Origin of the sequence: Flagellimonas lutaonensis (assembly GCF_000963865.1) — a bacterium.
Classification (GTDB): Bacteria; Bacteroidota; Bacteroidia; order Flavobacteriales; family Flavobacteriaceae; genus Flagellimonas_A; species Flagellimonas_A lutaonensis.
The window spans coordinates 2,818,357-2,876,027 of sequence record NZ_CP011071.1; the positions used below are offsets into that span (position 1 = coordinate 2,818,357).

Genomic DNA, 57,671 nt, shown 5'->3' on the forward strand with positions numbered 1-57,671 from the left:
AACGCTCTAACCGAAAAAGCGGATTTGCTACAAACCATACAACCGCAATACGTTATTTTAAAGCCAAGTTTGGTGGGCGGTTTTGCAAGTAGTCTCGAATGGATCCGATTGGCCGAAAAACTTGGTATTGGGTGGTGGGTAACCAGCGCCCTTGAAAGTAACATTGGGCTGAACGCTATTGCACAATGGACGTTTACACTGGGCAGCAAGTTGCCACAGGGTCTAGGCACCGGAGGGTTGTACACCAATAATTTTGAGTCTCCATTGCAAGTTGAAAACGGTAAATTATTCTATAGAAAAGATCTATCTTGGCAAACAGCACTAATAGAAGAATTATGTACATAGAACAAGGGTATAAGGGTACTATCGGTCTGTGGAAATATTTCGTGTTGCCCATTGGTTTTTTGGGCTTCATGGCAATCAATTATTGGTTGACCATCACCTCGCCTGTGAGTACCGAAGAGATTATGCGCGACATGATTTCGAAAATTGGCTCGAATGCTGTTTTGGTCATTCTGTTGCTTCCGTTGGTAGTTGGTTTTTTTGTGGTGCTCGGCTGGACCTATCTGGTACACCAGCAATCCATTAAATCACTGACCACTGCCCGAAAAAATGTAGATTGGAAACGCATCTTCTTCGCTTTTTTTCTTTGGGGCGGCATAACTGTACTGTTGACCTTAATTGACATCTATTTCTCTCCAGACGATTATGTGTTGAACTTCAACCTATCAAAGTTTTTGGTGTTGGCGGTAATCGCCATTCTTTTGATTCCCCTTCAGACCAGTTTTGAGGAATACCTCTTTAGGGGACACATGATGCAGGGTCTTGGCTTGGTGGCCAAGAACAGATGGTTGCCCTTGGTGGTGACCTCGGTGTTGTTCGGGTTGATGCATATCGCCAATCCTGAGGTCGAGAAGTTGGGATATGGCATTATGGTATACTACATCGGAACCGGCTTTTTTCTTGGTATTATGACCTTGATGGATGACGGACTTGAGTTGGCCCTTGGCTTTCATGCAGCCAACAATCTGTTCACCGCTTTATTGGTTACAGCCGATTGGACCGCCTTTCAAACACATTCCATCTATAAAGATGTCTCTGAGCCCGGATTGGGCTGGGATGTGCTGATACCTGTTTTTGTGGTGTTTCCTATATTGTTATGGGTATTTGCAAAGAAATATGGGTGGAAAAACTGGAAGGAAAAACTCTTTGGAAGGGTATTATCAAAAGAAGAATTTGTAGCGATTGAAAATGAAAAGGCAAACATGGCATGAGGTCCATCCAGCTTTTAAGTTGAATGGCATCCCTTACACAAAAGAAGATTTAAAAGAGGTGGGCTATAGTCTTGTCAAAGAGGGAGTTGAACACGAACAATCCATCGGTGATTTTTTGCTTGACTGGCTCTCTGAAAGCCCAATCATTGAGGTGAACACTTCAGGTTCTACAGGCGAGCCAAAAACCATACGACTCAAAAAAGAACACATGGTAAACTCTGCTTTGGCCACGGGCACTTATTTTGGTTTAGAGCCGGGCCAAACAGCTTTACATTGTTTGCCATCCAGATTTATTGCAGGAAAAATGATGCTCGTCAGGGCCATGGTGCTGGGCTTGGAAATGGACTATTTGGAGCCTTCTTCACGTCCTTTACTGCATACAGACAAAAAGTATGATTTCTGTGCGATGGTGCCCTTGCAGGCTACGCATTCGTATGAAAAATTGCACCTGATCAACACACTTATTGTCGGGGGGGCGCCCATAACCAATAAGTTGAAGGCGCTGCTACAAGACCACCCTACAAAGGTCTATGAAACGTACGGTATGACCGAGACGGTTACGCACATTGCCGTTAAAAAGGTCAATGGCCCCGACAAGTCCGATTATTTCAAGACTTTGCCAGATGTAAAAATATCCAAAGACGAACGCGGTTGCCTGGTTATTGATGCCCCTAAAGTGGCCGATGCACCTGTGGTGACCAACGATGTTGTGGCCCTGGTTTCCGATACCGAATTTGAATGGTTGGGGCGTTTTGACAATATCATCAATTCAGGAGGTGTTAAGTTGGTTCCCGAGCAGATTGAGGCCAAGCTCGCCAACATTTTTGAGAATCGCTTTTTTGTGGCCGGCATACCAGATGAAGAATTGGGCCAACGTCTTATTTTGGTGATGGAAGGAGATGGCGATGCTGACCAAATACGGGGGGCCATTGAAGCTTCTAAAGATTTGGAAAAGTTTGAAAAGCCAAAAGAGGTCTATTTTATCAAGGCTTTCTTGGAGACCGATACCCAAAAAATCCTTAGAAAAGAAAATTTGGAACGATTGTCTCTGTGAATTGAGTACATTTTGAATATTTAACAGTCATTGTAAAATTATGCGAACACTGCTTGCCCTTATCTTTTTCACTTGTTTTTTATGGGGTCGTTCCCAGCAGATTCTTCCAGAATCAGAGAGAGCCAAGGTTATCGATCAAATTCTTGATGAACGCTTTAATAAACTACTACCTGAATTGATGGACCAAACGAACATCGATATGTGGATATTGATTTCAAGGGAATACAACGAAGACCCGGTCTTGAGAACCATGTTGCCCGCCACATGGCTGAATGCCCGTAGAAGAACCATACTGCTTTTTTATCGCGATAGGGAAAAGAACACCATTGACAAACTTGCCGTGGCGCGCTACAATGTGGGCAAGAACATCGAGTCGGCTTGGGACAAAGAAAAGGAGCCCGATCAATGGAAAAGGCTGATGCAATTAATTGAAGAACGGAATCCGAAGATAATAGGCCTCAATTATTCAAAAGACCACAACATTGCCGATGGGCTCGATAAGACCGACTACGATGAATTTATGGCCAACCTTCCAAAGAAGTACCGTTCAAAGGTGGTATCAGCCGAGCAATTGGCGGTTCGGTGGATCGAGACCCGTACCGAGCGCGAGATGGTCATCTTCAACCAATTGGTAGACATTACCCACGATATCATTGCCCAAGCATTTTCAGAAAAGGTCATAACACCAGGGGTGACCACCACCACCGAAGTAGAATGGTGGATGCGCCAAAAGGTGACCGACCTGGGGCTCGAAACCTGGTTCCACCCCACAGTTGATGTGCAGCGTACCAGTGAAGAATTGGTCGGCCACCTGTATTCTTTTTCAGGACGACCAGAAGATATGGTTATCTTGCCCGGCGACCTATTGCACTGTGATTTCGGCATTACCTACCTGCGCCTGAACACCGATTGTCAAGAGTTGGCCTATGTACTGCGACCTGGAGAAACCGAAGCCCCTGCCTTTTTGGTGGAAGCATTGAAAAAGGGCAATCAGGTGCAGGACTTTTTGACCAAGAATATGATTAGGGGCAGAACAGGCAATGAAATTTTGGCAAAATCGTTGGCAGGGGCGAAAGCCGCAGGCCTGCGGCCGGCCATTTATACACATCCATTGGGATCTTATGGCCACTCTGCCGGTACAACCATCGGTATGTGGGATGCCCAGGGAGGTGTCATGAAAGACGATGGCGAAAACTATCCGCTGAACCCAAATACGGTCTATGCCATTGAACTCAACACCACGGTTAACATACCCGAATGGAAAAGGGATATCCGCATCATGCTTGAAGAAGCGGGCTTTTTCGGCGAAAACGGTTTTCGCTATGTAAACGGGCGCCAGACCGAGTTGATGTTGATCCCGAGGGTTAAAATGCATATTGACAAGTAGTTGGATCTATCAGTTTCTTACAAAGATTGACAACCGAATTAATTTATTTCGTAACTTTTGGGTAAAATCATGAGTTATGAAAAAATTGCTATATCTATTTTTATTTATTGGATTGTTTGGGCTCGCACAAGAGAACGAACGAAAAATTTCAGGAAAGGTTACCGATGGCCGCTCTCCGGTTTCCAATGTTTCGGTAAGCATTGAGGACAAGGGCACGAAAGCCTTTACCGATCAAGATGGCCGCTATGAGATAATGGCCAGCACGGGTGATGTAATACAATATTCCTATACCGGTCTAAAAACCATTCGTATAAAGGTAGAGGATGTTACCAGAATTCTAAACCCGGTCATGGTACCAGATGTTACCGAGCTTGAAGAGGTGGTTGTCAAGGGCAGTAACCGAAAATCGCAACGGGAGTTGGAACTGGAATACCCTGTTAACCTGAACATCATCAGAACAGCTTACGGTTATCTCAATGCCGAAACAGCACCGGGCAATATCCGGTTCATGGATGAAAAAGATATAACTCCGGTGAGTCTCTGTATTTTGGATTTATTACGAAACCGCTTTGCCGGGGTAAGGGTACAGGGCAGCTGTCTTGGGGCTTTTGGGCCAGGGGCGGGAACCGGTACCCAATTAACCAATATCGAGGCTCAAAACACCAACGACCCTGGCGTGGTCGGTAGGGCCAACGCTGCAGGGGGTGTACAGTCGTCACTTAATAATGGAAGGGTATTCATTAGAGGAACCAATTCATTGTTCAATCCGCGCTCGGCCATTTTTGATGTCGATGGCCAAATTTTCAATGAGCCGCCCATTTGGTTGGATGTCAAGAATATCAAACGACTGGCGATTTTGAACAACTTTGCTACGACCACTATGTATGGTAATGCCGGTGCAGGTGGTGTCATCGTCATCAACACGATTTCAGCGTCTCCAAAGAGCGATAAAATCCACGACATGGCACGCCTTCGAAACAACTATGTAAAGGGCCCTGCACTGTCGCAGACAGAAGTACTTGAAAATAGTGCAACATATCTTAAAAAGCTATATGCCAGTGGTGATTTGGAATCGGCCAAAAAAGTGTACGATGAATATTCAAAAATGTACGCCAGTTCTCCTTATTTCCATATTGACGCACAGCATTATTTTCAAGAGCGATGGGGAGCAACGGAGTACGCTGATGGCATCATAGAGTCAAAATTCTATCTTTTTGATAAAAACCCGGTGCTCTTCAAGGCACTGGCCTATAATTATGAGGCACAAGGGCAATTCAAAAAAGCACATGAATTCTATAAGAAGGTGATGACCCTGAGACCCGACTATGGCCAATCGTACATGGACTTGGCAAATAGTTTCAGAAACTTGCGAATGCCCAAGGAAGCGGCCACCATTTACAACCGATACAGCTATTTGGTCGAAGAAGATATGATGCGCGCCGATTCAACGGGATTTTTGACAATCATCAATCGTGAATATAACAACCTCTTGATGCTCAACAAGAATGCAATAGTCGATGCCGATAAAGCCAAAGATCTTTTTGTGGAGCAAGAAGATTTTGAGGGCACACGCCTTGTGTTTGAGTGGAATGATGGAGAAGCTGAATTTGATCTTCAATTTGTAAATCCTGAAAACCAGCATTTCACCTTAAAACATACTTTGGCCGACAATGCCGATATTATCGAGAGAGAGAAAAACCAAGGATACAGTTGCACCGAGTACCTGATAGACGGTTCGCTACCTGGTACCTGGAAAGTGAACATCAACTACCATGGAAATAAGAGCCTGACACCGACCTACCTGAAGGCAACCATTTACCATGATTATGGCACCTTTGCCCAACGCAAAGAGGTGAAGGTCTTCAAGTTGAGCCTGAAAGGGGTCAACCAAGAGCTTTTCCAGCTTGTCAAATCGAGCAAGATCACCTCAAGGTTATAACCTGTATCCAACAATAATCAAAAAGCCCCGTGTGTTTGGTATACGGGGCTTTTTTGTATTTTAAAGAACGAGAATCCAGTTCTTTATGAAAAAAATACTTTTTGTAATCTGCATTTTGACCAGGCAGGGCAGAAAAAATCGGCAAAAACGGTTTTTATCTATTGATAATGTAGTATTTCACCTATTAAAACGGTATATTTAAAGGGGTGGCCCTCAAGATATTGGCAAGATATTTGAGGTCTAAACCACAGAATCACAGTTGATAACTTAAAAAAACACTGCTATGAAAAGACAGCTTACCGCAACCCTTCTATGTATTTTTTTGACGGTCCTCTGCCATTCGCAAGAACAGCGTACGATAAAGGGCAAGGTCTCCGATGGCAAGAACCCCATCGAGAACGTGAACGTCTCGGTAGTCGGCAAAGAGGTGGGCACCACCACCGCGGCCGACGGCAGCTACGAGATTTCCGTTAAAACGGGCGACATGCTACAGTTCAGCCACGCGGGTATGAAGACCATACGCATACTCGTTGAGGATGTAACCCGAATATTGAACCCGATCATGGTACCCGACGTCACGGAGCTCGACGAAGTGGTCGTCAGGGGAAGCAACAGAAAATCTCAAGACGAGCTAGCCAAGGAATACAACATAAGAAAATCGTTGATTAGAACCACGTACGGTATCATCGATGCGGAAACGGCCCCCGGCCAAGTACGGATATTGGATGAGGATGAGATTAACGATGTCGCCTTATGCGTGCTGGACCTTTTGCGCAATCAGTTTCCCGGCGTAACGATTGTTGGGGATTGCTTTAATGGTGGTGCGGTAATAATTAGGGGCTTTGGTTCTTTGAATAATCCTCGGACCGCTGTTTTTGATGTAGACGGAATGATTCTGAATGATGCGCCTATATGGATTGTTCCATCCGCCATAAAACGAATTGCAGTTTTTAACAATTTGGCAATGACTACGCGATATGGTTTTTTGGGTGGCGGTGGTGTTATTGTAATCAACACAAAAGGCGGGTCACAATATAATTTTACGGAGAACGGCAAACCTTACGACCATGCGAAACTGCGCAACAATTTTGCCGATGGCAGGGAGCTGACCGAAGAGCAGTTGGCCGCCAACTACCCAATCTACCTGAGGCAGTTGGAGGCCGCCCCCAGTTTTGAGTCGGCAAAAGCGGTCTATGAAGAGTACGCCCCACGCTACAAGGGCTCCCCCTATTTCTTTCTGGACGCCTATCGCCATTTCTACGAGAAGTGGGATGAGGCCGCCTATGCCGACGGCATCATCGAGGAGAACTTCGGGCTCTTTGGGAACAACGCGGTGCTTTTGAAGGCACTGGCCTACCACTACGAGGCACAGGGCCGTTTTACCAGGGCCAACGAGATTTTCAAGGAGGTGTTCATCCTGAGGCCGAACTACGCCCAGAGCTATATGGACATGGCCAACGGCTACCGCAACGTGGGCAAGGCCAAGGAGGCCGCCGCCATTTACGCGCGATACGACTATCTGCTGGAAGAGGGCTTTATGCAGCCCGACACGGTGGGCTTCGGCCCTATCATTGAGCGGGAGTTCAACAACCTGTTGATGCTCAACAGGGACAAGATCGTCGATGTGAAAAAATCCAAGAAGCTGTACGTGGCCGAGGAGGACTTTGAGGGCACGCGGCTGGTCTTCGAGTGGAACGACAGCGAAGCGGAGTTCGAGCTGCAGTTCGTCAACCCGATGGGGCAATACTACAAATGGAAACACAGCCTGGCCGACAACGAGGAGGCCATCATGGCCGAGAAGCTGCACGGGTACGCCTGCACCGAGTACCTGATAGACGGTTCGCTGCCGGGCACCTGGAAGGTGAACGTGAACTACTTGGGCAACAAGAGCCTGACACCTACCTACCTAAAGGCGACGGTGTACCACGATTACGGCACCCCATCGCAGCGCAAAGAGGTGAAGGTCTTCAAGCTCAGCCTGAAGAACGTGAACAGGCAACTGTTCAGCCTACAAAAGAGCAGTTCGGTGGTTGCCCGTTAAAATGAATCCTATCAAATACCTACTAGCACTTTTTTTGGCCTGTTTTTGTGCAACAGGTTTGTCTGCACAAAAAGATTACAAGGGTCGGGTAATCGATGCCAAGACCAAAGAGCCCATTCCGTATGTAAATATTGGTATAGTCGATGCGGGTGTTGGTACTGTCAGTGATGAGGAAGGGTTGTTTCATTTGTCATTGGATAAAAATCTTTTTAAACCAGATACTCCGGTACTTTTTTCAGCCTTGGGCTATAAGTCCTTTAAAATTCCCTTGCGTTCGGTACCTCGGCTTTTTAATGAATACCCCGATATTGCCATGCAGCCCACAACATTGGAGTTGAATGAAGTGGTCGTTTCCGATAAGGCCACACATTTTATAGAAGATGTTGTTGGCTATCTAAACAATGGGGAAGAAGCCTATGGCTATTGGAAAGACAATATTGCACTAGGTGGTGAGCTTGCTACCAAATCGTGGTCAAGAAGGGTATTCGAAGGCTCGACCGCTTGAGTTTTGAAGTCTGGTACAACCCGTCAGACAGCCTGCTCTTACGGGTAAATGTTTACGATACCGATGGCCCGGCAGGAAAACCGGGTACCAATTTGAACAAGTCTGGCCATAATATGCTATGCACGGTTCGAAAAGATGATAGGTTCGTCAGTCTTGACCTAAAGCCATTCGATATTTATGTAAAAGATGATTTTATAGTTTCGCTCGAGCTATTGAAAATATATGGCGAAAGTGAGCTCGGCTTGGCCTTGGCAGGGGCGGGCCAAGAACATTATGGATCGTTCAGAAAATATGTCAGTCAAGATAAGTGGGAAAAATTAGATGACCGAAATATGGCCTATAAGCTTGAGACCTCTCTACTCGTCTCTGAAAAGGTTGCGCAGCGCTTTGAAAAAAGAAAGTCCAAAAAAGAACGCAAACAGCAAACCGTTTCCGGTTTTGTGATTTTTAGGGGAAAAATGATATCAGAGGTGCAAGTGGTAAACAATCGTACCAAAGAATTGGTGCTGACCGATGAAAAAGGGCGGTACCGCATCCCTATCAGAAACAACGACATACTCACTTTTTCAAAGGATGGACTCAAGACCAAACATCTTCAGATAAAAGACAAATTTACCGTAAACGTTATTATGGAACCTAACGAATAGGTTACACCTGAAGCACTCCCATATTGAACTTTTTCTCGATAGGGGCGTGGTTGGCGGCCTCAATGCCCATTGAAATCCATTTTCGGGTATCCAGTGGGTCAATAATGGCATCCGTCCACAAACGGGCCGCTGCATAATAGGGTGATATTTGGTTATCGTACCGCTCTTTTATTTTATTGTAAAGGGCCGTTTCTCCTTCTTTGGTGATTTTCTTGCCCTTTTTCTCCAAGGCCGCTTTTTCAATCTGCAACAATACCTTGGCTGCAGAGTTGCCGCTCATAACGGCCAGTTCGGCACTCGGCCAGGCCACAATCAGTCTGGGGTCGTATGCTTTGCCGCACATGGCATAGTTGCCGGCCCCATAACTGTTTCCGATGACAATGGTAAATTTGGGCACTACTGAATTGCTCACGGCATTGACCATTTTGGCTCCATCTTTAATGATACCGCCATGTTCGCTTTTGCTTCCGACCATAAATCCAGTCACATCCTGTAAAAACACCAGTGGAATTTTCTTTTGGTTGCAATTGGCAATAAACCGCGTGGCCTTATCGGCTGAATCTGAATAGATGACCCCTCCAAATTGCATTTCGCCCTTGGGCGTCTTTACCACTTTTCGTTGGTTGGCTACAATGCCGACTGCCCAGCCATCGATTCGCGCATAGCCCGTTAAAATGCTCTTACCGTACCCTTCTTTGTACTGCTTGAACTCTGAATTGTCGACCAGACGTTTGATGATTTCGAGCATATCATACTGGTCTGAGCGTGAAGCGGGCAAAAGACCATAAATATCTTCAGCATCTTCTTTTGGTGGCTGTGCCATATCTCTATTGAACCCAGCCTTATCGGCACTGCCCATTTTGCCGACAATATTTTTGATGGTGTCAAGGGCATCTTTATCGTCTTTGGCCTTGTAATCGGTTACCCCGCTGATTTCACTATGGGTAGTGGCACCGCCCAATGTTTCGTTATCTATGCTCTCGCCAATGGCCGCTTTTACCAGATAGCTTCCCGCCAAAAATATACTGCCTGTTTTATCGACGATAAGGGCTTCATCGCTCATAATGGGTAAATAGGCCCCACCGGCCACACAACTGCCCATTACTGCCGCAATTTGGGTGATGCCCATACTGCTCATCACTGCATTGTTCCTGAAAATACGCCCAAAATGCTCTTTGTCAGGAAAGATTTCATCCTGCATCGGCAAATAGACCCCGGCACTATCGACCAAATAAATAATGGGCAATCGGTTTTCAATGGCGATTTCTTGTGCCCTTAGGTTCTTTTTCCCGGTGATAGGAAACCATGCCCCAGCTTTGACCGTGGCATCGTTGGCGACCACGACACAAAGTCTTTTTTGTACATATCCTATTTTGACCACCACGCCGCCAGATGGGCAGCCCCCATGTTCTTCGTACATGCCTTCGCCGGCAAAGGCACCAATTTCTAGGCAGTCGCTATCATCATCCAAAAGATAATCAATACGCTCACGAGCGGTCATTTTGCCCTTGGCATGGTGCTTTTCAATGCGGGCTTTACCTCCGCCCATTTTAACGGTGGCAAGTTTTTTTCGTAGTTCAGATAGTTTAAGTTTGTTGTGGTCTTCGTTTTTATTGAAATTGAGATCCATTGAGGTTATTAATTTGCACTGGCTTAAAGATACGGAGTTCCTTCGATTGAAAAAGGGTGCAGTAAATTAGAAATGTATGGCACAAAAGATTCGTTGGGGAATTGTGGGTTTGGGTAAGATCGCCACGAGTTTTGTGAACGACCTGAAATTGGTAGAGCATGCCGAACTAACGGCAGTGGCATCGCGTAGCCAACAGAAAGCCGAGGCCTTTGCAAAAGAACATGGTGCGCGATTTGCTTTTGGTGACTACACATCACTTTTTGAACATGATCGGGTGGATGTGGTCTATATCGCCACGCCCCATACCTTTCATGCCGAATTGGCCATTCAGGCCATGCAGCACAAAAAGCATGTTCTGTGCGAAAAACCAATGGGAATCTCCTTAGAAGAAGTTGAACGCATGGTAGAAACGGCTACCGCCCAAAAGGTATTTTTGATGGAAGCCCTTTGGTCACGCTTCAACCCGACCATTAGAAAGGTAAAGCAACTGGTCGAATCGGGTGAAATAGGCAGGGTTCGTTACCTACATGCCGATTTTGCCTTTTATGGCCTTGACAAAGACCCAAAAGGCCGATTGTTGAATCCGTCACTTGCTGGTGGATCCTTGTTGGATATAGGGATCTACCCGATTTTTTTGGCATACCTTTTATTTGGAAAGCCCCAGGAAATTATCGCTAGGGCTAAGTTCCATTCCACAGGGGTAGAGGTGCAGACCGCTATGCTTTTTGAGTACGAAGACAAGCAGGCCATACTGTATAGTGGTCTGGGCAATACCTCGCAGATGCGTGCTGAAATATCAGGCGAGGACGGTACCATTTTTATAGAGCCAAGATGGCACGAGGCCCAAGCCTATAGTTTGAGTAAAAATGGGGAAGAAACATGTTTTGATCTTCCTGCCACCGGCAAAGGCTATACCCATGAAATAGAGGAAGTGATCAATTGCATAGCAAGCGGAAAACTGCAGAGCGACCTTTGGTCGCATCAAAACAGTATGGAGCTTATGCAATTGATTGAAGCCGTAAAAAGGCAAGCCGACATTGCATTTTGATGATCTTCACAAAGTGATTGTAAAAGTATCGCAGGCCACCAATTTTTTACGATATTAGCGGTTACCAAAAAGTGAACGTATGACGATGAATAAAAATACAGTATTGGCTTGGGCCACCTTTATCATGATTTTTGTGGGAGTGGGAATGATTGCCCTCGGAGCTTTCAAGTATGACGAAGTGGCCGGTTATGGCTTTGGTGCGGTCGGTGTTGGTTTTTTTGCCATTGCATGGGTGTTCAATGCCCTGAAAGGGCGTGTTTAATAGGCTCTTGTTGTTAGGCAATCTCTACGATAAACACTAAACTCTAAACAGATAAACTTTCCCTATGTCTGACGACAAAAAAGTAATTTTTTCCATGGCTGGGGTCACCAAGACCTATAAATCGGCCAATACACCTGTTTTAAAAGATATTTACCTCAGCTTTTTCTACGGTGCTAAAATTGGCATTTTAGGACTAAACGGTTCTGGTAAGTCAACCTTGCTGAGAATTATTGCCGGGGTCGACAAAAACTATCAAGGCGATGTGGTTTTTTCGCCGGGATATTCCGTGGGATATTTGGAGCAAGAACCCCAACTGGATGATGAAAAGACCGTTCTAGAGGTTGTCAAGGAAGGTGTTGCCGAAACCGTTGCGGTTTTGGACGAATACAATAAGATCAACGATATGTTTGCGCTGCCCGAGGTCTATGAGGATGCTGATAAAATGCAGAAACTCATGGACAAGCAGGCAGCGCTTCAAGACAAAATCGATGCATCGAATGCGTGGGAACTCGACACCAAGCTAGAAATTGCCATGGATGCGTTGCGAACCCCCGAACCTGACAAAAAAATTGCAGTGCTTTCGGGTGGCGAACGTCGTAGGGTGGCCCTTTGCCGTTTGCTCTTGCAAGAACCTGATGTGCTCTTGCTCGATGAGCCCACGAACCATTTGGATGCCGAATCGGTACACTGGCTCGAGCATCATTTGGCCCAATACAAGGGTACCGTGATTGCCGTAACGCACGACCGGTACTTCTTGGACAATGTGGCGGGATGGATTCTCGAACTTGATAGGGGAGAGGGCATTCCATGGAAAGGAAATTACTCGAGTTGGCTTGACCAAAAGGCCAAACGCTTGGCACAAGAGAGCAAACAAGCCTCAAAACGCCAAAAAACACTTGAACGCGAATTGGAATGGGTACGCCAAGGGGCCAAGGGCCGCCAAGCCAAACAAAAGGCACGTCTAAAAAACTATGACAAGCTGCTCAGCCAAGATCAAAAACAGATAGAAGAAAAATTGGAGATTTATATCCCGAACGGTCCACGCTTGGGCACCAAAGTTATCGAGGCAAAAGGTGTCAGCAAGGCCTATGGCGAAAAACTGTTGTACGAAGACCTGAACTTCAACCTGCCACAGGCGGGCATTGTCGGTATTATTGGTCCGAACGGGGCAGGTAAGACCACCATTTTTAAAATGATCATGGGTGAAGAGACCCCTGACAAGGGTGAGTTTATTGTGGGAGACACCGCCAAGATTGCGTATGTTGACCAAAGCCATTCGAATATCGACCCCGAGAAAACAATTTGGGAAAATTTCAGTGACGGACAAGAATTGATCATGATGGGGGGCAAACAGGTAAACTCACGCGCCTACCTGAGCCGTTTCAACTTTTCGGGCAGTGAGCAGAACAAGAAGGTCAGTGCCCTATCGGGCGGTGAGCGAAACCGCTTGCATTTAGCCATGACCCTGAAAGAAGAAGGCAATGTATTGTTACTTGACGAGCCCACCAACGATTTGGACGTAAATACTCTACGGGCGCTGGAAGAGGGTCTTGAGAATTTTGCAGGCTGCGCCGTTATCATCTCGCACGACCGCTGGTTTTTGGATAGAATCTGTACCCATATTCTGGCCTTCGAAGGCGACTCACAGGTGTATTTCTTTGAAGGATCCTTTTCAGATTATGAAGAGAACAAAAAGAAACGATTGGGGGCGGACATCATGCCGAAACGCATCAAATACAAGAAGTTGGTTCGTTGACAAGGGTAGCAAAAAATGCCACATCTAGCCTGCCCATGTAGGTATACAGGCGCAGTCGAGATGTTTTTGGGCAAACACCCTCAAGTGTTCTCGACTACGCCTGAATTTTTTGATATGGTTGTTGCAAATTGAATGCGGGCAACACCGTTCTTTTTACTGTTTCAAAGGAGCTTTGATCGTTTCCTGAATCTGATCTTCGATTTTTTGCTTATCACCGACCACAATCAAGGTCATATTTTCAGGGCGTATATATTTTTGGGTCATCTCCTGCACCTTTTCAGGGGTAACGGCAAACATGTTCTGCACCTTGTTCTTCAAAAATGCCTCGTCGAGATCATGGATCTCCAAAAACACCAACTGCCCGATGATGCCATTGGGAGTGGAATTCTGTAGTACATAAATGCCCGACTCGTAGTTTAAGATGCCTTCCAATTCTTCCTTAGAAGGTGGCTCGTTCTGCAATTTTTCGATTTCCTTCTTGATTTCCATCAAAGAGGCCCCCGTGTGTTCTGTGGTCACATCGGCGGCTTCGTACCAAACCCCGGTTTTGTATTTGGCATCCAACACGCTGTAGGGCGAATAGGTATACCCTTTGTCTTCTCGAATGTTGCTGGTGATTCGCGAAGCGAAAGAACCGCCCAAAATAGAGTTGGTCACATCAAGTGCCAGATAATCTTCATGTGAGGGGTCAGGTGCGGGCAGTCCATAATAGATGGTTGATTGTGGAGCCCCTGGCCTGTCGATGATCATAACCTCATTGGAGGTCACGGGTTTGGCCACAGGGTAATCGATTTCTTTTCCTTCGCGCCAGTCGGCCAAGTGGGTCTCGACAGCTTGGCGAACGGCCTCCTTGTCAAAATTACCCGCTACATATACCGTGGTTCTTTTGGCCCCAAGGTTTTCGTCATAAAACCTTTTGATATTGGCGACGGTGTATGAATCGACCTGCTCATCGGTAGGATATACACGACCATAGGGGTGGTCAGGATAAAGTGTAGCGTAAAAATCACGATAGGCCTGGTTTTGTGGCGTTGACAAATCCACCGACAAGCGTCTTTTGATATCGTTCTTCAAACGATTCAATTCGCTTTCGGGCCATTTGGGGTTCTTGAGTACATCGGCCATCAAAGCAATCGCTTCGGGGGCAAATTCATATAGCACTGAGCTGCTCAGCGAGGTTGTGTGCAAACCGACTCCAATGTTGAGATTGCCGCCCATGCCGGCCATTTCATCGGCTATTTGTTTTGAAGTTTTTGAAGTGCTGCCCTCTTCCATTAAATCGACCATTAGATCGGCCAGCCATACTTCATTTTCCTTTTCGTTGATGTTTCCTGTTTTGATATTGAACTGAATGGTAGCCTTTGGAATGGAGCCATAGGGTACCATTACCAATGTCAAACCGTTATCGAACGCGACCACCTCTTTTTCTGGTAGGGTAAAGTTTTTGGGTTCCCCTCCCTTGGGAGGCATCTCTTTTTCTTGGGCCTGTACCAAGCCTATTGAGAAAAGGCAAGCGATTATATATGTGATATAGTTTTTCATCTTATTTTGTTTTTTCGTTTTCAGCCAATAATGGATTTACGGTGAGGATGCTGCGATTGGTCTTTCGCAGGTACTCATCGATGGTTCTTGAGACGATTTCAGGCGTTATTTTTTTGAATTCTTCTTCGATGGAATTGATACGTTCTGGGTCATCGTCGAACAGCGCAAAGCTGCACAAAAGGTCGGCCCGGCCCAGACCAAAGAATCCGCCAATATCGTCGTAGAGCTGCGACCGTATTTTAATAATGGCCTTGTCGATCATTTCTTGGTCCAAGTTTTGCTTCAAATCGACCATCGCCTCGTCGACCGCGGCCAAAATTTCTTCTTTGGAGGTTTCTTGGTCATAGGTGAAATCATACATCCATAACATGGGGCCTTTGTAGTTGAACATATTGCCCAGATAATTGATGCCACCGTTGACATCAGAGGTAAAGCCCTTTTCCTTTTCTAGTTTTTGTACCAACAGTCCGTTGTCGCCCTGCACCAAGATCTGGTCCAATAGCCCCATGGCGTAGTATTCAGGGGTGTTGCGTTCTGGCATATGGTAGGCAATGGCTATGGCGGGTTTGTTGGCCAAGGGGTCGTTTTTGACCGAGTCTTTTTCCATTTCTTGCCGGGGTTCGGAAATATCAGGCTGTGGGGGCAATTCAGCAGCGGGGATATCACCAAAGTACTTTTCTATCCACGCCTTGGCCTCTTCTATCTCAAAATCGCCCACTACCGCCAATGCAGCATTATTGGGGGCATAGTATGTTTTAAAGAATTGTTCCACATCTTCAAGGTTGGCTGCATCCAAATCCTCTAAATCGCCATAAAAGTTATGGGCGTTGTACCAGTTGTTATTGGCAAACTGTGGCATATCCAACCAAGGGAAGCCCCCATAAGGTTGGTTGAGCACGTTTACCTTAACCTCGTTCTTTACCACCCCCTGTTGGTTGGTCAGGTTTTCTTGGGTAATATCGAGTCCCCGCATACGGTCTGCCTCGGCCCAGAGCATGGTTTCCAGTTTGTGCGAGGGCACGATCTCAAAATAGTTGGTAAAGTCAAAACGGGTAGAACCGTTGAGCACCCCTCCATTCTGCTGTACAAGTTTGATGAATTCCATCTTGCCCAAATTTTTTGAACCTTGAAACATCATATGCTCGAACAAATGGGCAAAGCCGGTACGGTCTTTTGGCTCGATACGAAACCCGATGTTGTAATAGACCGCCACAATGGCCGTGGGCGAGGTCTTGTCTTGTGAGAGAATGACTTTGAGCCCGTTGTCAAGTTTGTAGTACTCCACAGGCACCTTGAATTCCGATGCCGCTTGTTTTTCCTCGGCCTTTTCTTTACAGCCCACTGCCAATACGACCATGGCCAAAAAGAATGCCTTAAATGAATGTTTCATGTTTGAAGGTATTGAGTTATTTGTTAGAAAAAGATAAAGATCTTTTATATGACTGTTTTTTTGCCCAGATGTTACAGGTCAATAATCATCATTCGGGTACCAATCTAATTGTACCACTTCAATGTTTGGATTACCGCTGTTTACCAACCGTTTAAATTTGGCCACATTGCTTACTTCGGGTCGACCCCGGTAATGGTACGGATATACCTGTTTGGGTTCGAATACCAGCACGGCATCGGCAGCGCTTTCCACTGTCATGGTATAGGGCAGGTTCATGCAGACCAAGGCCTTGTCAATGTTGGTCAGGGCCCGCATTTCAGGAATATCCTCCGTATCTCCGGAAATATAGATGCGCTGGCCGCCCATATTGAGCACATAGCCATTGCCGCGACCCTTTTCATGGAACTTTTTTGCTTCATCCCTCAGGTTGTACATGGGCACGGCCTCAATGGTGATGCCGAAACGCTCTTTGGTATCACCATTGTTTAGCACATCTATCTGCGGCGTAAAGGCTGGAGGCATTTTATCGGCGACCGCTTTGGGCACAATTATTTTGGCCTTTTGGGTGTCAAGTTCTTCCAAAGTCTCCAAATTATAATGGTCTCCATGTATATCGGTAATCAAGATAAGGTCAGGGGCTTCAAAACCCTCAAACGCTTCGGCACCACCCGTAGGGTCAACATATATGGTAAGATTGTTCCATTCCAAGACCGCGGTAGCATGTTGAATGGGATGAATTTTGACCTCATCCGACGGGTTTCCCCATGAAGTCTTTTGGCCCATTAGCCCAGAAAAAGACAAAAAAAGAATCGCAAATACTACTGGAAAGATTTTTTTTAAGGTCATCACAGCAATTTAGAATCCTTTAAAAATAAGGCTTCACAGACATTTATTCCACTTTTTTAACAATTATTCCAGATTAAATAATCCAAACCAAAATCTGATACGTAAATAAAGCGGATACAATAAGCAACACTATTGTAAAACAAAAGAATTAATTAAATCAAAAATCATGACTGAAACAAAAAACAACAATGGTTTAAAGGTAATCGCAGGTTTACTGGGAGTGATTCTTCTCGGAACCATTATCTATACGGTAAGCCTTTACCAAGATAAGAAAAAGACGACCCAGCAACTGACCCAAGAGAAAGAGTTGGTCGTTGAAGATTTGAACAGCCTGAAGTCAGAATATGACAAGGCCATTCTAGAGAGCAATGCCACCAATGAAGAATTGGTTGCCGCACGTGACAACATTGCAAAGTACATCGATTCTGTTAAAAACATGAAGGCCGATATCGCTGCACTTTCTCGTTACAGAAGACAAGTAAGCGTTTTGAAGGCAGAAAGGGAAAGATTGTTGCGTCAGGTCGATTCGTTGACCCAATCGAACACCTTGTTGGCCATGGAGCGTGACAGCACCTATGCTGAGCTTGAAAAGCAGACTGTATTCAACGATTCATTGGTTGTACAGAACACCCAATTGGCCGATGCTGTTGAAAGGGGATCTGCGTTGAACCTATCTTCTTTCAAAGTTGATGCGGTTAAGGAAAGAAGCAGCGGTAAATTGGTTTCTACTTCAAGGGCTCGTGCCACTGACAAGTTTAAAGTTTGCTTTACCGTTGCCGATAACGTGATCGCTGAAGCTGGCGACCGGGAATTTTACATTGAGGTATTGGATCCACAAGGCAATGTGTTGGGCGAAAGCTTTACCAAGTCAAATGAAGAAGGTGCTTCAATCACCTACAGCAAGGCTACCAATTTCTACTATGAGAACAACGATTTGGATGTATGCGATTACATCAACAAGCCTTCAGGAGATTTCCCAAAGGGGAACTACATGGTGAACGTTTATGATGACAAGCTGAAATTGTTGGGTACTTCTAAGTTTATTTTGAAGTAGTAAGCACAAATAAACACTATCCATATACTTGATCAAAAAAGGGCGGCCATTTGGCCGCCCTTTTTACGTTCGCTGGATTTCCCTTATTTAAAGGAGCCCACCATATCTTCGGGTTTGACCCATTCATCATATTCTTCCTCGGTCACATACCCAAGCCTTACGGCCTCCTCACGCAAGGTGGTGCCATTTCTGTGGGCGGCGTTCGCTATTTCGGCGGCCTTGTAGTAGCCAATCTTGGTGTTCAATGCCGTTACCAACATCAACGAATTGTTCAGTAGCTCTTTGATTCTGTCGTGGTTCGGTTCTATGCCTGCCGCGCAGTTCTTCTCGAAACTTGCACAGGCATCACCCAACAACTGGGCCGATTGTAGTATGTTGGCCGCCATAACGGGTTTAAAAACATTCAGCTCGTAGTGGCCTTGTGTGCCGCCTACGGTGATGGCCACATCGTTGCCCATTACCTGCGCGCACACCATGGTAAGGGCCTCACATTGGGTCGGATTCACCTTGCCCGGCATAATGGAGCTGCCCGGTTCGTTGGCAGGGATGATGATTTCCCCGATGCCTGAACGTGGTCCGGAGGCCATCATGCGAATATCGTTGGCAATCTTGTTCAGTGAAACGGCCAGTTGTTTCAGTGCGCCATGGCTCTCTACAATGGCATCGTGTGCTGCCAAGGCCTCAAACTTGTTCGGGGCGGTCTTAAAGGGAAGACCGGTAAATTCTGCAATGTATTTCGCCACCAGTACATCATAGCCTTCGGGAGTGTTCAGCCCCGTACCTACCGCCGTACCGCCCAAGGCCAGTTCACTTAAATGATCTAGGGTGTTTTCAAGGGCCTTCAAGCCATGGTCAAGCTGTGACACATAGCCAGAAAACTCTTGGCCAAGTGTAAGGGGCGTGGCATCCATCAAGTGGGTTCGCCCGATTTTGACCACGTTTTTGAATTCTTTGGATTTTTTATCAAGGGTATCCCGCAGCTTTTTCACACCGGGTATGGTGACCTCGGTGATTTTTTTGTAGGCCGCAATGTGCATGCCCGTTGGAAAGGTGTCGTTTGAAGATTGTGACTTGTTCACATCATCGTTGGGCTGAATGGTCTTTTCGCCCTCACCAATTTTTTTGCCGGCCATTTCATGGGCCCTGTTGGCGATGACCTCGTTCACGTTCATGTTGCTCTGGGTGCCCGAGCCGGTTTGCCAAATCACCAAGGGAAACTGGTCATCGTGCTTTCCTTCGAGAATTTCATCGCAAACCTGTGATATCAGATCCCTTTTTTCTTTTGATAAAACCCCCAGTTCATGGTTGGCATGGGCCGCCGCTTTTTTTAAGTAGGCAAATCCATACACAATCTCTAACGGCATTGAGCCTGCCGCACCTATTTTGAAGTTGTTTCTTGAGCGCTCTGTCTGTGCGCCCCAGTACTTGTCGGCGGGTACTTTTACCTCGCCCATGGTATCTTTTTCTATTCTGAACTCCATAGTGCTGAAATTTCTTTTGGCAAAGGTAACCTTTCAAGATTTTTCTTTTTGCTGATATTTGTTTGGTTTTAGATTTTTTTAAAAGGATTTGCAAAGTTTGCCTTTTTCAGGGTATCTTTGCCCTATAAATCGAATCACATGGTAGAGTTTGACCAATACTTAGGCTGGCTAGCGTTTTTGACCATCTTCACAATAGGTTTCTGGTTGATGATATTTCTGATTGGTTTTGTGGTGCCCTATTGGTTGGGAGGAAACCTTATGGAAATGTGGAAAGAAAAACGCGAAGCCAGAAAGGCTCAGCGTCTAGAAGAATAAAAAAAAGAAGCCATTTGGGCTTCTTTTTTGTTTTATGGGGTACCGAACTCTTCGTCGCCCCCGTCAAAATCACGTTCTCTTTCACCACCTCTTCTTTTCTTTTGGTTGAACCGGTAGGTAAAGGCCAAATTAAAACTTCTCACACGCCATTGGAACTCGCTATCGCTCTCAAAAAAGGGCGTAACCGTCTCACTTACCCTTTTACGGCTATTGAACACATCGCTGATATTAAATGCGAGTGATGCCTTTTCGTTGAAAAAGTCTTTGCTGAAGGCCAGATTCAACGAGAAGATGCCCTGGTTGCGTGTCTGTGCATTTTCAACAGGGCCGCGGTAGAACATTCGGGTCTGCCAGTCGATTTTGGCGGGCAGGGTTATTTTATTGTTCAGGCGAACAAACCAGCTCAAATTTTCCGCATCAAAGTTCTGCCCATTGAAATCACCCCTGGTGATCAGGTTGAAAATGTTGAAGTTGGCATTAAGGTTCCATTTTCGACTGGGGCGATAGTTAGTGGTCACCTCAAAACCATAGCGGTCATTTCGGGCCAGGTTTACCGGGGTTCTTCTCAAGATACTGACCTGTTCGCCATCAAAAAAGGTATCTTCTCCGGTATCTTCTGTTATAAAGCTGATGACATCGGTTGCCCTTTGAAAATAGACCGAACTGTTCAACGTCACTTTTTCAAAACGTTTCAAATAGCCCAAATCGACCTGATTTGAAAACGAAGGAGTTAGGGTCGGGTTGCCCTGAAACAGATTGGTCGGGCTTGACCGCGATGGGAACGGATTCAAAAAACGCGATCTTGGCCGACGAATTCTTCGATTGTAGCCAAATTGAAAGCTTTCTTTTTCACTGATCTCGTAGTTGAGGTTTAGGGTAGGAAACAGTCCGTCAAAATTATTCCGGTTAAAATCATTGGTCTCGATTTGGTTGATGATCAACCGGGTGGCCTCGTACCGCAGTCCTGCCAAAAAGGAGAATTTATCGAATTTGGTTCCGAATTGGGTGTACACGGCATTGATGGTCTCCTTATAATCCAATACATTACTAGGGTTGGTAATGCCCAGCTCGTCAACGGTCGGATTGATGAAAACGACATCATAATCGGTTTCGAGTGTATTGAAATCACCGCGGTAGCCCAGTTCAAACTGGCCCGACTTGCCCACGGGCACCACATAATCGGTCTGTAAAAAGAGCCGTTGTTGGTCTTCGGCGGTTCGAACACTTTCACTGTCAAAACCGTTTTGCACGATCAAAGACTCTTCAACTTCGTCGGTAGTCTCGTATTGAAAGGCAAAGGTGAGCTTGTGTTCTGAGTCTCCATTGAACTGCTTATCGAAATTGAATGAATATTGGAAGGTTTTGTCTTCTTCGGTTTCTGGATCGAACCGGAAGCCAGAGCTCCTGTTGCCAGCGGCATCTTCTTGAAAAAAGGTATTGGTCGTTTCACTGCTGTTGTCAGAATCCCTGATGAATATTGATTGTGTGATGGATGCGGTTTGGTTCACATACCATTCTACCCCAAAATTGGCGTTCAGGCCCTTTCGTACCCTGTCAAACTCGCGTTCTTCACGAAGTGAATTGGTAAAATTGCCCGAGGCATCAAAAAAATCGGTATCGTTCAAAGAGTTCCCCGGACGCTCACGATAGTTGTACCCGGTATTGGTGAAAATGTTGACATCACCTGCCCTAAAATTTAGATTGCCGTTGATGCCGGCAGAATTGGGGTAGCCGATGTTTGAGGTCAGGGCGCCGTTAAGGCCCTGTAATTTACTTCTTCGCAAAATAATGTTGATGATTCCGCCAGATCCCTCGGCATCGTAGCGCGCAGAGGGTGAAGTGATCACCTCTACTTTCTCAATTGATTCTGCCGGAAGTTGTCGCAAAGCATCTGTGCTGTTCAGACCGGTAATGGCCGAGGGCTTTCCATTGATGAGTATGCGAACGTCGTCGTTGCCACGAAGCTGCACGTTTCCTTCCACATCGACCGATACCGAGGGCACATTGTCGAGTACGTCGCTTACGGTACCACCGCGAACGGTCAGATCTTTGCCCACATTGTATATTTTCTTGTCCAATCGAAGTTCGACCGTGGTACGCTCGGCTATCACCTCAACCTCTTCGAGTTGCGAGACATCAATCGCCAAGGCTATCTGGCCCAGATCGGTGTCAGCACGTAACAATTGTCGTTCTTTTTTAAAAGTTTCATAGGTGAGGTACTCGACTGAGATGTTATACATGCCGGGTCGTGTCTCTACCTCAAATTTTCCGTTTAAATCGGTGATGCCACCGGTCACAGATTCTGGGTTGCGAACCGGCTCAAGTATAATGGTGGCATACTCAAGGGGCTGCCCTGTATCTTTATCTACGACCTCACCCGTTACGGTAATGGGTTGGGATTGGCCTCCCTGACCCGAGGGCCGCTGTGAAAATGATAGGGCTGAAATAAGAAAAAAGAGCAATACAATTCTTCTGTACATGCGAATTACTTGATTGATTACACCCGCCAAATATCGGGGTAGGGGGCGTTAAATAAAACCCAAAATCTGTCAACAACGGTACCGATCAGATCATCGACAGTTTTAAGCGGGTGAAAATTGGTATGAAGTTTTGTGGGAAGTAAACGGATCGGAAAGTCAATCGGTTTTGTCTTTCCTTTTCTTTTTCTTTTTTCGTTTTTTCTTCAACTGGTTTTTTTGAAGCGCCAGGTAGTTTTCATATTTCTCTTCGGGAAGTCCAGCTTTTATCTCGGCATCTTGCAATTTTTGGATTTTTTCAAACTCTTCCTTCATTTTTTTCGGATCCAGCTTCAAAATCTGCAGTTCCATCCTCTTTTGTACATATTTGGTAAGTGTTGTGCGCACCACTGCCTCCTCGAAGGGATCTAGTTCTAGGGCCTCGATTATCTTGGGCATGCGTTCCTCAACATATTCCTCTGCCGTTTTTGGCTCCGGTTCTTTTTGTGGCGTCTGTGCTTGCGGAATGGAGGTTCGGCGGCCATAGCGGTTGCCATAGCCATATTGTGCTTCTAGGCTTGAGGCAAAGAGCAGCAGAAAAACGGCCGTAAAGAGTTGTAATGACTTTTTCATTCTAGTGTCGGATTTCAAAATTATCGTTTGGCTTGACCTATCTGGGTTAATTGTTTGTTAAAAGGCATAATGCCATCAAGTTAAGGGGTTTTAGACAAATCAATCCTCTTTCTGCCCCATCATCATCAGATATGACTTTAAGAATTGGTCTATATTCCCATCCATTACGGCATCTACATTTCCGGTTTCCTGGCCGGTGCGTACATCTTTTACGAGTTTGTAGGGGTGCATTACATAGTTGCGTATTTGCGAGCCCCATTCGATCTTCATTTTTGACGATTCTATCTCGGCCCTTGCCTCTTGTTTTTTGCGCAGTTCGATCTCATAGAGTTGCGATTTCAACATTTTCATGGCCGTGGCCCGGTTGTCGTGCTGTGAACGGGAGTCGGAGCAGGAAATCTGAATGCCCGTTGGTTTGTGCACCAATTGCACCTTGGTCTCCACCTTGTTCACGTTTTGGCCACCGGCACCGCTTGAACGTGCGGTGGTGATTTCAATATCTGAAGGGTTGATGTCGATTTCGATGGTGTCATCGACCAGCGGATATACATATACCGAGGCAAAAGAGGTATGGCGTTTTGCATTGCTGTCGAAGGGCGAGATGCGTACCAAACGGTGTACGCCGTTTTCCCCTTTCAACCATCCAAAGGCATAATCACCCTCAATTTCGAGGGTCACCGTTTTAATGCCCGCTACATCGCCTTCTTGATAGTTGAGCTCCCTTACCTTGTAGCCATTTTTTTCTGCCCACATAAGATACATGCGCATTAGCATGGCAGCCCAGTCGCAGCTCTCGGTGCCACCGGCACCGGCCGTGATCTGCAAGATAGCGGTCAGCTCGTCGCCCTCGTCAGAGAGCATGTTCTTGAATTCAAGCTTTTCAACCGCGTCGAGGGCCTTATCGTACTGTTTTTGTACTTCCTCCTCAGAAATCTCGCCCTCTTGCTGAAATTCGAGCAGTACTTCAAGGTCGCCGACCAAGGTTTTGGCCTGGTTGAAATCTTCTATCCATTTTTTCTTCGATTTCAGTGATTTCATATGGGCCTGGGCCGTGACAGGGTCGTCCCAAAAGTCGGGCACAAGGGTTTTCTCTTCCTCGTTTTCTATTTCGATACGTTTGGCATCGATGTCAAAGATACCTCCTTAACGCACCAAGGCGTTCAATAAGATCCTTTTGCTGATCTGTGGTTACCATTCATTAGATTTTGGGCAAATTTAATGTTTCGCTATGTAGGAACAATCCATTTTGTATATTTTTAGGCAACAATTCGAACACTTATGAAAAACGCTCTTTTGCTAAGCGCCCTCTTGTATCTTTTTGTCAACACCGCATGGTCTCAAAGCTTTGATAAGGCCAATGGATTTCAAAAGTTCAATGGCTTTTTAAATTTTTATTATGATGACAAGAATGACAAAATCTACCTTCAGGTAGATGAATTGGAAAAGGAATTCTTGTACGTTTATTCGCTAAGCAGCGGAATAGGAAGTAACGACATAGGTTTGGATAGGGGCCAGTTGGGCAACGAACAGGTCGTTTATTTTAAAAAGGCAGGCCAAAAGCTTTTATTGGTACAGCCCAATATGCGTTTTCGTGCCCTGACCGACAACAAACTTGAAAAAATGTCGGTAGAGCAAGCGTTTGCCAAATCAATTTTGGGCGGTTTTGAAATTTTTGACCAATCAAAAGGCAGCTATCTTATCGATATCTCTGATTTTTTGATGCGCGATGCACACGGGGTGGCCAGACGATTGAAACAGACCGATCAGGGCAATTATAGTTTGGATAAAAAACGCAGCGCATGGAATTTTGACCGCACCAAGGCCTTTCCGAAGAATATTGAGTTCGATGTGTTTCTGACCTTTAAGGGCGAGCCCAAAGGAAGAAACATCCGCTCTGTGACCCCCGACCCGACAGCGGTCACCGTGGCGCAGCACCACTCGTTCATCGAACTGCCCGATGACGGTTTTGAGATGCGTGAATTTGACCCCCGTTGCGGCTCGTACCCCTTTACCTATTATGATTACTCGACCCCGGTACAAGAGCCCATTTTAAAACGATACATACCGCGGCACAGATTACAGAAAAAAAATCCCAATGCCGAGATGAGCGAAGCGGTGGAACCCATTATCTACTATCTCGACAATGGCACCCCCGAACCGGTACGTTCGGCCCTTTTGGAAGGTGGCCGTTGGTGGAACCAAGCCTTTGAGGCCATTGGCTATAAAGATGCCTTTCAGGTAAAGATGTTGCCAGACAATGCAGACCCCATGGATGTGCGCTACAATGTCATCCAATGGGTACACCGTTCTACCCGTGGCTGGAGCTACGGCAGCAGCGTACAAGACCCTAGAACAGGCGAGATCATCAAGGGGCATGTGAGTTTGGGAAGCCTACGTATACGCCAAGACTTTATGATCGCCCAAGCCCTTATGGACAAACCGTTCGCCGAGCGTGATGACAACTACCGACCCATGCTCGAATTGGCTTTGGCGCGCATTCGTCAACTTTCGGCGCATGAAATCGGCCATACCTTGGGCTTTGCCCATAATTTTGCAGCCAGCACCAATGACCGGGCTTCGGTGATGGACTATCCGCACCCACAGTTTACCCTCAAAAATGGCGAAATCGACTTTTCCAACGTGTACGATACGGGCATTGGCGAGTGGGACAAGGTAACGGTGGCCTATGCCTATTCCGATTTTCCGAAGGGGGTCGCTGAAGAACAGGCGCTCAACAATATTTTGGCCAAGGCCCAAAGCGATGGATTGCGGTATATTTCAGATCAAGATGCCCGACCGATAGGGGGTGCCCACGGTCTGGCCCATCTATGGGACAATGGCAAGAACGCCAGTAGAGAATTGGATGCCATTTTGAAGATCAGGGAAACGGCCATCGATAATTTTTCTGTGGACAACATCAGAAGTGGGGAACCGCTGTCGGTACTCGAAGATGTTTTTGTGCCACTGTATTTTTTACATCGTTACCAGACCGAAGCGACGGTGAAGTTGGTTGGCGGCCTTGATTATAACTATGCCGTAAAGGGAGATGGGCAACTGACCGTTAAAACACTCGAAAGAACGACCCAGAAAGAGGCCCTGCAAACCTTGCTGAAGACCTTGGAACCAAAGACCTTGGCAATACCTGAAAGTAAATTATCGCTTTTTCCACCCCGAAGTATTGGATACCCTAGAACACGTGAATCGTTCAAGGGGAAAACGGGGGTCGCCTTTGATCCCCTGGGTGTGGCCGAAACGGCAGCCCACCAAACCTTGATGTTGTTGTTACACCCGCAGCGGGCCAACCGATTGGTGCAGCAGAAGGCGTTGGACAAGCAGCAGTTGGGCCTGAAAGAAGTGGTTTCAACACTGCTCGATGCAACCATCATGTCAAAAGTGGATGAGGGTTATTTGGGCGAAGTACAGAAATTGGTCAACTGGCAGACCCTGCAAGAGTTGATGCACCTTGCGAGTGCCAAAGAAAGCCACCCACAGGTTACCGAAACCATACTAAATGCCATGACCGACCTCAAAAAGGAGTTGGAAAGTAGAAAAGAGCAGCCCCATGCGGCCCTTTTGCTAAAAGAGGTTGAGAAGTTTATCGGTAACCCAAAGGGATACGAAAGAAAAATAGAGGCGCCTAAAATTCCAGATGGTTCACCGATCGGAATGGATTGTTTTCATTGATTTTTAACGTATGAATCGTCTATAGGGCCAACAATCAAATACTCTGAATGGAAATCAACCTGATCAGCGATACCGTTACCCGACCGACTGACAGAATGCTCACGGCCATGATGAACGCCAAGGTGGGCGACGATGTGTTTAAAAACGACCCCACGGTCAATGCCCTCGAAGAAAAAGTGGCCGATATGTTCGGGATGGAGGCCGCCCTCTTTTTTCCGAGTGGCACCATGGCCAACCAAACGGCCATAAAGCTGCATACAAATCCTGGCGATCAATTGATCTGCGATAAGTTTGCCCATGTCTACAACTATGAGGGAGGGGGCGTCAGCTTCAATAGTGGCGTTTCTTGCAAATTGGTCGATGGGCACAGGGGAATGATGACGGCCGAACAGGTCGAGGCGGCCATAAACCCGCCCGATTTTTACCATAGTCCGCTGACCGCACTGGTCTGTATTGAAAATACCACCAACAAAGGGGGGGGTGCTTGCTGGGATTTTAAGGAGTTGCAGCGCATAAAGGCCGTTTGTGAAAAACATGGCCTACACTACCATCTGGACGGTGCCCGAATATGGAATGCCCTTATCGCAAAAGGCGAATCACCCAAGCAATACGGGCAGCTATTCGACACCATTAGCGTTTGCCTGAGCAAGGGGCTTGGTTGTCCGGTAGGTTCTGTTTTGATCGGAAGCAAAGAATTGGTTGACAAAGCCCTGCGTATCCGCAAGATTTTGGGTGGGGGAATGCGGCAGTCGGGCTACTTGGCCGCTGCGGGCATCTATGCCTTGGACCACCACATCGAACGATTGGCTGACGACCACCAAAAAGCCAAGGAAATTGGCGGTATCTTGAAAAATCTTGGTTTTATCAAAAAGGTCGAACCCATTGAAACGAACATCATCATCTTTGAATTGAATCAAGAAACGATTTCAGAAACCGAATTTTTGCAAAGGTTGGCTGAGCAACAGATTTCGATTATCGGCATGGGGCAGGGCAAATTGCGCATTGTTACCCATTTAGACTATACCGATGCCATGCACAAGCGGTTTTTGCAAATCTTGCAGGAATTATAGGGGTTTTAAAGGGTTGAAAGAACGGTTTTTAGGTTTTTGATGCCGTTTTCCAAACCCGCCTCAGAGTCGTACAACTGGCTGTTTCCGACCAATGTTCCGTCTTGTAACCTTACTTTAAAAAAGAACTTGCCATCGTGGTTGGTACGGCGTTCAAAAAGCAAGTGGCTTGCCGTCGTCTTTTTGATTTCCGCAACGGCATTTTTTACATCTTGACCGTTGGCAAAGGGGTTGCTCTTGAGCAAAACACCACCAGATGCCGATTTTATCTGAAATCGGTGTACATCGTTACGGTCTTGAAAAACTTCAATCATCTATTCCGGGTCTTTTTCTAAAGATAAGAAAATCCCGAAAGGGAGCTTACTTGAAAAGCGAATCCATCCCCGGTATATTGGGCATGCCCTCTTTGGCCACTGCCGCAAGCTCGGTTTCGTTTACCTTGGTGGCCTTTTCAATGGCCTTGTTGAGCGTCAATACCAAATAATCTTCGAGCTGGTCCTTATCTTCTAAGAGCGCATCGTCGATTTGGATGGATTTCAATTCTCTGTTGGCCGTCAGCGTTACTTTTAGCAACCCATCAGACGATTGCTCATCGACCATGACCGAGTTCAACCGTTCTTTGGTGGCTTCCACTTTGGCCTGGGTTTCCTTCAGTTTCCCCATCATTCCCATTAAATCTCCGAACATTGTGCTAATAATTAAGGATTGGTGAGCCAAAATTACTAATTTGGCTGAAATCACTGCGAATGAAATCACTTCTTTATCGGATTCCCATTTCCATTTTCTGCCTTATTTTTGTCGCCGCTTGCCACGATTCGAATGAAAAACAAATGGACATAACTCCGCCAAAAGCTTCCAAAAAACCAAAAAAACTTGAGATTCACGGCGATGTTCGTGTCGATGACTATTATTGGCTGAACGAACGCGATAACCCAGAGGTCATTGAGTATTTGAACGCAGAGAACGCTTACTATGAAGCGATGACCGCCCATACCAAAGACTTTCAGGAAACGCTTTTTGAAGAGATGAAGGGCCGTATCAAAGAAGATGATTCGTCGGTGCCCTATAAGTTGAATGGCTATTGGTACCTAACACGCTACGAAACGGGCAAGGAATACCCTATTTATGCCCGAAAAAAAGGAAGTCTGGAAGCCCCTGAGGAAATTTTGTTCGATTGCAATGAAATGGCAGAGGGCCACGAATTTTTCAATCTGAGGGGTATTTCCATCAGTCCGGACAACAAATTGGCCGCTTTTGGGGTCGACACGGTGTCGCGGCGACAGTACCACATCCAAATAAAAAATCTGGAAACGGGCGAGATTCTTCCCGATAAAATAGACAATACCACGGGCAGCTCTACTTGGGCGGCAGACAACAAGACGCTTTTCTATACTAAAAAAGACCCAGTAACGCTTCGGTCTGACCGTATTTATAGACACACTCTTGGCACGCCTTCAGAGGATGATGAACTGGTATTTAATGAAGAAGACGAGACTTTTTCAACTTTTGTGTACAAGACTAAATCGAGGAAGTATATCGTTATTGGCTCGGTCAGTACCCTGACCTCTGAATACCGCATTTTGCCCGCCGACGACCCCAATGGCAAATTCAAGGTCTTTTCACCACGTGAAAGGGGACTGGAATACAGTATTTCGCATTACAATGGCAATTTCTATGTGTTGACCAACAAAGACAAGGCCACTAATTTCAAGTTGATGAAAGTAGGGGAGCAGCATACTTCGCATGAGAATTGGCAAGAATTCATTCCACATCGCGATAATGTTTTGTTGGAGGATATTGAGATCTTCAAAAATTATTATGTGCTCTCAGAACGAGAAAATGGGCTGAACAAGATGAAAATTGTCAAGTGGGACGGTTCAGAAGACTATTACTTGCCTATTGAAAGCGAGACCTATGTGATGGGGCCCACCACCAATCTGGATTTTGACACCGACAAACTGCGGTATTTCTACAATGCCATGACTTCGCCCTACGCCATCATCGAATTCGATATGGCTACCAAAGAGCAGACCATTTTAAAGGAACAAGAGGTCTTGGGCGGTACGTTCGATAAAGAAAATTACCGCTCAGAACGTGTTTGGGCCACGGCCCATGATGGGGTAAAAGTGCCCATTTCACTGGTGTACCATAAAGACACCCCATTGGACGGCAGCAGCCCGTTGCTACAATATGCGTACGGTTCCTATGGCAGTACAGTCGACCCCTATTTTTCATCGGTTCGGCTCAGTTTGCTGGATCGTGGCTTTATCTATGCCATTGCCCACGTTCGGGGCGGCGAATACCTGGGCAGGCCGTGGTATGAAGACGGCAAGTTGCTGACCAAGAAAAATACCTTTACCGATTTTGTGGATTGTTCAAAATACCTGATTGCCCAAAAGTATACGAGTGCCGAGCATCTCTATGCCATGGGCGGTTCTGCGGGCGGACTGTTGATGGGTGCGGTGGTCAATATGGCACCCGAGCTGTACAATGGGGTGATCGCTGCAGTGCCCTTTGTAGATGTGGTCACCACCATGTTGGACGATTCCATTCCGCTAACAACGGGCGAATTCGACGAATGGGGCAACCCGAAAGAAAAAGAATACTACGATTACATGCTTTCATATTCGCCTTATGACCAAGTTGAGGCCAAAGACTATCCGAACATGTACGTTTCCACCGGCTTGCACGATTCGCAGGTGCAGTATTGGGAGCCTGCCAAGTGGGTGGCCAAGTTACGGGACATGAAAACCGATAGCAATCTATTGTTTTTAGACACGAATATGGATGCTGGACATGGCGGTGCTTCCGGAAGGTTTGAGGCCCTTAAGGAGACGGCTAAGGAGTATGCATTTCTGTTGGATTTGGAAGGGAAAATCCCAAAAAAATAAAATTTGCTATTTTTGCCACGGAATAAACGGAATAATTGGTATGCAATTACCGTTATCCTTACCTAACAAATGATATGGAAAACAATATCAAGGCCTGCAACAACATTCTTGAGCTTGTAGGTAAAACCCCCCTGATAAAACTCAATAGAATCGCCGAATCGCTCACCGGAAATTTCTATGCCAAGGTAGAGGCATTCAATCCCGGGCATTCGTCAAAAGACCGAATTGCGGTCTATATCATCGAAGAGGCAGAGCGAAGGGGAATCCTGAAAAAAGGTAGTACGGTCATTGAAACGACCTCAGGCAATACAGGCTTTAGCTTGGCAATGGCCTGCATCGTCAAGGGGTATAAATGTATCTTGGCCGTTAGTTCAAAATCTTCAAAAGACAAGATTGACATGCTGCGCTCAATGGGGGCCACTGTATATGTGTGCCCTGCCCATGTTAGCGCCGACGACCCGCGGTCGTATTACCAAGTGGCCAAGCGACTGCACGAAGAGACCAAAGACTCCATTTACATAAACCAGTACTTCAATGAATTGAATATTGAAGCACACTATAAGACCACGGGTCCTGAGATTTGGGAGCAAACAGGTGGGCAAATCACCCATTTGGTGGCTTGTAGCGGTACAGGGGGTACTATTTCAGGCATTGCCCGTTATTTGAAGGAAAAGAACCCAGCTATCAGAATTCTGGGTGTCGATGCTTATGGTTCGGTATTGCAGAAATACCATGAAACTGGTGAATTTGACCACAACGAAATATATCCGTATCGAATAGAGGGTCTTGGCAAGAATCTGATCCCATCGGCCACTGATTTCAACAGCATTGACCGCTATATTAAGGTTTCAGATGCCGACAGTGCCCATATGACCCGTAAGTTGGCCCATGCAGAAGGCCTTTTCTTGGGATATACCAGCGGTGCGGCCATGCAGGCCTTGGTACAATTGAACACCGAAGGCGAGTTTGACAAAGACAGTGTGGTGGTCGTGGTGTTTCCCGACCATGGTTCGCGCTACATGAGCAAGGTCTACAGCAACGAATGGATGGAAAACCAAGGGTTTTTCGATACCGAAAGTGTTGAAGAGGCCCCAAAAATCCAATTTATAAAATAACTGACTCAATATCTATAAATGGAAAAGCAACAGGTAACGCTGTTGCTTTTTTTATGCTTATATTGATTGGAAATGCTTATCAAAATTGCCTACTTTTGCAGTTAAATCAATTCAAGGTAGATGAAGGATTTATTTGATAGAATCATTGAAAACAAGGGGCCGTTGGGCAAATGGGCCTCGCAGGCCGAAGGGTATTTTGTGTTCCCCAAATTAGAGGGCCCCATATCAAATAGAATGAAATTTCAAGGCAAGGAAGTAATCACTTGGAGCATCAATGATTACCTCGGCCTTGCCAATCTGCCGGAGATCAAGAAAGTTGATTCTGAGGCCGCGCTCGAGCACGGTGCCGCCTATCCAATGGGGGCCCGTATGATGAGCGGCCATACCGATTATCATGAAAAACTGGAGAAAGAACTGGCCGCTTTCGTCAAGAAAGAAGCAGCGTACCTGCTGAATTTTGGGTACCAAGGCTTTATGTCGGTCATTGATTCGTTGGTCACCAAAGACGACATCATCGTTTACGATGTTGACTCCCATGCCTGTATCATCGATGGGGTGCGCCTACATATGGGTAAACGCTTCACCTTTAAACACAATGATGTGGAGAGTTTGGAGAAAAACCTTGAAAGGGCTACCAAGATGGCCGAACAAAATGGTGGCGGCATTTTGGTAATTTCCGAGGGGGTTTTTGGAATGCGTGGCGAACAGGGCATCTTAAAAGAGATTGTTGCCCTTAAGAAAAAATATAAGTTCCGATTATTGGTAGATGATGCGCATGGTTTTGGCACATTGGGCAAAACAGGTGCCGGTACGGGCGAAGAGCAGGGTGTACAAGATGATATTGATGTTTATTTGGCCACTTTTGCCAAATCGATGGCCGGTATCGGTGCATTTGTAGCTGCAGATAAAGAAATCATCGATTATTTGAAATACAATATGCGTTCCCAAATGTTCGCCAAATCGTTGCCGATGATCTTTGTTAAGGGTGCCTTGAAACGATTGGAAATGTTGCGCACGATGCCTGAGCTCAAGGCCAAGCTGTGGGAAAACGTGAACGCCTTGCAAAACGGACTCAAAGAGCGCGGGTTCGATATCGGTACCACTTCGAGCTGTGTTACACCCGTGTATCTGAGTGGAAGTATTCCAGAGGCGATGGCCTTGGTAAAAGATCTTCGAGAAAATTATGGAATATTCTGTAGTATAGTGGTTTACCCTGTTATACCTAAAGGAATGATTTTACTTCGATTGATACCCACGGCCACCCATACCATGGACGATATCAACGAAACCTTGGATGCCTTTTCGGCCATCCGTGAGCGTTTACAGAACGGTACCTATAAGCGGCTTTCCGCTGCCGTGGCTGCCGCCATGGGAGAGTGACATGCAGAATTCAAATTTCAATTTCCAACCCCTAATTTAAGATTTAAGGCTCCCCGCCCTGGTCAGGGAGGGGTGGTTCAGCGAAGCGGAAGCGGGGTGGGTGGCGCGGTTTTGAAAATTTTGTCCTTGGGCAAGCAACCCAACCCCCCTTTTTTACCATGTTGTCGAACTAAGCAAAAAGGCATCCTAAACAAACTGATTTTGGGATTCTTCCCTACGCTCAGAATGACAAAAAAGTTACCTGAAATATTTTCCCAAAATTCGCAACACCGAACTCCGATACGAACTTCCAAACAGGTTCAGATGTACCAATAGATAGTACAACTGATAGATATCATTGCAATCTTTTTGGTTTTCATGGGGAGAAATAATTTCGTGATAGGCCCTATAGAAAGCATTGCCAAACCCACCAAAGAGGCGGCTCATCGCCAAGTCAACCTCTGAATGGCCCACATACACGGCCGGGTCAATCAAGTAGGGTATGCCATCGGTGGAAATCAAGTAATTGCCGCCCCAAAGGTCGCCGTGGAGTAGGGATGGGCGCACTTCCCCAAAGAAATGTTGGCACACGTCGCGCATTTTTGTGGCGGGGGGAATCTGCTGTTTCAACAACAATTCTTGTCTCATGGCCATTTCTAGCTGCGGTAGCAAGCGTTCTTCGACATAAAACGTGACCCAATCAATGTGCTGCCTATTACTTTGGGGCAAACTGCCGATAAAATTGTCATGGTCGTTGCCAAATCTTGTGGCTGTCCAGGCCAAATGTAGCTGTGCCAACTGATATCCCAAACGTTCAAAATCCTGCTCTGACGGCCGTTTGCTTTCAACATGCTCCATTACCAAATAGGAAACATCCCCAAGGTGACCAATTTTAAAAATGATGGGAACTTTTATGGTATTGGTGGCCGCCAATTGTTGCAAACCCTTGGTTTCGGCCTCGTACATGGCCGAGGCGCTTGAATCGTTTGAGCTTTTAACAAAATACCGTTCATTGGCGGTCGTAACCATGTGGGCATTTGAGATGTCGCCACCTGAAACCGCACTTATCGTTTTTACGGGCTCGCCCAAAATGGTTTCTAAGTGTTGCTTTAATAAAGAAGACAAGGCTAATTTGGTTTTTGTTGGGGAGTAACAGCACAGCTCTGGGCTGACAAGGTCATTAATAATCTTTTAACTGTATGAACGTTAATATTAATTTTTTAAAAATTCTTCAAGATCAATATCTTCTGAGTAAGAATATTTTTCTATAAAATTTCCATTTTGGTCAAGCAAGAGAGTTGAAGGAAAACGTGTTATGCCATATTTTTCTATAAAGTTTTGTCCGTTGGCAACCAATTCAAAATTGGAATTCTTAAGGTCGAAACCTTTTCGAACTTCATTTTTATTACATTGGAATACAATTATGGATTTAACACTTTTCTTGTTTGCAAGAGCATTTATTTTTTCGTCGAGTTTTTGAATTTCATGCTTTTTAAATCTGAAATCATTTGCACAAAGTTCAAATCTTAAAATTACAAGTTTCCCTTTTAGTTCTTTAAGATCAATTTTTGTTTGGTCGATTGTTGTCATTTTAAAGTTTGGGAAATTTCCTTTTTCAATCAATTCATTTCGGGCATTGGGAGTGTTATTTGCAACTTGATTTTTGGGATCATAAAAATATCGAACAACATTACCATGCTCATCAATTTCCTTTTCCAAATACAAATTTGGATTTTTCCTTATCAATTCACTAAATGTTCTTTTTGTAATTTTGCGCCCAGTATCTTTGTAAAATACCTTGTCAACATCAAAATTTTGATCGATTTCAGTTATGGAGTAGTGGAAACCAAATTGCTTATCCTGCCCATAAGTTAGGTTACCCAAAATCACTATGCCAACAATAACAAGAATTTTCACTTTGCTCAACATTTTATTTTTGTTTGTAAAGGTAGTGCCCAAATCCAGATAGACTGAAATCAATATTTATTAAAGCGATAAAAGTATTGCAATGAATATCCAAAATCCCAATAAACGCTTGCTGACAGCAAAATTTAAAAAGTCACATGCCCTGTCCTATTTCATAGGCTTTATTTAACCCTACAAATCCTTCCTGAATGTCCAGCGCTTTTTATGGGTCACGGGGTTAAAATGCTTCCAGAGCTGGCGAATGGCGATGTTGTCTTCCAATTCGGGGGTGCGGATACAGTTGACAATTCCTTTTTCCGTAAAAGTGTGGTAGTATTCATTAAAGATGATGGCGGTAACCCCCTTGCTCTGGTATTCGGGATGTATCCCTATCAGATAGAAAATAACGTCTTTACTATGTTTTTTGGCTTTTAACAAATGAAAGACGCCAAACGGAAAGAGCTTGCCATTTGCCTTTTGAAGGGCCTTTGAAAAAGAGGGCATTACAATGGCAAAGGCTACCAGGTTATCGCTTTCATCAACCACGAATTTTATATACTCTGGGTTGATAAAGCTGATGTATTTTTTTTTGAAATATTCTTTTTGGATATCGGTGATCTTTACAAAAGACGACAATTTGGCGTAGGAGGCATTGAACAGATCGAACATCTTATCTACCCAGGGCATAATGTCCTCACTTTTGGTAAAGTTCAGCGGTCGTAGTTTGTAGCGGCGTTTTACCAGTTCGTTGGCCTTTGAGAACAGACTGGGGTGGGCGGCAGAAAACAAAAATTTATTTTCTAGGTACCCTTTTTCCTTTACCATGCCGTACGCCTCGTAGTGTGATCGATAATAAGGATGGTTGTACCAAGTGATCATGGTGCCGATATGGTCAAACCCCTCAATCAGCACCCCAACTTTGTCGAGGTTTGAAAAACCTACGGGCCCTTCCATATATTCAAGGTTGTTGGCTTTTCCTATTTCTGCCACCTTGTCGAGCAGTACTTTCGAAACAGCTTTGTCATCCACAAAATCAAACCAGCCGAATCGCATTTTTTTGAGTCCTTGTTCGTTTACCTCAAGCCAGTTGATGATGGCGGCCACACGGCCCACTATCTTGCCATCTTTGTAGGCCAAGAAAAACCAGGCATCGGCATCTTTAAAGACGGGGTTTTTGTTCTTGTCAAATGAATCGACCTCATCTTTGATAATGGGCGGAACCCAATAGGGATTGCCCTTGTAGAGCGAAAAGGGAAATTTGACAAACTGTTTGAGTTCAGACTTGGTGGTGGCTTCTTTAAGTGTGATCATAGTGCTACTTTGCTGCTACTATGTCAAGTCTGGCGCAATTAAAACCTATCGAACGAAAAACGTAAGCTGTTCTCGACTGCGCTCAAACTGACAATTCGTTTGATTACCCACAATATTATGAATATTCGGTGCAGTAGAAAAGCGGGGCCGTCAAAACTTAGAAGTCTAGTTTGTCCTTTTTCTTTCTTTTGCCCCTTTTCCGCTTTTTCATGGCCTTACGGCTGATTTTGTTGCCCGTACTCTGCTGGTCGACAGGTTTCATCTCATCTTTATGAAAATCCAGCCGGTACGAGAACCCGGTGGAAATGAAAATACGGGAGGGCGTGCTTTTAAAACTGGCCCCCAAGTTGATGTCGGCCTGAAAATTCGGGCTAAAAAGGTGTGCGACCCCTGTTCGCAACAACAGGTCTGAATATCGGTCGCTATCTATGCCCTGATGTTCCACAAAAGCACTCCATTTGGGATTTCTAAAGGCATACGACAGCGAAACCAGATAGCTCAACTCTGGGTCATCGGACGAGATGCGGTCATAGGCAATGTTCGATATCAACACCATTCTAGGTGTTAGACGACTTTGTGTGGCCACCATACCACGGTATGAAATGGTGGGGTCTTCGGGGTAGAACGGATTGTCGCCCAAATTGAAGGTGGCCCCACCATAAAGCGACACTGACGGTATCAAATTCTTTAGTTGAAAGAGATTGTTGGCCCGCCAGCTGTACAAATTGGGCTTGTTGCGCTCAGGGTCTTTGTAACGATCGTATATCAAATATTTGATTCCCAATCGGTTTCTTGAAAAATCGGTCCGCTTTTCGCTGAACCCAAAATTGTTGAACGTAATGTTTTGGTTGATAAAGGTACCTTCGTAATTGATTTCCAATTGCTCGACGAGCAGTCCGTATCGCAAAGAAAGGTCTGCTCCCAAAATATTCGATTCGGTGCTAAGGTCGGCATGGTCTTGCTGTTCGTAGAGCATGCCAAATTCTGCCTGCACCACGTTTTTCCCTACCGCATAGGCACTTACCGAGAGTCCGGGCCGGTTTGAGTTGATCACATCGGTGTATTGCCCCAAGGCCGCAAAGGGAAGCAAAAGGGTACAGAAAAGAATTTTTTTCAATGATGAAAGGTCCATACAACCTGTTTTAATACTATTTTATGAAACTTTGTGGCCAAAAAAAGGACCAACAATGTAATTTTGAATTTATAGTGAACACCTATGGCTTTACTGAAAACGATATTAGTACTCATATTAGTATACTATACACTGAAATTGCTGTGGCGGTTATTGGCCCCAAAACTCTTTGGGTATGCCGTTAAAAAGGCTGAGGAACGATTTGGGCAACAGTTCGGCACGTTCGACGATTATTCAGATCCGAAACAGAAAGAGGGCGAGACCACCATTTCAAAGCGGCCCAACCCCAAGGCCAATCCCTCAAAAAAAGTTGGAGAATATATAGATTTTGAAGAAATTGAGTGATCTTTAGGCACTCAAAACCGGTCTATGAAGCTTTCTGCCAAGGCAATTTTCACCCATCTTATCGTAATTGTATTGTTTGTGCTGGCCTCAACGGTGTATTTTTACCCCGTATTGCAGGGCAAGGCCATTTTTCAATCAGACATTGCCCAGTACAAGGGCATGGCCAAAGAGCGCGATGACTTTAAGAAGAACACTGGCATAGAGTCGTATTGGACGAACAGTGCCTTCGGGGGCATGCCCACTTATCAATTGGGAGCCAATTATCCGCACGACTACGTAAAGAAACTCGATAGGCTCATCCGTTTTCTTCCCCGGCCAGCCGATTACCTGTTTTTGTACCTGCTGGGGTTTTATGTGTTGATGCTCTGTATGAAGGCAAAATGGCGATGGGCGGTTTTGGGTGCCCTGGCCTTTGGTTTTTCGACCTATCTCATCATTATCTTGGGGGTGGGCCACAATGCAAAGGCACATGCCCTTGGCTACATTCCCTTTTTGTTGGGCGGAATTATCCTGGTCTTCCGAAAGAAATACATCTTGGGGTTTTTGCTGACCGCTTTGGCGATGGCCCTTGAAATCAGTGCCAACCATTACCAGATGACCTATTATTTTATGCTCTTGGTATTGGTTATGGGGGCCGTCTATCTTATCTATGCCATCAAGGAAAAAGAACTGAAACACTTTTTTGTTTCCGTTGGAATTTTAGTGGGCGCCGTTGTTTTGGGCGTTGCCACCAATGCCACGGGACTCATGGCCACCAAAGAATATGCCGATTGGAGCACACGGGGCAAATCGGAGCTTACCATCAACCCCGACGGTAGCCCGAAAGAAGTAAAAGACGGCCTTGACAAAGAATACATTACCCAATACAGTTACGGCATTTTAGAGTCGCTCAATCTTTTTGTGCCCCGGTTGTTCGGCGGTTCGAACAGCGAAAATCTGGGAAAAGACTCAAAGGCCTATGCCTTTTTGACCGAACAAGGGCTGCCGCCCTCACGTGCCCTTGAATTTACGGGCGGCCTACCGCTTTATTGGGGCAAACAGCCCATCGTGGCGGCCCCGGCCTATGTGGGGGCTGTGGTCTTCTTTTTGTTCGTGCTGGGGCTTTTTTTGGTTAAAGCAAAGCACAAGTGGTGGCTCGTGGCAGGTGTGCTGCTGTCTCTGCTGCTTTCATGGGGAAAGAACTTTCCTGCGTTGACCAATTTCATGATCGATTATTTTCCACTTTATAACAAATTCAGGGCGGTATCATCGGTACAGGTAGTGTTGGAGCTTTGTATCCCCGTTCTTGGAATCTTGGGATTGATGCAGCTCGCCAAAAAGAAGGTGAAGACCACAGAAAAAATGCGGGCCCTAAAATGGAGCACCTTCATTACCGTCGGGCTATGCGTTGCCATTTTTTTGATGAAGGGGTTCTTCGACTTTGAAGGACTGAACGATGACAGCTATCGACGCTATTTTGGTGATGAGCTGATGGCCATGGTACAAAGTGACCGCGAGGCTGTGTATGTGAACGATACCCTGCGAACATTGATTTTTGTACTGCTGACCGCATTGGCGTTGTGGTTTTTTATCAAAGACAAAATTAACAAGAATATCTTGGCATTAGCGTTGGGCGCACTTTTATTGATTGATTTGGTCGGTGTAAACCTGCGTTATGTGAACGCCGATGATTTTGTGCGACAAAGGGTGGTCAACAATCCGTTTCAACCCTCTGAGGCTGATAAGCAAATTATGCAAGACCCCGGTGTTTTCAGGGTCTTTGACCCCAACGAAGGGTTGAACGGTGCGCGCACCTCGTTTTTTCACCACTCGATAGGCGGCTACCATGCGGCCAAGCCCAGGGCCATGCAAGACCTGTTTGAGTTTCATATCTACAAAAACAATTTACAGGTGCTCAATATGCTGAATGTGAAGTATATAATGCAGCAAGATGAAGAGGGTAGAACCTATGCAGCCCTAAACGAAAACGCGAATGGCAATGCATGGTTCGTCGAGAACATCAAAGCGGTCAAATCACCTGATGAGGCAATCCAGGCGCTGGGCGATATCGACACCAAGAAAACTGCCGTGGTGAATACCCAAAAATATCCGTGGCTGGTCAAGACAAGTTATGGGGTGGATTCCACGGCCACCATTCAACTTATCGAGTACCGCCCCGATTACCTGAAGTACCGTTCGAGCAACCCCAACGAGGGCTTTGCCGTATTCTCTGAAATGTTTTACCCCCATGGATGGAATGCCTATTTGGACGGAAAGCCTACCGACCATTATAGGGTCAATTATGCCTTGAGAGGCATGAAAATACCGGCGGGTGAGCATGAAATCGAGTTCAGATTTGAGCCAAAAGTTGTGGAAACCGGAAGCAAAATTGCACTTGGCAGTAATATTTTGCTTGGACTATTGTTTTTGCTCGGACTACTCTATCTATTTTGGCCCAAAAGGGAAAAAACGAAAACCTGATGCAAAAGGTACTTATTATCACGTATTATTGGCCACCGGCAGGTGGGCCAGGGGTGCAGCGATGGTTGAAATTCGTAAAATACCTTCCCGAGTTTGGTTTTGAACCTTGGGTATATGTTCCTGAAAATCCCCATTACCCCCTGATGGATGGATCGTTGGTGAAAGAGATTCCAAAAACCGTAAAAGTCTTGAAACACCCGATCAAAGAACCTTATCGATGGGCCGCTATTTTCTCAAAAAAAAAGATAAAGACAATCAGTTCGGGCATCATTCCAAAAGAAAAACAACAATCCGTTCTTGAAAAAATAATGCTGTGGATTCGTGGCAATCTGTTTATACCCGATGCACGAAAGGCATGGGTAGAGCCATCCGTTCGCTACCTCTCTGAAATTCTGGCCACAGAAAACATCAAGACCATCATCACTTCAGGGCCTCCTCATAGCCTGCATCTAATTGGTATGGGACTCAAGGAAAAATATCCTGACCTGCAATGGATTGCTGATTTTCGGGATCCGTGGACAACCATTGGTTACCATAGAATGTTGCGACTTACAAAATCTTCCCAACGAAAGCACAAACAGCTGGAAAGCAAGGTGCTCAATAATGCCGATAAAATTGTTGTTACCAGCAATACCACCAAAAGTGAACTCGAAAAATTGACTAAAAGACCCATTGAAACCATCACAAATGGCTATGATGACGGTGATGCGCGCGTGATGTTAGATTCAAAATTCACCCTTTCGCATATCGGTTCGTTGTTGACAGACCGCAACCCAGAAGTATTGTGGAAGGTATTGTCAACACTGATAGAAGAAGAACAAGACTTTGCCGAGCACTTGAAAATTCAATTGGGGGGTGCCGTAAGTGGGCAGGTATTACAATCTTTTCGAGAACATGGCCTCGAAAATTTTGTGGAACTATTGGGTTACGTGCCGCACGAAAAAGTCCAAAGTTTGCAACAATCGGCACAGGTATTGTTGTTGTTGGAAATCGATTCAGAAGAAACTAAGGGCATCATTCCGGGGAAAGTGTTCGAATACGTAAGGGCCAAACGCCCGATTTTGGCCATCGGCCCAGCAAATTGGGAAGGGGGGCAGTTGGTCACCGAGACCCAATCGGGCATATATTGTACGCCAAAAGACGGCAAATCATTAAAAGAAGTACTTTTGAAATGGTTTAATGCCTATAAAACCGGTGAGTTGACCATCCAGCCGCAGGGAACAGAAAAATATCATCGGCGGGCTCTCACTGAACAATTGGCCAAGTTTATTGTATGGGAATCGTCTTAAGGCAATCGCTTGCTAATACCATTATCACCTACATCGGATTTGGGGTAGGGGCGGTGAACATTCTCTTTTTATATACCAAGATTCTACCGGCCCAGTATTTCGGACTCGTGACACTGATTTTGGCAACAGGCGCCATTCTTATGCCTTTGATGGCCTTTGGGGTTCACAATACGATGGTAAAATACTTCAATACCCATCGCAATGGCGAAAAAGATGGTTTCTTGAGCCTTATGATACTCGCACCCTTGCTTACTACTGTGCCTCTAGCGGTGTTGACTGTCTTATTTTATGACCCGATTGCAGGACTTTTGGGTACCAAGAACCCTATTGTCAAAGACTATATCTGGTACATTTTTTTGGTAGGGCTGGCCATGGCCTATTTTGAAGTGTTCTATGCTTATAGCAAGGTACACCTGAAATCGGTGTTCGGTAATTTCATGAAAGAGGTCTTTGTCAGGTTGGGAGTAACCCTGTTATTGCTGGCGTACTACTTTGAATGGATAGACCTCGGTTTTTTTCTTAAAGCATTGGTCGCCCTTTACCTCTTGCGAACGGTTATCATGAAAATATATGCCTATACCCTTTACCTGCCCAAGTTGAGCTTTCATTTTCCAAAGGAAACCAAAGAGATACTCACCTATAGCATTCTAATTATTTTGGGTGGATCCGCCGCGCTTATCCTCCTTGAAATCGATAAGGTGATGATCAACCAGTTTGTTGCCATCGAGAATGTGGCGTATTACAGTGTGGCCGTCTTTATCGCCACGGTCATTATCGTGCCCTCAAGATCCATGCACCAAATCACGTATCCCTTGACCTCAGAATTATTGGGAAACCAAGATGAGAAAGGTCTAAAGGCCCTGTATCAAAAAACATCGTTGACCCTCTTTATTGCAGCTGGATTGTTGTTTTTGCTCATCGTGCTGAATCTCAATGACCTGTATTTGCTAATCCCTGGAGAGTACCGTGGCGGTTTTTATATCGTTTTCTTGATCGGATTGGCAAAAGTGATGGATTCCCTCTTGGGAAACAACAATGCCATACTCTATAACTCAAAATACTACAGAACTGTGTTGGCTTTTGGGGTGGGGCTGGCCTTGTTGACCATTTTGCTTAATTGGTTGTTGATTCCCAAAATGGGTATTGTTGGAGCCGCCCTCGCAAGTTTTGTGGCCATCTTTGTTTTCAGCATGTTGAAAGTATGGTACGTTTATTCCAAATTTGGCATTGTACCATTTACAAAGAATACTTTAAAGGTATTTTTGGCCCTCTTGTTGCTTGGATTTTTGTTCAGTTACCTACAATTTCCCTTTCACCCCATTGCCAATATTGGTCTCAAGTCACTCTTGATAGGGGCTATGTATGCAGGTATTTTGTACCGCTTTGACATTTCTGAGGATGTAACCGGATTCATTAAAAAGTTTTTGGGGAAGAAATAAATATTTTATTCTGTATTTGTCATTCTCAGTTCCGATTCCCGATAGCTATCGGGACGGGACGAAGAATCTCACAAAAGTATCATTTGATGTTGAAGAGCCCTTCGATTATGAAAACCTTCGCTTGGCTCAGGGTCGGTTCAACTCTAGAAACAAACTTATTTGCCCAATAAGATTTCGACGTTTCTGGGACTGGTCTACCATTACATTTTGAATTTACTGGTCGTTTTCAAAAATGTGGTTTCACCAAGAAAAACCCCGTAGCAGACGAATCCGCCACGGGGTCAAACAACTAACCAACCTAAAAACTGTCTTTGGCACCCTGATCGAGCGTGTAGTCTCAATGGGAGAGAACCGACGCTACAAACAAGGTTTATTCCTATTAGTGGTTCCGAGTACTTCTGGTTCTCGAGCTTGCACCACTTCTTCTTGAAGTGGGCGCGCTGCGTTTGGCAGAACTTTTTCGAGACGATGAGGTACTTCGCTGTACCGTTTTTCTTTGCGGTGCAGTTTTGCGTTGTACATTTCTCGAGTTACTGCTACGGTCCACTGTTCTTTTTTGTGTTGTGCTTCGTCGCACGTTCTGAGACCTATCGTTTCGGACAACCGAACGTTTCGAGTTTCGGGCCTCCGGCTTCTTATACGACCGGGTCGTGCTGCGCTTTACCGTTTTTGTGCGTGGTGTCGAAGTCACCTCACGCTTGGTCACGGTTCTACCTCTGGGCCTTTTGGTTACCGTTCTTCTTGAAACGGTAGCGGAACGATTGGATCTTTTCCCCACTTTGTCATCTCTTCTTACATCACTCCGCTTAACAGATCTGTTTCTGTCAACGGCCACTCGATCTGTATTGCCACGATAGCCCTTGTTACTGCGAGACACTGTTCTTCGCTCACCCACCGTTCGGTTGCTTCTAGCCTGAAAATCATCTCTTCTACCACGGTTTTCGCGTACAGCAACCCTACGGTCGTTTCTATAGATCTTTGCCCTTCGCGAGTGTCTATATCCATAACGGTCATCGTTATGTCGATACTGCTTGTAGGGTCTTCCAAACCTGTAGAAGGGTCTCCTGAAGTTATGTCTGTAGGGCCTGTAGTAGGTATACCTGATAGGCCTGTAAAACCTCCTATAGGGAGTGTTCCAAACGGTACAGAAGCCTACAGCAGGGCGGGCAAACCACCTATGGAAAGGTCGGTACACATAGTGCCTGTTATAGATGTTGATAAAACCGGTGTAGTGGCTTATAACGCCAGCATTCCAGTACACGTGCAGACCGCCCAAGCGTCGTACACGGCCGTTACGGTACCATATATCAACGCTTCCGATTTGTGAAACACGGCCAAAGGCATCGTAAAAAATGGGTACATTCTCTACCTGAATGACAGCCCCATAGTCATCATACTGCACAAAGGGGTTGTAGTTATAACCGGAGTTGAAGGTAATACCAACGTTACCAATTCGTGCCCCAACCCCGACATTCACTCGATTGTCTATATAGAAATCAAATTCGCCATCGGGATACACAGAAAAGGTAATTCCGTCCTCAACAAAGATGAACGAATTGCCATATCCGCGCACATAGTTGGGAACCAACCTATCTTCACTGACATTGGCCGCTTGGGCGCCAAAGGCAGCCAAGAACAGCACAGCTAAAAAGGGTACAAACTTTTTCATAATACTTAGATTTAAGGTTCCGAATGCAACTATTTACATCCCACCCATGTAGTACCAAACAGTGTGCCAAAAAAAGATGTTTATATTTAAGTATTTGATAGTCAGTTTGATATATTTTGGCTTTACCCTAAAAAAGGTTGTCTTCGAACAAAAGAGAATTTTGCTACATACGAAAAAAAAATATGCTCCACTCTTTTTGATGGTCTATCGTTTTTGGGGCTGTATGGAAGAGGATAGAAAAAAAAACTACTTATTTTGCTGATTTGGCCCCAAATATCACCTGGCTGGTAATCGAAGATTAATCACCAAAGTATTTTTCCAAGTATTTAGACAGTAACTTTGTATTGCCCAAAAACCTGTCGTTTGAGGCCAAAGCCGAGCGGATAGGCTATCAAGACAGTGACGTATTGAAAATACAAAATCACTGAAGTTGACCCACTTTTGCCTATAAACTATCGAACTCCACAAACTCGTATTGGGGCGTGGCTTCAAACAAATGACGTAACAAGGCTGCGTGCCCGTTGCCGAAAATGACCAGAATACGGTCTTTGGGCCCATCGGTGATTTCCACCAATTTTGCAAATATCCGAAGGTTGCGATTGTACCACCACATCGATAGGTAATCGGCCGCTTGGCCATCAGAGTTTCCAATGTTTCCCGTAAGGTACAGCCCATAATTTGCCCTGTGGTTTTCTCGTGAGTTCATACGTTTAAAATAGTCCAATAGGGGCAGTTTTAACCTAATCTTATCCTCATAATCAAGCCATTTTTTGGAAAGTTCCCAATAAGCATCATCGGCCTCCCCATCAATTTTGTTTGTCAGCTCCTTGACCAAAACAGAATCTTTCTCGTACAGATCTCTTATTAATGAATGGGCATCAAGGGCATAAAGCGTATCAAGGCCCAGGTCTTTGGCGATGCGCATGCCCAGTGTAAAACGCTCGTCACGTTTATCGGTGAATCCACCGTTTTTGTATTGCTCGAACTTTTCCATGGTGTTCCATGTGGGGCGGGCCTCGATGACCACTTTGTTGGGCTTGAACTTTTTGATATAGGCGACCAGTTCTTCAAGTTCAGACTTTTTAGGTTCTTTGAGCACATCTACCTTGTTCTCATCAGAGGTCTTGTGTGCATCAAGCCCTGGATATTCAAAGTGAAAAGTGCCCACCACCAATACTTTGACCCGTTCTTTGGGGTAAAAATCAGAGGGCCCCTTTAGAGTGTCGAATGCAGTTTTTTGATCGGTCGAACTGTTATTTTGGGAAGTTTTGGTAGTGCATCCAGCGATTACGACGGCTAAAATGCACAAGCAGAGAGGAAGTCTAAGGTATTTCATCGTTGGCTATCTAATTTATAGTACAGATGAAAATATAGGCAAACTGTTACAGTTTTCTATCTTTAAACCATGAGCAGTATCTTGAAAAGAGCATTTCTCGGGTTTTTGGCGGGACTTTTGGCCGGCACCTTGGTTCTGGGAATAGGCGGGCGACTCGCCATGCGGGGCATCGCCCTGATGGGCGGCCTCAAAGGCGGCTTTAGTTGGGGCGGTACGATGGAGGTCGTCTTGCTCGGACTCATAATCGGGGCCATTTCAGGGACCATATATGGGGTACTTAGCAACTATCTCTTCAAAAACAAATGGTCGGCCGGTGGCCTTTACGGACTTTTGGCATTTGTGGCCATACTAGTATTGCCCATTGAAGGCAAAGGGGCGGCCAAGGGCTTTCCCGATTTACAGGTGCCCATTTCTCTGATTTTTGGTGGCCTGCACGTCGTTTATGGGGTTGTACTGGCTTTTTTGTTTGGGAGGATGAATAGAACTGAATAGGCTTATGGTCAAAGATTTAGGAAATTCCAAGAGATTCCTCGTCACATTGATAGCTATCAGGACTCTGCCGGAATGACTAAAACAATAACACACCCCTGTCCGCCCACGGCGGACTTCCCCTCTCAAGAGGGGGAGGTTGTCATTTAGAACCGCCAAAGGCGGGGAGAAATCTGACCACCAGTTGAAAAACTGGTAGGAGCTGGGGATTAATCTTAGATTTAGTCACTATTGAAAGAATACTCTTTAGGAATTTTAGTTGTAATAAATGTGCCATAAAAGAGTTGAATAGGCAGTCCTATCATTATAAGCACGATTAGAAATGGAAATAGTGGTACAATGAGATATTTTCGTAGTTTCGTATTAATTCTATTTGTGATTAAACCAATGGAATTGTCAAATAATATATCTAAAACAAGGCTGTCATTATATTCTGCTGATTTTATTTTCGGCAGATGCTTCAAACTACCATCCAGCTCAATATCTTGACCAGATGTCCCAGTATGATAGATTTCCATTTTAAATCCTTCATTTCTGTAGAAATAATCAAAAAAAATGGTCACCATCTCTTTATCTTCAGAAATTTCAAATTTAAAATTGTTAGCCTCATTTTTTAAAAATAAAAATCTAGCATCAAGGATATAAGTGTTATTCAAGGTCCTCAAACTAATTGGATTCTTAGGAGAAACGTCACTATAATTAATAACATCATTACCATGATTCCAAAAAGAAAACATTGTAACAGACAAGTTTTTTACTGGCTTTTTCGAATAATGAATGGTTATTTTATCAATCGCAGAAACCTTGTTTTTGAGTAAGTTGAATGTTTTCATTAAATAAGTAGGAGTCTTCTTCTTTTTACTTTTAAAATAAAAGAATATTGTTAGGACAATACTTATTATGGTAAGGGCGAGAAAAATTAGATTTAGCCATCTATTCTCATTTAAAAAATCCAAGAACCTTTCCATTTTAAAACAATTTATCTCTTAAATATCTTCCAGTAAATGATTCTTTATTCTGCACCACTTTCTCGGGGGTGCCCTCGACCACCAAATGGCCACCGTTTTCACCACCCTCAGGGCCGAGGTCAATGATATAGTCGGCGCATTTGATGAGTTCGATATTGTGCTCGATTACGATGATGGAGTGGCCTTTCTCTAACAGCGCATTGAACGAGGCCAAAAGTTTGTTGATGTCGTGAAAGTGCAGGCCCGTGGTGGGTTCATCGAAGATGAAGAGTGCTTTTTCTTTGGTGTTGCCCTTTACCAAAAAGGAAGCGAGTTTAATGCGCTGTGCCTCACCGCCCGATAGGGTAGAAGACGATTGGCCCAAGGTCACATAGCCCAAGCCAACATCTTGCAGGGGCTTTAACTTGGTCACAATTTTGGGCTGGTTGTACTTTTCAAAATGGGCGATGGCATCATCGATGGTCATTTCGAGCACATCGTTGATGTTCTTGCCCTCGAACTGCACCTCGAGAATATCTTTTTTAAAGCGTTTTCCATTACAGACGTCGCATTCCAGATGCACATCTGCCATGAACTGCATCTCGACGGTGATTTCGCCTTCACCCTTGCATTTGTCGCAACGCCCCCCGTCTACATTGAACGAAAAGTGTTTCGCCTGATAGTTTCTGATCTTGCTCAGTTTCTGTGCCGCGAACAAGGCCCGAATGTCATCGTAGGCCTTGATATAGGTGACGGGGTTGCTACGTGATGACCGACCAATGGGGTTTTGGTCAACAAACTCCACGTTTTTGATGTGGGCGTACTTGCCCTCCAATTTGGTGAACTGCCCGGCCTTTTCACCATAGCCCCCAATTTCCTTCAAAATGGCAGGATACAGTATTTTTTTGACCAAGGTGCTCTTGCCACTGCCCGAGACCCCAGTGACCACCGTCAGCATGTTCAGGGGAAAGGTCACATTGATATTCTTTAAGTTGTTTTCACGTGCCCCGATGACCTGAATATAGTTTTTGGAGTTGCGCCTTTCGGCGGGCACCTCGATTTCCTTACTGCCGTTTAGGTAAGAAGCGGTCAGCGAATTTGACTTCAAAATCTCATCAAGCGGGCCCGTGGCAACGATTTCACCGCCCAAAGTGCCCGCTTCGGGGCCAATGTCAATGACCTCGTCGGCGGCCTTCATAATGTCTTCATCGTGCTCGACCACTATTACGGTATTACCCAAATCCCGTAGCGATTTCAGTACTTCGATGAGGTTTTCGGTATCTTTTGGGTGCAGGCCAATGCTGGGCTCGTCCAAAATGTACATGGAACCCACCAAACTGCTGCCCAGTGAAGTGGCGAGGTTGATACGCTGGCTCTCACCACCAGAGAGCGTGTTCGATTTTCGGTTGAGGGTGAGATAGCTGAGCCCGACCTTATCGAGAAAATCCAAACGGGTGGTGATTTCCTTCAACAATCGCTTGGCGATTTTTTGGTCGTGGTCTGACAGCTGCAATTCCCCAAAGAAAGGAACCAGTTTTTTGATGGGCAGCTCAATGAGGTCCACAATCGATTTACCATTGATTTTGACATAGGTGGCTTCCTCACGAAGTCGCTTGCCCTTGCAAAGGCTGCATTTCGTCTTTCCACGGTAGCGGGAGAGCATCACTCTGTTTTGGATCTTATAGCTTTTTTCTTCCAACATCGAAAAAAACTCGTTCAATCCAGTGAAATGCTCATTGCCGTCCCAAACCAATTGTTTTTGCTCTTCTGAAAGCTCATACCAAGGCTTGTGGATGGGAAAATCGAATTTATAGGCGGCATTGACCAATTGGTCACGGTACCACGACATGCTCTCGCCCCGCCAAGGGAATACGGCATTCTCATATACCGATAGGGCCGTATTCGGAACCACCAGGTCTTCATCAATACCAATGACATCACCATAGCCCTCACAGCGGGGGCAGGCCCCATACGGATTGTTAAAGCTGAAAAGGTGTACGTTGGGTTCGAGAAACCTCATGCCATCGAGCTCGAACTGATTGCTGAACAATTGTTGTTTGCCAGTTTCCAAATGTTCGACCACGCAACGCCCCTTGCCCTCAAAAAAGGCATTGTCAACGGCATTTGCCAAACGGTTTCGGAAATCTTCATCATCCTTGACCACAATCCTATCCACCACCAAATCGAATTTACGGCCGATCTCTTTTGGTGCCTGGTCGATCCTAACCACTGCACCATCGTATTTGATACGGGCATAGCCCTGTTTTGAGAAGAGTTGCAGTGATTTCTGTACATCCCTGTCTTCGGGTATGGTGATGGGTGCCAACAGCAATAGCTTTGTGCCTTCTTCAAAAGCCACCACATGTTTCACCACATTGGTGACCGTTTGTTTTTTGACCTCTTTGCCCGAGACGGGTGAAATGGTCTTTCCGACACGGGCAAACAGCAGTTTTAGGTAATCGTATATTTCGGTAGTGGTGCCCACGGTAGAACGGGGATTGGTAGAGTTCACCTTTTGCTCAATGGCAATGGCAGGGGCAATTCCTTTTATATAATCGACCTTGGGCTTGTCGAGCTTGCCCAAAAACTGTCGGGCGTACGAAGATAGGCTCTCGACATAACGCCTTTGCCCCTCGGCATATAAAGTATCAAAGGCAAGGCTCGATTTTCCTGAACCCGAAAGACCGGTAATCACAACCAGTTTGTTTCGGGGGATCACCACATCTATATTCTTGAGATTGTGCAGCTTGGCACCTTTTATGATAATATTCTGTTTGGGATCGATATCTTGTAGTGAAATCATTCTTCGAAATTATAAAAAGGGCACAAACAAATAAATGAAATGAAGCAGAAATAGTGCCCACAACTTGCACTTAATAACTAGATTATTAACTTTGACATATAAAATACTGCATATCACAACATAAGTTTCCATCCAAACACCCTAAGTGTCTATATTTGAGGTGTAATTAAAAATCTGATAGGCCTATACAGTAATAATTACTTTTTTAAGATTAAACTAATAACTCTAAGACCTTTCTGAGTAAGGAAGGCCCCTGATTTAACCAAAAAAGTAATTTGTATGGAACTACAGATTGATGACTCGATATTGGTCAAGAACTACATGGATGGCGACGAAAAAGCCCTAGAAACCCTTATCAACCGGCACAACCAGCGAATTTCAAGCTTTATTTATTCAAAAGTATTGGATAGGGATATCACAGAAGATATCTTTCAAGATACCTTTATCAAAGTCATCAAGACCTTGAAGAAGGGCAGATACAGTGAAGAAGGCAAGTTCTTGCCATGGGTGATGCGCATTGCACACAACCTGATCATAGACCACTTTCGCAAGAACAAACGTATGCCAAAATTCGAGGGCAACGATGATTTCAACATTTTTTCTGTTATCAAGGATGACAAGCTGAACGCTGAGAAGCAGCTTATCAAAGACCAAATTGATAGCGACCTTAGCTTGTTGATCGAAGAACTGCCAGAAGACCAGAAAGAAGTCTTGATGATGCGTATCTACAGGGATATGAGCTTCAAGGAAATTTCTGAAAACACCGGCGTAAGCATCAACACGGCTTTGGGAAGAATGCGATATGCGCTGATCAACCTCAGAAAAATAGTGGAAAAGCACAATATCGTTTTAACGAATTAATCGGCAGTAGGTCGAACCGAACAATATTTCATATTTAGCGTCGTTATTTCTTTATAACAATAACGCTGGAATATGGAAGAAATTTACTCTGAGCAACAACAAATCTGTAAGATCACAAAGGCGCGGCCCGAAACGGTCAAGTTTTTGTTAGGATTTTCGAAATCATTTCAAGTTACTGAATATCAGGACATAAAGTTTGAAAATTACTTAAATTAATCAAACTGTAACAAATCACTAAAGCCGCTTTTTTTAGCGGTTTTTTTTGTGCTTGTAGTAGTCGTTGATCGCACTTTTTCTTCCGATGGTCTTGGTAATGATGTCTTTTTCGAGGTTCCATCCCTGGGCCGGTGAATATTCACGCCCGTACCAAATGATCTGAAGGTGCAGTTTGTTCCATTTCTCTTTTGGAAACAGTCTTTTGGCATCTTTTTCGGTCTGTACCACGTTTTTTCCATTTGATAATCCCCAACGGTACATCAACCTGTGAATATGCGTATCTACCGGGAAGGCTGGTATACCAAAGGCCTGCGAGACCACCACACTGGCGGTTTTGTGGCCCACACCGGGCAATTCTTCCAAAAGTTCGATGTCTTCCGGCACCTTTCCACCATACTTTTCAATCAATATTTCTGAAAGTCGGTGAATGGCCTTGGCCTTGGTGGGCGAGAGCCCAACAGGTTTAATGATCTCACGTATTTGCTCGATTGAGAGTTTGACCATCGCGAAGGGGTTATCGGCCTTTTCAAACAGCAGCGGTGTTACTTGGTTGACCTTTACATCGGTACTTTGGGCCGATAGTAACACAGCAATTAATAGCGTATAAGGGTTTTTGTGGTCTAATGGAATGGGGATGGTCGGATAGATTTCATCCAACGTTTTAATAACAAAGGCCGCTTTTTCCGATTTGGTCATATTTTGTTTAATTTTGAATAAAAATAATTAAACACACAGAACATTTATGAAAATGCTTACTGAAGGTGCCAAAGTACCTGATTTTTCTGCAAAAGACCAAGACGGCAATTCCATCAAACTTTCTGATTATAAAGGAAAAAAATTGGTGGTCTTCTTTTACCCCAGGGCAAACACACCGGGTTGCACGGCCGAGGCCTGTAATCTTCGCGATTATTACCAAGAATTGAAAGATGCCGGTTACGAATTATTGGGCGTAAGCGCGGACTCACAAAAAAAACAGGCCAACTTTAAGAATAAATTTGATTTCCCCTTTCCATTATTGGCTGATGAAGACCATACGGTCATAAATGCATTTGGGGTCTGGGGCCCTAAGAAATTTATGGGGCGTGAGTTTGATGGCATTCACCGGACCACATTCATCATCGATGAGGAGGGCACCGTTGAGCGGGTCATTCAAAAAGTAAAGACCAAAGACCACGCAGCACAGATTTTGGAAGGCTAGAAGAAATACCGGGCGCAACTGAAAATCTCGGTTGCGCCCGGTAAAATATGTTTAAAATAATTATTGTACTTCCTCTTTCTTAGGGAGTTCTTTTCGAACGAACAGGTTTTTCTCTTTGATAATCTCGGCAATGCCCTCTGGTAGCATTTCTTCCCAGCCATCTTCCCCATTGATGATTTTCTTGAGCACATCCCTCGAGAAAATGTGCATGATGTCTGGGTCGTAGTCGATAATGTCCATCACCTTGCCGTTGTACTTGAAGAACTTGTACAATTCTTTCATTCTTGGGTGAACCTTCAAGTTGTTGCTGGTCATGATCTGCCCCGTTTCGGGGTCTTTCATGGGGTAGAGGTATACCTTCAGGTCTTTAAAGAACAGTTTTCCGAAGGCCTCCAAAATACCACCACTCAAATGACGGTAGTACTTTTCGTCGAAAATATCAATGAGGTTGTTGACCCCCATCGTAAGGCCAATCCTGTTCTTGGTGTAGTTGCTAAAGTATTCGACCAGTTTATAATATTCTTGAAATTTCGAGATCATTACATAATGGCCCAAAGAACAGAGTAGTTCGGCACGGTCCATAAAATCACGTTCGTCGATTTCGCCCGATGCCTTAAGGTTTGAAAGTGTTATCTCAAAAATGACAATGGTATTTTCATATTCAACGGTCTGCTCGCGTATGAAGATATCATATGATTTCTGGAACATGTCCATATTTACCTTGGTCACCGGCCTAAAACTACCGCGTAGTGCCAAAATGTTCTTTTTGTAGAGCACCGCAGCCGGTAGCAGGTTATTGCCATCAGGGCCGAACATCACCGCATCGGTCATATCGTTTCTAATAAGCTGAAGGCTCATCAAACGGTTGTCAACATCTTTAAAGTTGGGCCCGGTAAAATTGATCATATCAATTTCCAAAGTGTCTTTATCGATATGGTCATAAAGATATTTCAACAGCTTTTTGGGCTTGTTGTATTTAAAAAAGGCTCCATATATAAGATTCACTCCCAAGATACCCAAGGTCTCTTGCTGCAGGCGTGCTTCATTTTGCTTGAAACGTACATGCAAAATAATCTCATCATACTCTTTCTGTTTCGGGTCTAGTTGAAAACGTAGTCCCACCCAGCCGTGACCTTTATAGCGCTTAGAAAAGTCAATGGTGGCCACGGTGTTGGCATAACAGAAAAAGAGGCGGTTTGGGTTTTGCGTGCGATCAATACGCTCCTCCATTAGCCCCATTTCATGCTCCAGCATTTTTTTTAGCCTACTTTGGGTTACGTAACGACCATCTTCTTCGACCCCGTAAATGGCGTCGCTAAAAGCTTTATCGTACGCACTCATGGCCTTGGCTATGGTACCCGAGGCTCCACCGGCCCTAAAAAAATGTCGGGCGGTCTCTTGTCCCGCGCCGATTTCAGCAAAGGTTCCGTAAATGTCTGGGTTCAGATTGATCCTGAGGGTTTTCGCCTTGATCGAGGGAATGTTCTCAAATTCACTTTCCCTGTTGAGAAGTGGTGCCATATGCTGTTGTTTCTGCTCGCAAAGTTAAGAAGTTAGCTAACTTTTTTAAATAAATAAGTTATAATTTTGACTTTTATGGATGACCGACTGAAAGTCACATTTTTAGGTACGGGAACCTCGCAGGGAATTCCGGTAATAGGCAGTCAACATCCTGTTTGCCTGAGCAGCGACCCCAAAGACAAACGGTTGCGGGTTTCGGTCTTGCTTCAGTTCAACGGATGCCATTACGTTATCGACTGCGGACCCGATTTTCGTCAACAGATGTTGGCAAACCCCGTTGACCGGCTCGATGGCATTCTTTTTACACACGAACATGCCGACCATACCGCCGGCATCGATGATATTCGCCCGTTTTTCTTCCGTCAAGGCGATATTCCCATATACGTATCAGAACGTACCATGGCCTCGTTGCGCGTACGGTTCGATTATATTTTTGCCGATACCAACCGTTACCCCGGTGCCCCAGCGGTGCAGGTCAACCTAATCACCAAAGACAAGCCATTTGAACTGGCGGGTGAAAAGGTCTGGCCCATTGAGGCTTGGCACAACAGACTGCCCGTGTTCGGCTACCGTATCAAGGATTTTGCCTATTTGACCGATGTAAAACGGGTAGAGGATACAGAAATGCCAAAATTGAAAAACCTAAAAGTGCTGGTCGTCAATGCGCTTCGCGAAGAGCCCCATCATTCCCATTTTAATTTGGCGGAAGCACTGGCCTTTGCCAACGAAGTCGGTGCCGAACGAACCTATTTCACGCACATTAGCCATTTGTTGGGTTTTCACGCAGATGTGCAGGCAAGATTGCCCAAAAATGTATTTTTGGCCTACGATAATTTAACCATAATGGTATAACGCATCATGAAAAGTAAAATCTACCTATACCTTTTTTTGTTCACGGCACTTATCTGCCTCTATCTTTTGGTTAGCGGAAACAAAATGCAGAACCAGTTGGGCGAACGAAACGTAAAATTGGAGGAAAAAGTGGAACAACTTGAAGATTCACTTCAAAAGATGCAAATGCGGTTGATGGACATGCAGTATTTTGCGCTGGAAAACAACGACGATGCCCTTGCATATTACGACCATCTGAATTTGGAAAACCCCACAAGGTATATTGAGGACAAGTTATTGGAAACCAACGAGCGAAAGGGCAACAACCCATTGGTGCCCTACGAGGGTATGGAAGGCGATTTTAAGATCAACAAGATCAAGGTGTTGAACCACCGTTGGATTGTGGCCGATTTTTCCGATGGCAAATATTGGGGCGATCTGATCATACGCTACGAGTTAAAGGACGATTTGGGGGTCGATTTTGAACTGGTAGATCATTTGCTGTATACGAGGAGCCAGTAAGGGGCATAGGCACCGATCGTATATAGGCAATGTTCTGAGTTGGCCGAAGTAATACAAGTTATTTCTAAAAGAAAATAGTTGGTTTAAGACAGTAAATGCATATTAATTATCTTTGGGAGACTGGATTATGGCTTGTTATAGGAGCCATTGTTGTAGAAGCTTTTTAATTGAAAGGTGGAGGGAAATCGCTAAGTTGTACGGAAGATAGAGTATGCATATTAAAAGTTTTCCACTCCTTATTAAGGTATTTCATTCTACCAATGGCAATGTCACCACTAGATTGGAAATTATCCCAGCCTACAGTTAAGTTTTTCCAATAATCACCTCCTACTCCAAGTAGAAAGTTAGCTTCATTTCTGTCGTCTTCTGATTGAGCATTATCTAGTATTAAACGGGCTTGTACACTTATCCAAACCCCATGAATATTATTTGGATTAATGCTGACACGTCCATTTGATGGCCAAAAATGAAAGTTATATCCGTCTAAAAATTTCACAGAAATTCCACCTGTTTCTTCCTTTAGGATATCAGCTGGAATATTGTCATCATTTTCATAATTTTCAAGATAATGAGCTCCAAAGATGTCAGAAGTAAATATCCATTGTACCCATCTGTTTTCTGAATTAAGATACCAAGCTTGTAAATTTCTAATTTGAATTCTGGAATTATTGGCAGTCATGGGATTTGTATCTCTATATATTTGCCCCCAAGGAATCATAGCAAACCAATCTGATGGTGGATTATTTCCCCAACCAATTCTTGGGTGTTGACTCCAATCAAATTGAGGTGGAAGTCCGTTTAATTGTCCTTCATGAGGTAAAATCATGTCATTTTCTATAGTAGCTAGAGTATTTTGTTGAACAACTTCTTCATTAGTGTTTAACGAGTCATCATCACAAGAGACCAAAACTGCAATCAATAATAATGGCACAAAAATTAGTCTTCTCATTTTTTTCAAAATTTTCTACAACGTTTTGTTTATGAAGCGTTGATTTCTAAGCACTTCACTTTCAGTTTACCGTAAATTTTATTTATAGCACTAGGTTTCATTTTACCACTTATTGCCCAATGGATTATAGCATCCATGAAAAAGCAGGCGGTCGAGTATCTTTAAAGTTCACCAAAACTTATAGATATGGACACACAACATACTGCACGCCCTAAATTATTCATAGGTATCGACATACACAAGCGCAGCCGGAAAGTGCACTGTTCATCGAATCTGTTCTTCGGCAAACCGTTTAGTATGGCTTTGGAGCCCGAAGGATTATTGAAATAGGTTACGAAATACTTCCCGGGCCACGAGGTATGTGTGGCCTATGAGGCAGGTTTTTGCGCGGTGGAGGAAGGCATGCCCTCATCCTACGGATTCGGCAATCTGGCATTGCGCGGCGATGTTGTCGACTTGATTTTGGCGTGGTGCCTGCGCAAGCAGCGCGACAAAAGTACGCCGCAGGTGAATGCTACCATTTTTAGCTCTTGTATTATTTTTTTAAATCTGCGTTACAGAGCATTGACTTTTGTCCAGTCCTTGAATAGTTTTCAGATATGCTGACTTTGGCATCATCATTTTCGAAATACCAAAAATTTTCTGTGATATTTTCCATTGGGCTTACTGGCGCCTCAAAGGGGATTTCCAAGATTTCATCTTGGTTCTCAAAACTATTATTAAAAAGTACGGTATTTCCAGAATCTTGAAGAAGACCAATTTCCAAATCATCGAAGTAAACATCAGTACCACCTTGACTTCCTTGAGCAAATTCTTGAGAACGCAAAGCGAATGCATAATAAGTCAGAGAAGGTTTGTCAAATGGTATATAATTTGGATAATCCAGTTGAAACCCACTCAAATCAAGTTCGATGTCAGTGGTACCACCAACGAGTTTAACCGATACAAATTCTCTGTTTCCAAAATCTGCCTCTATGGTCATTTTGTACCATGTATTTGGTTCTAATTCTTGATTTATGTCCCTTATTTCCCAATTTTCAGATATCGTTGGCGTTCCTGATAGATTTTCTAG

Annotated in this window: 48 protein-coding genes (2 of these 48 only partly in view); 26 read left to right on the plus strand and 22 right to left on the minus strand. The window is 44.9% G+C overall.

What is annotated here, in order from left to right:
• The 8 genes from VC82_RS13020 to VC82_RS13055 form a co-directional block, all read left to right on the plus strand.
• Positions 1-345, plus strand: partial view of an o-succinylbenzoate synthase gene (locus VC82_RS13020; protein ID WP_045802753.1) — the 3' portion only. Its footprint begins 708 nt before the window's first position; 345 of the gene's 1,053 nt are visible here — the last part of the coding sequence; its start codon lies beyond the left edge, outside the window; its stop codon occupies positions 343-345.
• Entirely contained in the window at positions 336-1,274 is a 939-nt protein-coding gene (locus tag VC82_RS13025) for a CPBP family intramembrane glutamic endopeptidase (protein WP_045802754.1), read from the plus strand. Before VC82_RS13020 ends, VC82_RS13025 begins: the two co-directional genes overlap by 10 nt.
• A complete protein-coding gene (locus VC82_RS13030) occupies positions 1,252-2,328 on the plus strand; it encodes an AMP-binding protein (RefSeq protein ID WP_045802755.1) in 1,077 nt (358 codons plus the stop codon). The genes VC82_RS13025 and VC82_RS13030 overlap by 23 nt, the downstream gene beginning before the upstream one ends.
• Positions 2,329-2,368: 40 nt before the next feature.
• Entirely contained in the window at positions 2,369-3,715 is a 1,347-nt protein-coding gene (locus VC82_RS13035) for a M24 family metallopeptidase (protein WP_045802756.1), read from the plus strand.
• A gap of 76 nt (positions 3,716-3,791) precedes the next feature.
• On the plus strand, positions 3,792-5,654 hold the full coding sequence (locus tag VC82_RS13040; RefSeq protein ID WP_045802757.1) for a carboxypeptidase-like regulatory domain-containing protein: 1,863 nt from the start codon (positions 3,792-3,794) through the stop codon (positions 5,652-5,654).
• A gap of 283 nt (positions 5,655-5,937) precedes the next feature.
• Positions 5,938-7,695: a carboxypeptidase-like regulatory domain-containing protein gene (locus VC82_RS13045; RefSeq protein ID WP_045802758.1), complete on the plus strand. Its 1,758-nt coding sequence runs from the start codon at positions 5,938-5,940 to the stop codon at positions 7,693-7,695.
• A 1-nt stretch (position 7,696) separates the two neighbouring features.
• Entirely contained in the window at positions 7,697-8,200 is a 504-nt protein-coding gene (locus VC82_RS13050; protein WP_045802759.1) for a carboxypeptidase-like regulatory domain-containing protein, read from the plus strand.
• Positions 8,164-8,847: a hypothetical protein gene (locus VC82_RS13055; RefSeq protein WP_157518103.1), complete on the plus strand. Its 684-nt coding sequence runs from the start codon at positions 8,164-8,166 to the stop codon at positions 8,845-8,847. The genes VC82_RS13050 and VC82_RS13055 overlap by 37 nt, the downstream gene beginning before the upstream one ends.
• 1 nt (position 8,848) lies before the next feature.
• Here VC82_RS13055 and VC82_RS13060 read toward each other — a convergent pair whose 3' ends face one another.
• Positions 8,849-10,477 (minus strand): acyl-CoA carboxylase subunit beta, encoded by a 1,629-nt coding sequence (locus VC82_RS13060; protein ID WP_045802761.1) that lies wholly within the window; start codon positions 10,475-10,477, stop codon positions 8,849-8,851.
• A 76-nt stretch (positions 10,478-10,553) separates the two neighbouring features.
• On the opposite strand from VC82_RS13060, the gene VC82_RS13065 reads away from it, so the two are divergent.
• The 3 genes from VC82_RS13065 to ettA all read left to right on the plus strand — a co-directional run bounded on the left by VC82_RS13065 (position 10,554) and on the right by ettA (position 13,543).
• Complete coding sequence (locus VC82_RS13065; RefSeq protein ID WP_045802762.1) at positions 10,554-11,525, plus strand: Gfo/Idh/MocA family protein; 972 nt, start codon at positions 10,554-10,556, stop codon at positions 11,523-11,525.
• Between the two features lie 85 nt (positions 11,526-11,610).
• Positions 11,611-11,787, plus strand: coding sequence for a CAL67264 family membrane protein (locus VC82_RS13070; RefSeq protein ID WP_245616025.1), 177 nt, complete (start codon positions 11,611-11,613; stop codon positions 11,785-11,787).
• 64 nt (positions 11,788-11,851) lie between these two features.
• Positions 11,852-13,543, plus strand: a complete 1,692-nt coding sequence (ettA, locus tag VC82_RS13075) for an energy-dependent translational throttle protein EttA (protein WP_045802764.1) — start codon at positions 11,852-11,854, stop codon at positions 13,541-13,543.
• 153 nt (positions 13,544-13,696) lie between these two features.
• Here the strand turns inward: ettA and VC82_RS13080 are convergent, their stop codons facing one another.
• The 3 genes from VC82_RS13080 to VC82_RS13090 all read right to left on the minus strand — a co-directional run bounded on the left by VC82_RS13080 (position 13,697) and on the right by VC82_RS13090 (position 17,258).
• Positions 13,697-15,085 (minus strand): M16 family metallopeptidase, encoded by a 1,389-nt coding sequence (locus VC82_RS13080; RefSeq protein WP_052699032.1) that lies wholly within the window; start codon positions 15,083-15,085, stop codon positions 13,697-13,699.
• Between the two features lies 1 nt (position 15,086).
• Positions 15,087-16,475, minus strand: coding sequence for a M16 family metallopeptidase (locus tag VC82_RS13085; RefSeq protein WP_084598230.1), 1,389 nt, complete (start codon positions 16,473-16,475; stop codon positions 15,087-15,089).
• Between the two features lie 78 nt (positions 16,476-16,553).
• A complete protein-coding gene (locus VC82_RS13090; RefSeq protein WP_245616026.1) occupies positions 16,554-17,258 on the minus strand; it encodes an MBL fold metallo-hydrolase in 705 nt (234 codons plus the stop codon).
• A gap of 229 nt (positions 17,259-17,487) precedes the next feature.
• Here VC82_RS13090 and VC82_RS13095 point away from each other — a divergent pair, with 229 nt between their 5' ends.
• Positions 17,488-18,375, plus strand: coding sequence for a hypothetical protein (locus tag VC82_RS13095; RefSeq protein ID WP_045802766.1), 888 nt, complete (start codon positions 17,488-17,490; stop codon positions 18,373-18,375).
• Positions 18,376-18,458: 83 nt separating this feature from the next.
• On the opposite strand, the gene fumC is transcribed toward VC82_RS13095, so the two are convergent.
• From fumC to prfB, 4 genes are all read right to left on the minus strand, one after another.
• Complete coding sequence (gene fumC / locus VC82_RS13100; protein WP_045802767.1) at positions 18,459-19,856, minus strand: class II fumarate hydratase; 1,398 nt, start codon at positions 19,854-19,856, stop codon at positions 18,459-18,461.
• Between the two features lie 347 nt (positions 19,857-20,203).
• Positions 20,204-22,651, minus strand: a complete 2,448-nt coding sequence (locus tag VC82_RS13110) for a TonB-dependent receptor (RefSeq protein WP_045802769.1) — start codon at positions 22,649-22,651, stop codon at positions 20,204-20,206.
• Between the two features lie 156 nt (positions 22,652-22,807).
• Positions 22,808-23,260: a hypothetical protein gene (locus VC82_RS13115; protein ID WP_045802770.1), complete on the minus strand. Its 453-nt coding sequence runs from the start codon at positions 23,258-23,260 to the stop codon at positions 22,808-22,810.
• 99 nt (positions 23,261-23,359) lie between these two features.
• Positions 23,360-24,455, minus strand: a protein-coding gene (prfB, locus tag VC82_RS13120; protein ID WP_157518106.1) for a peptide chain release factor 2 whose coding sequence is annotated in 2 segments (ribosomal slippage) — positions 23,360-24,391 and positions 24,393-24,455 — 1,095 coding nt in all. Because the reading frame shifts where the segments join, the coding sequence is not laid out codon by codon here.
• A gap of 83 nt (positions 24,456-24,538) precedes the next feature.
• Here prfB and VC82_RS13125 point away from each other — a divergent pair.
• Complete coding sequence (locus tag VC82_RS13125) at positions 24,539-26,944, plus strand: zinc-dependent metalloprotease (RefSeq protein WP_045802772.1); 2,406 nt, start codon at positions 24,539-24,541, stop codon at positions 26,942-26,944.
• Between the two features lie 47 nt (positions 26,945-26,991).
• Positions 26,992-28,014, plus strand: a complete 1,023-nt coding sequence (locus VC82_RS13130) for a threonine aldolase family protein (protein ID WP_045802773.1) — start codon at positions 26,992-26,994, stop codon at positions 28,012-28,014.
• 5 nt (positions 28,015-28,019) lie between these two features.
• On the opposite strand, the gene VC82_RS13135 is transcribed toward VC82_RS13130, so the two are convergent.
• The gene (locus tag VC82_RS13135) at positions 28,020-28,325 is read right to left on the minus strand and encodes a YegP family protein (protein WP_045802774.1); all 306 of its coding nucleotides are present in this window, start codon (positions 28,323-28,325) and stop codon (positions 28,020-28,022) included.
• 46 nt (positions 28,326-28,371) lie between these two features.
• Positions 28,372-28,698, minus strand: a complete 327-nt coding sequence (locus tag VC82_RS13140; protein WP_045802775.1) for a YbaB/EbfC family nucleoid-associated protein — start codon at positions 28,696-28,698, stop codon at positions 28,372-28,374.
• Between the two features lie 143 nt (positions 28,699-28,841).
• Between VC82_RS13140 and VC82_RS13145 the strand changes: the two genes are divergently transcribed.
• From VC82_RS13145 to VC82_RS13155, 3 genes are all read left to right on the plus strand, one after another.
• On the plus strand, positions 28,842-30,902 hold the full coding sequence (locus tag VC82_RS13145; RefSeq protein ID WP_417935069.1) for a S9 family peptidase: 2,061 nt from the start codon (positions 28,842-28,844) through the stop codon (positions 30,900-30,902).
• A 74-nt stretch (positions 30,903-30,976) separates the two neighbouring features.
• Positions 30,977-32,017 (plus strand): cysteate synthase, encoded by a 1,041-nt coding sequence (locus VC82_RS13150; protein WP_045802777.1) that lies wholly within the window; start codon positions 30,977-30,979, stop codon positions 32,015-32,017.
• A 120-nt stretch (positions 32,018-32,137) separates the two neighbouring features.
• Complete coding sequence (locus VC82_RS13155) at positions 32,138-33,397, plus strand: cysteate-C-fatty acyltransferase (protein ID WP_045802778.1); 1,260 nt, start codon at positions 32,138-32,140, stop codon at positions 33,395-33,397.
• A 237-nt stretch (positions 33,398-33,634) separates the two neighbouring features.
• Here the strand turns inward: VC82_RS13155 and VC82_RS13160 are convergent, their stop codons facing one another.
• From VC82_RS13160 to VC82_RS13175, 4 genes are all read right to left on the minus strand, one after another.
• Positions 33,635-34,501 carry a fructosamine kinase family protein gene (locus tag VC82_RS13160; RefSeq protein WP_052699035.1) on the minus strand — a complete coding sequence of 289 codons (867 nt, stop codon included), beginning with the start codon at positions 34,499-34,501 and terminating at the stop codon, positions 33,635-33,637.
• Between the two features lie 87 nt (positions 34,502-34,588).
• Positions 34,589-35,305: a TlpA family protein disulfide reductase gene (locus VC82_RS13165; protein ID WP_157518112.1), complete on the minus strand. Its 717-nt coding sequence runs from the start codon at positions 35,303-35,305 to the stop codon at positions 34,589-34,591.
• A gap of 168 nt (positions 35,306-35,473) precedes the next feature.
• Positions 35,474-36,592, minus strand: a complete 1,119-nt coding sequence (locus VC82_RS13170; protein ID WP_045802780.1) for a hypothetical protein — start codon at positions 36,590-36,592, stop codon at positions 35,474-35,476.
• Positions 36,593-36,749: 157 nt separating this feature from the next.
• On the minus strand, positions 36,750-37,724 hold the full coding sequence (locus VC82_RS13175; RefSeq protein WP_045802781.1) for a transporter: 975 nt from the start codon (positions 37,722-37,724) through the stop codon (positions 36,750-36,752).
• 84 nt (positions 37,725-37,808) lie between these two features.
• Between VC82_RS13175 and VC82_RS13180 the strand changes: the two genes are divergently transcribed.
• The 4 genes from VC82_RS13180 to VC82_RS13195 are packed head-to-tail and all read left to right on the plus strand — an operon-like array spanning position 37,809 to position 43,257.
• Positions 37,809-38,069 (plus strand): DUF4834 family protein, encoded by a 261-nt coding sequence (locus tag VC82_RS13180; protein WP_045802782.1) that lies wholly within the window; start codon positions 37,809-37,811, stop codon positions 38,067-38,069.
• Positions 38,070-38,093: 24 nt separating this feature from the next.
• The gene (locus tag VC82_RS13185; protein ID WP_045802783.1) at positions 38,094-40,529 is read left to right on the plus strand and encodes a YfhO family protein; all 2,436 of its coding nucleotides are present in this window, start codon (positions 38,094-38,096) and stop codon (positions 40,527-40,529) included.
• On the plus strand, positions 40,529-41,818 hold the full coding sequence (locus VC82_RS13190; protein ID WP_045803451.1) for a glycosyltransferase family 4 protein: 1,290 nt from the start codon (positions 40,529-40,531) through the stop codon (positions 41,816-41,818). Before VC82_RS13185 ends, VC82_RS13190 begins: the two co-directional genes overlap by 1 nt.
• The gene (locus VC82_RS13195) at positions 41,803-43,257 is read left to right on the plus strand and encodes a lipopolysaccharide biosynthesis protein (protein ID WP_045802784.1); all 1,455 of its coding nucleotides are present in this window, start codon (positions 41,803-41,805) and stop codon (positions 43,255-43,257) included. Before VC82_RS13190 ends, VC82_RS13195 begins: the two co-directional genes overlap by 16 nt.
• A gap of 379 nt (positions 43,258-43,636) precedes the next feature.
• Here VC82_RS13195 and VC82_RS13200 read toward each other — a convergent pair whose 3' ends face one another.
• Complete coding sequence (locus VC82_RS13200) at positions 43,637-44,926, minus strand: hypothetical protein (RefSeq protein WP_045802785.1); 1,290 nt, start codon at positions 44,924-44,926, stop codon at positions 43,637-43,639.
• Between the two features lie 445 nt (positions 44,927-45,371).
• On the minus strand, positions 45,372-46,262 hold the full coding sequence (locus VC82_RS13210; RefSeq protein WP_045802787.1) for a DUF5694 domain-containing protein: 891 nt from the start codon (positions 46,260-46,262) through the stop codon (positions 45,372-45,374).
• Positions 46,263-46,331: 69 nt separating this feature from the next.
• Here VC82_RS13210 and VC82_RS13215 point away from each other — a divergent pair, with 69 nt between their 5' ends.
• Positions 46,332-46,754: a hypothetical protein gene (locus VC82_RS13215; protein ID WP_045802788.1), complete on the plus strand. Its 423-nt coding sequence runs from the start codon at positions 46,332-46,334 to the stop codon at positions 46,752-46,754.
• A gap of 218 nt (positions 46,755-46,972) precedes the next feature.
• On the opposite strand, the gene VC82_RS13220 is transcribed toward VC82_RS13215, so the two are convergent.
• Both VC82_RS13220 and uvrA read right to left on the minus strand, forming a co-directional pair.
• Entirely contained in the window at positions 46,973-47,719 is a 747-nt protein-coding gene (locus VC82_RS13220; protein WP_045802789.1) for a hypothetical protein, read from the minus strand.
• Position 47,720: 1 nt separating this feature from the next.
• On the minus strand, positions 47,721-50,501 hold the full coding sequence (uvrA, locus tag VC82_RS13225; RefSeq protein ID WP_045802790.1) for an excinuclease ABC subunit UvrA: 2,781 nt from the start codon (positions 50,499-50,501) through the stop codon (positions 47,721-47,723).
• Between the two features lie 279 nt (positions 50,502-50,780).
• Between uvrA and VC82_RS13230 the strand changes: the two genes are divergently transcribed.
• A complete protein-coding gene (locus VC82_RS13230) occupies positions 50,781-51,362 on the plus strand; it encodes an RNA polymerase sigma factor (RefSeq protein ID WP_045802791.1) in 582 nt (193 codons plus the stop codon).
• Between the two features lie 249 nt (positions 51,363-51,611).
• Here VC82_RS13230 and nth read toward each other — a convergent pair whose 3' ends face one another.
• Positions 51,612-52,274, minus strand: a complete 663-nt coding sequence (gene nth, locus VC82_RS13235; RefSeq protein ID WP_045802792.1) for an endonuclease III — start codon at positions 52,272-52,274, stop codon at positions 51,612-51,614.
• 46 nt (positions 52,275-52,320) lie between these two features.
• Between nth and bcp the strand changes: the two genes are divergently transcribed.
• Positions 52,321-52,776, plus strand: coding sequence for a thioredoxin-dependent thiol peroxidase (bcp, locus tag VC82_RS13240; protein WP_045802793.1), 456 nt, complete (start codon positions 52,321-52,323; stop codon positions 52,774-52,776).
• Positions 52,777-52,836: 60 nt separating this feature from the next.
• Here bcp and VC82_RS13245 read toward each other — a convergent pair whose 3' ends face one another.
• Entirely contained in the window at positions 52,837-54,297 is a 1,461-nt protein-coding gene (locus VC82_RS13245) for a nucleotidyl transferase family protein (protein ID WP_045802794.1), read from the minus strand.
• Positions 54,298-54,384: 87 nt separating this feature from the next.
• Here VC82_RS13245 and VC82_RS13250 point away from each other — a divergent pair, with 87 nt between their 5' ends.
• Both VC82_RS13250 and VC82_RS13255 read left to right on the plus strand, forming a co-directional pair.
• Complete coding sequence (locus tag VC82_RS13250) at positions 54,385-55,149, plus strand: MBL fold metallo-hydrolase (RefSeq protein WP_045803452.1); 765 nt, start codon at positions 54,385-54,387, stop codon at positions 55,147-55,149.
• 6 nt (positions 55,150-55,155) lie between these two features.
• Entirely contained in the window at positions 55,156-55,650 is a 495-nt protein-coding gene (locus tag VC82_RS13255) for a hypothetical protein (RefSeq protein ID WP_045802795.1), read from the plus strand.
• A gap of 163 nt (positions 55,651-55,813) precedes the next feature.
• On the opposite strand, the gene VC82_RS13260 is transcribed toward VC82_RS13255, so the two are convergent.
• Together VC82_RS13260 and VC82_RS13265 are read right to left on the minus strand one after the other, a co-directional pair.
• Positions 55,814-56,599 carry a hypothetical protein gene (locus tag VC82_RS13260; RefSeq protein ID WP_045802796.1) on the minus strand — a complete coding sequence of 262 codons (786 nt, stop codon included), beginning with the start codon at positions 56,597-56,599 and terminating at the stop codon, positions 55,814-55,816.
• A gap of 535 nt (positions 56,600-57,134) precedes the next feature.
• Positions 57,135-57,671, minus strand: the 3' portion of a protein-coding gene (locus VC82_RS13265; RefSeq protein ID WP_045802797.1) for a hypothetical protein. Its footprint extends 333 nt past the window's final position; only the last 537 of its 870 coding nucleotides appear in the window; its start codon lies off the right edge, out of view — the gene reads right to left on this strand; its stop codon occupies positions 57,135-57,137.

What these genes read in the sequence shown, in the direction of transcription:
- VC82_RS13180 (WP_045802782.1), top strand. Translation starts at nt 37,809, where the DNA reads ATGGCTTTACTGAAAACGATATTAGTACTCATATTAGTATACTATACA.
- VC82_RS13165 (WP_157518112.1), bottom strand. Translation starts at nt 35,305, where the DNA reads ATGTTGAGCAAAGTGAAAATTCTTGTTATTGTTGGCATAGTGATTTTG.
- VC82_RS13040 (WP_045802757.1), top strand. Translation starts at nt 3,792, where the DNA reads ATGAAAAAATTGCTATATCTATTTTTATTTATTGGATTGTTTGGGCTC.
- VC82_RS13185 (WP_045802783.1), top strand. Translation starts at nt 38,094, where the DNA reads ATGAAGCTTTCTGCCAAGGCAATTTTCACCCATCTTATCGTAATTGTA.
- VC82_RS13200 (WP_045802785.1), bottom strand. Translation starts at nt 44,926, where the DNA reads ATGAAAAAGTTTGTACCCTTTTTAGCTGTGCTGTTCTTGGCTGCCTTT.
- VC82_RS13025 (WP_045802754.1), top strand. Translation starts at nt 336, where the DNA reads ATGTACATAGAACAAGGGTATAAGGGTACTATCGGTCTGTGGAAATAT.
- VC82_RS13260 (WP_045802796.1), bottom strand. Translation starts at nt 56,599, where the DNA reads ATGAGAAGACTAATTTTTGTGCCATTATTATTGATTGCAGTTTTGGTC.
- VC82_RS13090 (WP_245616026.1), bottom strand. Translation starts at nt 17,258, where the DNA reads ATGGGCCAAAAGACTTCATGGGGAAACCCGTCGGATGAGGTCAAAATT.
- VC82_RS13045 (WP_045802758.1), top strand. Translation starts at nt 5,938, where the DNA reads ATGAAAAGACAGCTTACCGCAACCCTTCTATGTATTTTTTTGACGGTC.
- VC82_RS13255 (WP_045802795.1), top strand. Translation starts at nt 55,156, where the DNA reads ATGAAAAGTAAAATCTACCTATACCTTTTTTTGTTCACGGCACTTATC.
- VC82_RS13125 (WP_045802772.1), top strand. Translation starts at nt 24,539, where the DNA reads ATGAAAAACGCTCTTTTGCTAAGCGCCCTCTTGTATCTTTTTGTCAAC.
- VC82_RS13130 (WP_045802773.1), top strand. Translation starts at nt 26,992, where the DNA reads ATGGAAATCAACCTGATCAGCGATACCGTTACCCGACCGACTGACAGA.
- VC82_RS13030 (WP_045802755.1), top strand. Translation starts at nt 1,252, where the DNA reads ATGAAAAGGCAAACATGGCATGAGGTCCATCCAGCTTTTAAGTTGAAT.
- VC82_RS13195 (WP_045802784.1), top strand. Translation starts at nt 41,803, where the DNA reads ATGGGAATCGTCTTAAGGCAATCGCTTGCTAATACCATTATCACCTAC.
- nth (WP_045802792.1), bottom strand. Translation starts at nt 52,274, where the DNA reads ATGACCAAATCGGAAAAAGCGGCCTTTGTTATTAAAACGTTGGATGAA.
- VC82_RS13175 (WP_045802781.1), bottom strand. Translation starts at nt 37,724, where the DNA reads ATGGACCTTTCATCATTGAAAAAAATTCTTTTCTGTACCCTTTTGCTT.
- VC82_RS13220 (WP_045802789.1), bottom strand. Translation starts at nt 47,719, where the DNA reads ATGGAAAGGTTCTTGGATTTTTTAAATGAGAATAGATGGCTAAATCTA.
- VC82_RS13115 (WP_045802770.1), bottom strand. Translation starts at nt 23,260, where the DNA reads ATGAAAAAGTCATTACAACTCTTTACGGCCGTTTTTCTGCTGCTCTTT.
- VC82_RS13135 (WP_045802774.1), bottom strand. Translation starts at nt 28,325, where the DNA reads ATGATTGAAGTTTTTCAAGACCGTAACGATGTACACCGATTTCAGATA.
- VC82_RS13060 (WP_045802761.1), bottom strand. Translation starts at nt 10,477, where the DNA reads ATGGATCTCAATTTCAATAAAAACGAAGACCACAACAAACTTAAACTA.
- VC82_RS13035 (WP_045802756.1), top strand. Translation starts at nt 2,369, where the DNA reads ATGCGAACACTGCTTGCCCTTATCTTTTTCACTTGTTTTTTATGGGGT.
- VC82_RS13145 (WP_417935069.1), top strand. Translation starts at nt 28,842, where the DNA reads ATGGACATAACTCCGCCAAAAGCTTCCAAAAAACCAAAAAAACTTGAG.
- VC82_RS13215 (WP_045802788.1), top strand. Translation starts at nt 46,332, where the DNA reads ATGAGCAGTATCTTGAAAAGAGCATTTCTCGGGTTTTTGGCGGGACTT.
- VC82_RS13245 (WP_045802794.1), bottom strand. Translation starts at nt 54,297, where the DNA reads ATGGCACCACTTCTCAACAGGGAAAGTGAATTTGAGAACATTCCCTCG.
- VC82_RS13190 (WP_045803451.1), top strand. Translation starts at nt 40,529, where the DNA reads ATGCAAAAGGTACTTATTATCACGTATTATTGGCCACCGGCAGGTGGG.
- fumC (WP_045802767.1), bottom strand. Translation starts at nt 19,856, where the DNA reads ATGGAGTTCAGAATAGAAAAAGATACCATGGGCGAGGTAAAAGTACCC.
- uvrA (WP_045802790.1), bottom strand. Translation starts at nt 50,501, where the DNA reads ATGATTTCACTACAAGATATCGATCCCAAACAGAATATTATCATAAAA.
- VC82_RS13065 (WP_045802762.1), top strand. Translation starts at nt 10,554, where the DNA reads ATGGCACAAAAGATTCGTTGGGGAATTGTGGGTTTGGGTAAGATCGCC.
- VC82_RS13155 (WP_045802778.1), top strand. Translation starts at nt 32,138, where the DNA reads ATGAAGGATTTATTTGATAGAATCATTGAAAACAAGGGGCCGTTGGGC.
- VC82_RS13140 (WP_045802775.1), bottom strand. Translation starts at nt 28,698, where the DNA reads ATGTTCGGAGATTTAATGGGAATGATGGGGAAACTGAAGGAAACCCAG.
- VC82_RS13210 (WP_045802787.1), bottom strand. Translation starts at nt 46,262, where the DNA reads ATGAAATACCTTAGACTTCCTCTCTGCTTGTGCATTTTAGCCGTCGTA.
- ettA (WP_045802764.1), top strand. Translation starts at nt 11,852, where the DNA reads ATGTCTGACGACAAAAAAGTAATTTTTTCCATGGCTGGGGTCACCAAG.
- VC82_RS13110 (WP_045802769.1), bottom strand. Translation starts at nt 22,651, where the DNA reads ATGTACAGAAGAATTGTATTGCTCTTTTTTCTTATTTCAGCCCTATCA.
- VC82_RS13150 (WP_045802777.1), top strand. Translation starts at nt 30,977, where the DNA reads ATGGAAAACAATATCAAGGCCTGCAACAACATTCTTGAGCTTGTAGGT.
- VC82_RS13070 (WP_245616025.1), top strand. Translation starts at nt 11,611, where the DNA reads ATGAATAAAAATACAGTATTGGCTTGGGCCACCTTTATCATGATTTTT.
- VC82_RS13080 (WP_052699032.1), bottom strand. Translation starts at nt 15,085, where the DNA reads ATGAAAAACTATATCACATATATAATCGCTTGCCTTTTCTCAATAGGC.
- VC82_RS13085 (WP_084598230.1), bottom strand. Translation starts at nt 16,475, where the DNA reads ATGAAACATTCATTTAAGGCATTCTTTTTGGCCATGGTCGTATTGGCA.
- VC82_RS13050 (WP_045802759.1), top strand. Translation starts at nt 7,697, where the DNA reads ATGAATCCTATCAAATACCTACTAGCACTTTTTTTGGCCTGTTTTTGT.
- bcp (WP_045802793.1), top strand. Translation starts at nt 52,321, where the DNA reads ATGAAAATGCTTACTGAAGGTGCCAAAGTACCTGATTTTTCTGCAAAA.
- VC82_RS13170 (WP_045802780.1), bottom strand. Translation starts at nt 36,592, where the DNA reads ATGATCACACTTAAAGAAGCCACCACCAAGTCTGAACTCAAACAGTTT.
- VC82_RS13230 (WP_045802791.1), top strand. Translation starts at nt 50,781, where the DNA reads ATGGAACTACAGATTGATGACTCGATATTGGTCAAGAACTACATGGAT.
- VC82_RS13095 (WP_045802766.1), top strand. Translation starts at nt 17,488, where the DNA reads ATGACTGAAACAAAAAACAACAATGGTTTAAAGGTAATCGCAGGTTTA.